Below are 55787 nucleotides of genomic sequence, written 5' to 3' on the forward strand. Positions count from 1 at the left end.
ACCGGCAGGGTGCTGCGGGCCGCCCGGCTGTCGGGGACCACTGGTGGGCTGGGGGCCGCCGAGGTGCGAGGGGATGGAAGGGTACGGGAGCCCGCCCGGATACGGGGGGCCGCCGGGGTACGGAACGGGCCCCGGCTGCGACGCGCCGGCCGGACGCGGGGCCCCGGCCGGGTAAGGGGCAGCCCCGGACGGGGGTCCTGCCGGGGGCCGGGGGCCGAGGGAGTGGGGCGGGGCGGCCGGGGGCTGGACGGGACCGGGCCCCGGCGCGACGGCCGGGAGCGGGGGGCCGCCGGAGTGCGGCGGGGCGGCCGGGGGCTGGACGGGGGCGGAGTGATAGCCGCCCGAGGGCGTCGGAGCGATCGGGGGCTGAGCGGCGCCGGGCCCCGACACGGCGGCCGGGTACTGGGAGCCGCCCGAGTGCGGCGGCTCGACCGGAGGCTGGGCGAGGGCTGAGCGAGGGCTGACCGAAGACGGTGGGGTGGCCGGAGGCTGGGTACCACCGGGGCCCGGCTCGGCGGACATGCGCTGGTCCCCTCCGGCGTGCGTCGGCGCGGCCGGGGGACGGGTGTCGGCGGAAGGCGGTGGGGTGCCCGGGTGCGGGGGGATCGCCGGGGGCCGCGGTGCGGCTCCGGGGGCGTCCCAGGCGGGCGGGGCCTCGTACGGCGGCATGGGCGTGCCGGGGGTTGCGGGGCGCTCGACGGGGGGTGCGGTGGGCGCCACGGGGTGGGTGAGGGGCGCGACGGGGTCCGGCCCGGTGGCCGGGCCCTGGTGGGGCGCGCCCGGCGGGAGCGGGGGCACGGGCGGGTGCCCGGCGGGTGCTCCCGGCGAGCTTTCGCCGGGCGCGCTCTGGGCGCCTCCCGTCACGGGGGCGGGCGGCGGGCCCGATCGCTCGGGCGGTGGCAGCGGACCCCCCACTGCGTGCTGCATCCGGTCCCACTCCGTCTCGTACGCGTGATGTGTCCGGTGCGCCGGAACGTTACCGCCCCCGGTCCCCCACCGGGAGAACGTCCGGAAGCGGTCCGGGGTGCCCCGTCCCGCGGGGCACCCCGGAGCGCTCTCAGCCGGTCAGTTCCTCGGCGAGCGCCCGCAGCGCCAGCCGGTAGGAGCCGATCCCGAACCCGGCGACCGTCCCGGACGCCACGGCCGCGACGACCGAGGTGTGCCGGAACTCCTCCCGGGAGTACGGGTTGGAGATGTGCACCTCGATGAGGGGGGCGGTCCGCTGCGCGGCCGCGTCCCTCATCCCGTACGAGTAGTGCGTGAACGCCCCGGGGTTGATCACCACCGGGATCGAGGCGTCCGCCGCCTCGTGGAGCCAGCGGATCATCTCGCCCTCGTCGTTCGTCTCCCGCACGTCGACGTCGAAGCCGAGCTCCGCGCCGAGCGTCCGGCAGGTCTCCACGAGCCCCCGGTAGGAGGTGGCGCCGTAGATGTCGGGCTCGCGGGAGCCGAGACGCCCCAGGTTGGGGCCGTTGAGCACCAGGACCGGGCGCGGCCCGCTCACGCGGACACCTCGCCGTAGGCCGCGATCAGCACCGCCGGGTCGGGGCCCTCCAGGACGGTGGGCCTGCCGATGCCGTCGAGCACGATGAAGCGCAGCAGGTCGCCCCGGGACTTCTTGTCCACCCGCATGGTCTCGAGGAGCTTGGGCCACTGGTCGCCCCGGTAGGTGAGCGGCAGCCCGACGGACTCCAGGATCGCGCGGTGCCGGTCGGCGGTGGCGTCGTCGAGGCGTCCGGCGAGACGGCCCAGCTCGGCGGCGAAGACCATCCCGACGGAGACGGCGGCGCCGTGCCGCCACTTGTACCGCTCGTTCTTCTCGATGGCGTGGGCGAGGGTGTGGCCGTAGTTGAGGATCTCCCGGCGGCCGGACTCCTTGAGGTCGCCGGAGACGACCTCCGCCTTCACCCGGATCGAGCGGACGAGCAGCTCGGCGGTGTGGGGACCGGCCGGGGTGCGGGCACCCTCCGGGTCGGCCTCGACGAGGTCGAGGATCACCGGGTCGACGATGAAACCGGCCTTGATGATCTCCGCGAGCCCGCTGACGTAGTCGTGCACCGGCAGCGAGTCGAGGGCGGCGAGGTCGCAGAGGACCCCGGCGGGCGGGTGGAAGGCGCCGACGAGGTTCTTGCCCTCGGCGGTGTTGATGCCGGTCTTGCCGCCCACGGCCGCGTCGACCATGGCGAGGACCGTGGTGGGCACGGCGATCCAGCGCACGCCCCGCAGCCAGGTCGCGGCGACGAAACCGGCCAGGTCGGTGGTGGCGCCGCCGCCGACCCCGACGATGACGTCGCTGCGGGTGAAGCCGGTCTGGCCCAGCGCCTTCCAGCAGTAGGCGGCGACCTCGGCGGTCTTCGCCTCCTCGGCGTTCGGCACCTGGATGGCGACCGCCTCGTAGCCCTGCTCGGCCAGGTCGGCGCGGAGCGCCTCGCCGGTGCCCGCGAGCGCCTCCGGGTGGATCACGGCGACCCGCTTGGCCTGGGTGCCGATGAGGGCGGGCAGTTCGCCGAGCAGCTGACGGCCGACGAGCACCTCGTACGGATCGGTGCCCGCGCTGCCCTCGACCTGGATGCGGGTCACTTCCTGCTCCGTCGTCATGCGTCCTTCTTCAGATCCAGTGCCGCGAGGACCGCGTCAGCGACCTCTTCGGGGGTGCGGTCGTCGGTGCTGACGACGACCCGGGCGACTTCGGTGTACAGATGGCGGCGCGCCTCCATCAGCTCGCGCCACTGGCGGCGCGGGTTGACGGCGAGCAGCGGCCGAGCGGTGTTGAGGCCGACCCGCCGGACCGCCTCGTCGACGTCCATCGAGAGGTACGCGACGGGGCGCCCGGCGAGCAGGGCGCGGGTCCCCGCGTCGAGGACCGCGCCGCCGCCGAGGGCGAGGACGCCCTCGTGCCCGGCGACGGCCGCGGCGACCGCGTCCCGCTCCAGGGCGCGGAAGCGCTCCTCGCCGTCCTCGACGAAGATGTCGGAGATCTCTCGTCCCTCGGCGGCGACGATGTCGGCGTCGGTGTCCCGGTAGGGCGCGCCGAGCCGTTCGGCCAGGAGCGCGCCCACCGTGGACTTGCCGGAGCCCATCGGCCCGACGAGGACGACCAGGGGTCCGGCCGTCACCGGATGTGCAGGTTGTCGAGGTACGACCGCACGTTGCGGCGCGTCTCGGGGACGCTGTCGCCGCCGAACTTCTCGACGACGGCGTCCGCGAGGACCAGGGCGACCATGGCCTCGGCGACGATGCCCGCGGCGGGGACCGCGCAGACGTCGGAGCGCTGGTGGTGGGCCTGGGCTACCTCGCCGGTGACGACGTCCACGGTGGCGAGGGCGCGCGGCACGGTCGCGATGGGCTTCATCGCGGCGCGGACGCGGAGCAGTTCGCCGGTGGTCAGGCCGCCCTCGGTGCCGCCGGAGCGGCCGGAGGCGCGCCGGAGGCCGTCCTCGGTGCGGACGATCTCGTCGTGGGCCTGGGAGCCGGGCACGCGGGCCAGCTCGAAGCCGTCGCCGACCTCGACGCCCTTGATGGCCTGGATGCCCATGAGGGCGGCGGCGAGGCGGGCGTCGAGACGCCGGTCCCAGTGGACGTGCGAGCCGAGGCCGACGGGCACGCCGTACGCGAGGACCTCGACGACGCCGCCGAGGGTGTCGCCGTCCTTGTGGGCCTGGTCGATCTCGGCGACCATCTCCTTCGACGCGTCGGCGTCGAGGCAGCGGACCGGGTCGGCGTCGAGCTTCTCGACGTCGGCGGGGGTCGGGTAGACGCCGTACGGCGCCTTGGCGGCGGCCAGTTCGACGACGTGGGAGACGATCTCGATGCCCGCGGCCTCCTTGAGGAAGGACCGGGCGACGGCCCCGAGGGCGACCCGGGCGGCGGTCTCGCGGGCGCTGGCGCGCTCCAGGATCGGCCGGGCCTCGTCGAAGCCGTACTTCTGCATACCCGCGAGGTCGGCGTGGCCGGGGCGGGGGCGGGTCAGGGGGGCGTTGCGGCCCGTCTCCTTGAGCTCCGCGGGGTCGACCGGGTCGGCCGACATGACCTTCTCCCACTTGGGCCACTCGGTGTTGCCGATCATGACGGCGATCGGGGAACCGAGGGAGAGGCCGTGGCGGACGCCGCCGAGGAAGGTGATCTCGTCCTGCTCGAACTTCATCCGGGCACCGCGCCCGTAACCGAGGCGTCGCCGCGCCAGGTGGTCCGCCACCAGTTCGGTGGTGACCGGGACACCGGCGGGAAGGCCCTCGAGTGTCGCGACCAGCGCGGGTCCGTGAGATTCCCCGGCGGTCAGCCAACGCAACCTGCTCAACGATGCTCCTCATGCTCGCGACGGGGTGCTGAGACGGCGCGACCGGGTGCGTGGCCCTGGCCCGCCGCCCCCGATCCTCCCATGTCCTGAGGGTGAAACGGTCATCCGGTCCACTTGTCGGACTTCGCCCCTTCTCCACCGCCGGGCCGGAAAGGCCGGGGGTCACACAAAGGGGGCGGAACCGGCAGGAACCCGGGCGCGAGCGGCCGGGCGACGCCCCCGCCGCAGAAGATCCCGGGCACAGAGAATCCAGGACAGGAGATCCCGGCACAGGAGATCCCGGCACAGGAGATCCCGGCGGGTCCCACCACGGGCGGGACCCGCCGGGCGCGGTCTAGCGGGCCGCCAGGGCCCGTTCGCCCGCGGCGCGCATCGCCGCCAGCGGTGCGCGGGGCACCCCCGTCATCTGTTCCACCTGGAGCACCGCCTGGTGGACGAGGAGGTCGAGGCCCCCGACGACCTTGCCGCCGCGCTCGGACCAGGCCGCCGCGAGGGCGGTCGGCCAGGGGTCGTACAGCACGTCGAAGAGGGTGCCGGGCCGGGCCGGCACGGCCGGAGCGAGAGTGTCGGTGGTTCCGGCCGGGGTGGTCGCGATGACCAGCGGCGCGTCGAACGCCTGCGCCGCGTCGTCCCAGGCGGCGGTCCGCACGTCCACGCCGAGCCGTTCGCCCCAGCCGCGCATCTCCTCGGCGCGCGCCTCGCTGCGCACGTACGCGGTCACCGGTCCCGCGCAGATCCGGGCGAGCGCGGCGAGCGCGGAGGAGGCGGTGGCCCCGGCGCCGAGGACCGCCGCGGCCTCGACCTTCTCGACGCCCCGCTCGCGCAGGGCCGCGATCATGCCGGGGATGTCGGTGTTGTCACCCGTCCTGCGGCCGTCCGCGTGGAGGACGACGGTGTTGACCGCCTCCACGGCGGCGGCCGTGTCGCTGACCTCGTCGAGCAGCGGGATGACGGCCCGCTTGAGCGGCATGGTCAGCGAGAGCCCGGCCCAGCCCGTGCCGAGCGCGGCGACGAAGCCGGGCAGAGCGGCCTCGTCCACCTCGAACCGCTCGTACGACCAGTCGCCGAGGCCCAGTTCCGCGTACGCGGCCCGGTGCAGGACCGGGGAGAGGGAGTGGGCGATGGGGGATCCCAGGACCGCCGCCCGGTGTGCCGCCGCCATCAGTTCTTCCTCGACTCGTTGAACTTCTCGACGAGCTTGTCGTGCTCCGCGAGCGTCTTGGTGAACTCGGAGTTCTTGCCGTCGAGCGAGATGAAGTAGTACCAGCCGTCGTGCGTCGGGTTGAGCACGCCCTCCAGCGCCTCCAGGCCGGGGTTGTCGATCGGGCCGGGGGGCAGGCCCTTGACGTAGTAGGTGTTGTACGGGTGGTTGAGCTTCCGCAGGTCGTTGAGGGAGAGATCCAGCTTGCTCTGGTTCTTCAGATAGTTGTACGTGGAGTCGAACTCCAGGCCGCCGTAGGTCTGCGGGTTGTTCGGCTTGAGGCGGTTGTAGATGACCTCCGCCATCTTCCGGTAGTCCTCGTGCGAGGTGCCCTCGGCCTGGACGAGACTGGCCATGGTGAGCAGCTGCCAGGGCCCGTCGACACCGAGAGGACCCGCCTTGGCCTCCAGGTCGAGCTTGAGGTACTCGGCGTTCGCCCGGTTGACCATCTTGCGGAGCACGTCCTCGGGCTTGTTGCCCTTGGCCACCGGGTAGCTGGCCGGGAAGAGGAAGCCCTCCAGGGGGTCCTTGAGGTTCTTGTGGTTCATCGCCCACTTCGGCAGGCCGAGATCGCCGGCCTTGGCCTTGGCCACTTCCTGGGTGGTGCCCGCATCGAGACCGAGCCTCTTGTCGATCTCGCCGTAGACCCAGATGTTCCGGCGGCCCTCGGGAATGATGAAGTTGGTCTGGCTCGCCGGGTTCAGCATGAGCGCGACCGCCGCCTCCGCCGACATGCCCTTCTTCAGGGTGTAGACGCCGTCCTGGATGGAGAGGCCCTTGGGGTTCTTCGTCTGCGCGGCGACGAAGGCGTCGACGCTCTTGACGACACCCTCCCTCTTGAGGATGTTGCCGATCGCGGAGCCGAGCGCCCCCTTCGGGATCTCGACCTGGACGTCTCCGGTGCCGTTGCCCACGTAGTCGGGCACCGCACCGAACTCGCCCTGCCAGAACTGGTAGCCGAAGTAGGCGACACCACCGGCGCCACCCGCGAGGACGACGGCGACGACCAGACAGGCCATGCCGTTCTTGCCCTTGCGTTTCTTCGTCTTGCTCCGGCGCTCGCGGTCACCGCCGCGGGAGCCCCGGCCGCGCCCGGACTCCTCCTCGCGCTCGTCCTCCGGTGCGTCGTCCCCGCCGGTGAAGAAGGGGTGCTCCTCCTTCTCCTCCCCCGGCTCCGGGCGCTCCTCTTCCTCCGGCGCCCAGTCGATCACCGGCTCCGGCGGGTTCTGTCTGCGGCCGGGCGGCTGGGGGGGCGGATAGGCCTCGGGCGTGCCGTAGAGGTCGGGGTTCTGGCCCCCGTAGGGGTCGGCCGTGGGGGTGCCGTAGGCCATCGCCGCCTGGCCGGTCTCCCAGTTGCCGTCGTACTGCTGTCCGGGGTTCCCGGGCGGGTCGTAACCGCCCGGGAACCCCGTCGCGTACTGCTGCGCCTGCTGCTGCTCGTACGTCTGCTGGTACTGCTGCTGGTCATGGAGCTGCTGCGGCTGCTGATGCTGCGGGACCTGCTGCTGGTACTGCGGATCGGCATAGCCCTGCTGCTGGTACTGCTGGCCATGCTGCTGGTACGGGTCGGCCTCGTAGCCCTGACCGGGGTGACCGCCCTGACCGTACGCGGGGTCGTAGCCGTGACCGGTCTGATCGGCCTGGCCGGTCTGCCCGTACTGGTTCGCCTGCTGCGGGTGCGGGTACTGCTGCTGGCCCTCCCACCCCTGGTCCCCGTAGAGCGGGTCCCCCGGGTGCCACGGTTCGGAGCCCGGGCTCCGGCCATACTCAGTCATCGATCCCCAAACACAGCCGCGAGGCTTCCGGACGATCCGCCTCTACGTAGTGCGGCATCTGTTCGAAAACCGCCGCATCGCGCGGAACGTTACCGTATCGCGATCAGATGACCACTTCGACGCCCTCGCCAGGCGGATTACCTGATACCCGTTCGGACTCAAGAGCGTTCTGAAGGATGATCACGGCGGCGGCCTGGTCGATGACGGACCGTCCCTTCTTCGCCTTCACCCCGGAGGCCCGCAGCCCCTGCGTCGCGGTGACCGTGGTCATCCGCTCGTCGACCAGCCGGACCGGCACCGGGGCGATGCCCTTGGCCATCTCCCCCGCGAAGGCCCGGACCTTGATCGCGGCCGGACCCTCCCGCCCGCTGAGCGAGCGGGGCAGGCCCACGACGACCTCGATCGGCTCGTACTCCGCGACGATCTGGCGGAGCCGCCGGTGGGCGGCCGGGACGTCACGCCCCGGCACGGTCTCCACCGGCGTGGCGAGGACCCCGTCGGGGTCGCACGAGGCGACCCCGATCCGGGCGTCCCCTACGTCCACCGCGATACGGCGGCCGCGACGGATCGTCACGCGGTCTCCCCCACGAGGCGCTCGACGGCGGCGATGGCGTCGCCGACGGCCGACGGGTCCTGGCCTCCGCCCTGGGCGACGTCCGGCTTGCCGCCGCCACCGCCACCGAGGGTCTTGGCGGCGGTGCGCACCAGCTCACCGGCCTTGAGACCGCGCTCGCGGGCGGCCTCGTTGGTGGCGATGACCGTCAGCGGCTTGCCGCCCACCGCGGTGAAGAGGGCGACGACGGCCGGACGGCCGCCGGAGATGCGCTCGCGCACGTCGAGGACCAGCCTGCGCAGGTCGTCGGCGCCGGTGCCGTCCGGGACCTGACCGGTCACGAGGGCCACCCCGCGCACGTCCCGGGCGGAGTCGACCAGACCGGCGGCGGCCTGGAGGACCTTCTCCGCACGGAACTTCTCGATCTCCTTCTCGGCGTCCTTCAGCTTGCCGAGCATCGCGGAGATCTTGTCGGGCAGCTCCTCCGGACGTCCCTTGACCAGCTCCTGGAGCTGGGCGACGACCGTGTGCTCCCGGGCGAGGAAGTTGTACGCGTCGACGCCGACGAGGGCCTCGATGCGGCGCACGCCGGAACCGATGGAGGACTCGCCGAGCAGCTTCACCAGACCCAGCTGGGCGGTGTTGTGCACATGGGTGCCACCGCACAGCTCCTTGGAGAAGTCGCCGATGGTGACGACACGGACCTGCTCGCCGTACTTCTCCCCGAACTCGGCGATGGCGCCCTGGCGCTTGGCCTCGTCGATCGGCATGACCTCGGCGTGGACCTCCAGCTCGCGCGAGAGGACCTCGTTGATCTTCTGCTCGACATCGGTGAGGACGGCGCCGGGGACGGCGTTCGGCGAACCGAAGTCGAAGCGGAAGCGGCCCGGCTGGTTCTCGGAACCGGCCTGGGCGGCCGTCGGGCCGAGGGCGTCGCGCAGCGCCTGGTGGGTGAGGTGGGTGGCCGAGTGGGCGCGGGCGATGGCCCGGCGGCGGCGCACGTCGATGGCGGCGTAGGCGGTGGCACCCACCGTCACCTCGCCGACCTGCACGGAACCCTTGTGCACGGAGACGCCCGGGACCGGCTGCTGGACGTCACGGATCTCGATGACCGCGCCCGAGTGCAGCTTGATGCGGCCCTGGTCGGCGATCTGGCCGCCGCCCTCGGCGTAGAAGGGGGTGCGGTCGAGGACGACCTCGACCTCGTCGCCCTCGGAGGCGGCGGGCGAGGGGACGCCGTTGACGAGGAGACCGACGACCGTGGTCTCGCCCTCGGTGTTGGTGTAGCCGGTGAACTGGGTGGCGCCGCTGGTGTCGGCGATCTCCCGGTAGGAGGTGACGTCGGCGTGGCCGGTCTTCTTGGCCCTGGCGTCGGCCTTGGCCCGGTCCCGCTGCTCCTTCATCAGACGGCGGAAGCCGTCCTCGTCCACGGAGAGGCCCTGCTCGGCGGCCATCTCCAGGGTGAGGTCGATCGGGAAGCCCCAGGTGTCGTGGAGCAGGAACGCCTTGTCGCCGGAGAGGACCGAACCGCCGGTGGCCTTGGTCTCGGTGACGGCGGTGTCGAGGATGTTGGTGCCGCCCTTGAGGGCCTTGAGGAAGGCGACCTCCTCGGCCAGCGCCACGGTCTCGATGCGCTTGCGGTCGGTGATCAGCTCCGGGTACTGCTCGCCCATGGTGTCGATCACGATGTCGACGAGCTCCTGGACGACCGGCCCGGTGGCGCCGAGCAGGCGCATGTTGCGGACGGCACGGCGCATGATGCGGCGCAGCACGTACCCACGGCCCTCGTTGCCCGGGGTGACGCCGTCACCGATGAGCATCACGGAGGTGCGCATGTGGTCGGCGACCACGCGCAGCGAGACGTCGCTGTCGTGGGCCTTGCCGTAGGCGACACCGGTCAGCTCGGTGGCCTTGTCGATGACGACCTGGAGGGTGTCCGTCTCGTACATGTTCTGGACGCCCTGGAGGATCATCGCCAGGCGCTCCAGGCCGAGGCCCGTGTCGATGTTCTTCGAGGGCAGCTCGCCGAGGATCGGGAAGTCGTCCTTGCCGGAGCCCTCGCCGCGCTCGTACTGCATGAAGACCAGGTTCCAGATCTCCACGTACCGCTCGTCGTTGACGGCCGGGCCGCCCTCGACGCCGAACTCGGGGCCGCGGTCGTAGTTGATCTCGGAGCACGGGCCGCAGGGACCGGGGACGCCCATCGACCAGTAGTTGTCCGCCTTGCCGAGGCGCTGGATGCGCTCGGCGGGGACACCGACGACGTCACGCCAGATCTGCTCGGCCTCGTCGTCCTCCTGGTAGACCGTGATCCAGAGCTTCTCCGGCTCCAGCCCGTAGCCGCCGTGCTCCACCGGGGAGGTCAGCAGCTCCCAGGCGAGCTTGATGGCGCCTTCCTTGAAGTAGTCGCCGAAGGAGAAGTTGCCGCACATCTGGAAGAACGTGCCGTGGCGGGTGGTCTTGCCGACCTCTTCGATGTCGGGCGTGCGCACGCACTTCTGCACGCTGGAGGCGCGCGAGAAGGGCGGCTTGACCTCACCCAGGAAGTAGGGCTTGAAGGGCACCATGCCCGCGGGGACGAGCAGCAGAGTCGGGTCGTCCGCGATGAGCGACGCCGAAGGGACGACGGTGTGCCCGCGCTCCTCGAAGAAGCTCAGCCAGCGGCGGCGGATTTCAGCCGACTCCATCAGTGGTCCTCATTCCGGTTGTACGAGATCGTGGGAATTACGTGCGGGGTGGGATGCGCGGTGGGCCCGAGGGCGGTCCTGCGGCGCGGCTCCGGAAGCTCCCGGCCCGGCCCGGCGGGCGCGTCCAGACCGAGTGCCTCCTCCAGCTCCGCCTCCCGCTGGACCATGCCCGCCCTGACGTCGAGGGCGAAGTCCTTGAGACGGTGGCCGGTCTCGACCGCCTTGTTCGCCGCCTGGGCCGCGAGGCTCTCGGGGGTCAGCTGCTTGAGCTTCTGGTTGACCTTGGTGGTGGCCCACACGCCGGCGGCTGCGCCGGCCGTGAACCAGAACGTACGGCGGAACATCGGGTTCAGCCCTTCTGCTTCCGGCGTCGTGAGGACGGCACGGTACGGCCGACGATCACCGTGCGCCGCCCGCGCGGTTCCGGCGCGCCCCCGTCGGCGCCCCGGTCCCGGCCGAGCGCCTTGCGCACGCCGTAGCCGAAGGCGGCGACCTTGACGAGCGGGCCGCCGAAGGTGGAGGCGACGGTGGAGGAGAGCGCGGAGGCGTTGGAGGTGACTTCCTGGACGTCGGTGGCGATGGCGTCGACCCGGTCGAGCTGGGTCTGCGCCGAGCGCACGGTCGCGGAGGCGTCGGCCAGCAGGGGAACGGCCTGCTCGGTCACGTCCGCCACCAGCCTGGTGGTCGCCCTGAGCGTCTGCGCCAGCCTCACCAGCACCACGGCGAGGAAGGAGACCAGGATCGCCCAGAAGACGGCCACCAGAATCCCGGCAACCTCTCCACCGGTCACTCTGCACCGCTCCCTGTTGTCGTCGGCGTTGTCGTCGGCCCTGCGAAAATACGTCCTCCGAGCCTATCGCGCCCCGACTGTCCCGCCGTACCGCATTACCGGGTGCGGGAGGAGGGGCGGCAGAGCCGATTGTACGGAGCGCGCGCGGGTGGGTACGCTCCGTGTCCCATGCGACGGAGCAATCTCCCGGCGGAGCTGAATCGGTTCGTCGGACGGGCCGCCGAGCGGGCCGCGCTGACGGCGCTCCTCGACACGTCCCGGCTGGTCACGGTCGTGGGGGTGGGGGGTGTCGGCAAGACCCGGCTCGCGCTGCGGGTCGCCGCCGAGGTGCAGAAACGCTACGGCAGCGGGGTCCGGCTCGCCGCGCTCGCACCGCTGCGCGACCCCGCTCTCCTCGCGCACGCCCTGGTCGAGGCGCTGGGTCTCACCGACCACACCCCCCGCACCGCCCGCGAGGTGCTCCTCCACCGTCTCGCGGAGGGCGAGACGCTCCTGGTGGTGGACGGCTTCGAGCACCTGGCGGTGCCCTGCGCGGCGCTCCTGCGGGAGCTGCTCGAACACGCCCCCGGGCTCACCGTGCTCGCCGCCGGGCGCCGGGCGCTGCGGGTGCCGGGCGAGGCGGTCCTGCCGCTGGCTCCGCTGGACGCGGCGGACGCGGCGGCGCTGCTCGCCGAGCGGGCGGTGGAGGCGGGGGCCCCGGCGCTGCCGGAGGACGCCCCGGCCGGGGGCGCGGCGGCGGTGGCCGAGCTGTGCCGACGCCTCGACGGCCTCCCGCTGGCCCTGGAGCTGGCGGCGGGACGGCTGCCGTTGCTCTCCGTCGAGCAGGTGCTGCACCGCCTCGACGACCGGTTCCGGCTCCTCTCGGACGGTGTCCCCGGTCCCCTGGCCCGGCACCGGACGCTGCGCACGGCGATCGGCTGGAGCCACGAGCTGTGCACCCCGGAGGAGCGGCTGCTGTGGGCGCGGCTCTCGGTCTTCCCCGGGCCCTTCGACCTGGAGGCGGTGGAGTACGTGTGCGGGGGCCCGGAGCTGGCGCCCGAGCGGGTGCTCGACGTGCTCGGGGGGCTGCTCGCGCAGTCGCTCCTGGTCCGGGAGGACGGTCCCGTGGGCCCGGTGTACCGGATGCTCGACACGGTCGCCGCGTACGGGGCGGAGTGGCTGGCGGCGCTGGGCGACACAGAGCGGATGCGGCGGCGGCACCGGGACTGGTACGTGGGCCTCGCCACCTGGTGCGAACTGGAGTGGTTCAGCCCGCGCCAGCCGGAGGCGGCGGTCCGCGTCGAGACCGCGCTCCCCCATCTGCGGGCGGCGCTGGACCTGTGCCTGGAGCTCCCGGAGGACACGCACCTGGCCCAGCACCTGGCGGGCACCCTCTGGTTCGCGTGGGTGGGCTGCGGGCGTCTGTCGGAGGGGCGGCACTGGCTGGAGCGGGCGCTGGCGCCGGAGTCGGAGCAGGAGGCGGCGCGGCTGAAGGCGCTGTGGGTGCTGGGGTACGTGACGGTGCTCCAGGGCGACCGGGCGGCGGCGGTGGCGGCGCTCCACGAGTGCCGGGAGGGGGCCAGGGCCTCGGGGCACGCGCTCGCGGAGGCGTACGCGACGCACCGGATGGGCTGTCTGGCGCTGCTGACGGACGATCTGCCCCGGGCCGAGGAGCTGATCGGCCGGGCCCTCGACGCCTATCGGGAGCTGGGCGAGCTGAACAGCAATGTGCTCATGGGGCAGGTGGAGCTGGGGATGGCGCGGGCCTTCGGGGGCGATCTGGAGGGGGCGGTCGCGCTCTGCCGCGAGGTGCGGGAGATCTGCCGGGAGAGCGGTGAGCTGTGGACCCGGGCGTACGCGCTCTACGTCCTGGGGTACGCGGCGTGGACGCGGGGCGCGCTGGCGGAGGCGCGGGAGCTGCTCACCGAGTGCGTGCTGATCAACCACACGTTCCGGGACCTGGTGGGTCTCGTCCTCGCGGTGGAGCTGCTGGCGCTGGTGACGGTGAGCGGGGGCGATCCGGTGGAGGCGGCCGTCCTCCAGGGGGCGGCGGCGCCGATGTGGGACGCGGTGGGCGTCCGGTTCTTCGGTTCGGCGGCGTTCGACGGGCCGCGGGCGCTGTGCGAGCGGCGGTCGGCCGAGGCGCTGGGGCCGGTGGCCTTCGAGGCGGCGTGCGATGAGGGCCGGGGGCTCTCGGCGGCGGAGGCGGTGGAACGGGCGCTCGCGGTGGGCCGGGGGCCGGGCGGTGCTCCGGCGGCGGCTCCGCGCCCCTTCCGTACGGCGGGTCCCGGGGCGGCCCCGGGAACGCGGAAGCCCGCCGGCTCCCCCACCTTCAAGGGCGGGGAAGCGGCGGGCTGAACACCGCGGGGGTGGTACGACGCCGTGCTGGGATCAGCGGGCGTAGTACTCGACGACCAGCTGCTCGTCGCAGATGACCGGGATTTCCTTGCGGTTCGGGTCGCGGTCGAGGCGGAAGGCCAGGGCCTTCAGGTTGACCTGCAGGTAGCGCGGGGTCTCACCGTCGGCGGCGAAGCCACCCTCACGGGCGACCTCGAACAGCGGCTTGGTGCGGCTGCGCTCGCGGACCATCACGACGTCGTCGGGACGGACGCGGAAGGACGGCTTGTCGACCTTGCCACCGTTGACCTGGATGTGGCCGTGGACGACCATCTGGCGGGCCTGGTAGATGGTGCGGGCGATGCCCGAACGCAGGACCAGGGCGTCGAGGCGACGCTCGAGCTCGACGACCAGCGCCTCGCCCGTCTTGCCTTCGGCCTTCTTGGCGCGGTCGTAGGCGCGGGCCATCTGGCGCTCGCTGATGTCGTACTGGGCGCGCAGACGCTGCTTCTCGAGCAGACGGACCTTGTAGTCCGAGTTCTGCTTGCGGCCACGGCCGTGCTCGCCCGGCGGGTAGGGGCGGGCCTCGAAGTACTTGACGGCCTTGGGGGTCAGCGCGATGCCGAGGGCACGCGACTTCTTGACCTTGGGACGGGACTGGTTCGGCATGAACCAACCTCTCTCAATGGATACGAAAACGGCTTCACCAGGGTTCAGGGAGGTCGCATCCGCAGCCGGGGAAACCCGCGGGTCCGTACGAGACGGGCCTGCCGGGCAGCCGCCCCCAGGTCTGGGCACATACGTGCAGCACGCGAACGACCCATCGCCGTTCCCGGAGGACCGGGTGGTGATGGGTGGCACGCGACACCTTCGAAGGTGCGCGACGCTCCTGGAAACCCCGCCCGTGGGCCGGGTCTCCTGCTGACTGTCCCGTTCTGGTGGTGCCGACCGGAGCCGGACACGGGACGCAGCGATCCGGACCAGTGTACCGGTTCCGGAAGGCGCCCCTCACCGAGGTCCGGTGACGGGGGCCGCGCGGGTGGGCGGCGCTCCGCCGGTCCGGCCCCCGCCGCCCGTCCCCGTCAGCCGCCCTCGCCCTTCAGCCGCTCCCGTACCCGCTCCACCACGTCCGCGTACCGCGCCTCCGCCCCGTACCGGGTGGGCTCGTAGTACCGCTTGCCGTGGACGGTGTCCGGCGCGTACTGCTGGGCCGCGATGCCGCCCGGCACGTCGTGCGGGTACACGTACCCCTGGGCGTGGCCCAGTTTGGCCGCGCCCTTGTAGTGCCCGTCGCGCAGGTGCGGCGGGACCGAACCCGCCAGGCCGCCCCGCACGTCGGCGAGGGCGGCTCCGATCGCGGTCGTCGCCGCGTTCGACTTCGGGGCCAGGGCCAGGGCGATGGTCGCGTGGCTCAGGGTGAGCGCCGCCTCGGGGAAACCGATCATGGCGACGGCCTGGGCCGCCGCCACGGCGATCGGCAGGGCGCCGGGGTCCGCGAGACCGATGTCCTCGCTCGCGGAGATCATCAGGCGCCGGGCGATGAACCTCGGGTCCTCGCCCGCCTCGATCATCCGCGCCAGGTAGTGCAGGGCCGCGTCCACGTCCGAGCCCCGGATCGACTTGATGAGGGCGCTGGCCACGTCGTAGTGCTGGTCGCCGTCCCGGTCGTACTTCACCGCCGCCCGGTCGACGGTCTCCTCGACCGTCGAGAGGCTGATCTCCGGCTCCCCCTTGGCGAGGGCGGCGCCCGCCGCGGCCTCCAGGGCCGTCAGGGCGCGCCGGGCGTCGCCGCCCGCGACCCGCAGCAGATGGGCCTCGGCGTCCTCCGGGAGCGTCACCGCCCCGCCGAGCCCGCGCTCGTCGGTGAGCGCCCGGGTGAGCAGGGCGCGCAGGTCGTCGTCGGTCAGCGGTTCCAGGGTGAGGAGCAGCGACCGGGAGAGGAGCGGGGAGATCACCGAGAAGTACGGGTTCTCCGTGGTGGCGGCGATGAGCGTCACCCAGCGGTTCTCGACGGCGGGCAGGAGCGAGTCCTGCTGGGCCTTGGAGAAGCGGTGGATCTCGTCCAGGAAGAGGACGGTCTCCTTGCCGTACCCCCCGACCGCGCGGCGGGCCCCGTCGATGACGGCGCGGACCTCCTTGACGCCCGCGGTGATCGCGGACAGTTCCACGAACCGCTTCTCGGTGGCCTTCGACACCACGTACGCCAGGGTGGTCTTGCCGATGCCGGGCGGGCCCCAGAGGATCACGGAGGAGGCTCCCGCGGGGCCTCCGGCGCCGTCCCCGACGAGCCGCCGCAGCGGTGAGCCGGGCCTGAGCAGATGCTGCTGGCCCACCACCTCGTCGAGGGTGCGCGGGCGCATCCGGACGGCCAGCGGGCTGCCGGCGGGGTCCTTCTCCTGGCGTTCTTCCGCAGCTGCGGTAAAGAGGTCGGGCTCCACAGTCATGAAGCCTAGGTCACGGCACTGACAGCCCGGTGGCCGTCAGCTGGTCCAGAAGTCCCACCAGCGGGTCAGGATCAGCATCCCGATGATCCCGATGTGCAGGACGGGCAGGACCCAGGTGAACTCGTCGAAGAAGGTCCGCAGGCCGGCGGGGGCGGGGATCGTGCCCCGTCGCACGTTGTGCGAGGTCACGTACCAGAACATGACGATGGTGGCGACCCAGGCCAGGCAGCACCACAGGCAGAGGGAGTTGATCTCGTACAGCGACTGGTACATCAGCCAGGTGCAGAAGCCGACGCCGAAGAGCGTGCCCGCGTTGAGGCCGAGCCAGTACCAGCGGCGGTAGCGGGCCCCGGCCAGGAGGCCCACCCCGATGGCGACGACCATGGCGTACGTGACGAGGCCGAGCAGGGGGTTGGGGAAGCCGAAGACCGAGGCCTGCTCGCTCTTCATGATGTTGCCGCAGGAGACGATCGGGTTCAGGCTGCAGCCCGGGGTGAAGGAGGGGTCCTCCAGGAGCTTGAACTTGTCGATGGTGATGACCCAGGCGGCGAGCACGCCGGCCGCTCCGGTGATCACGAGGAGCCACGCGAGGGCCTTGCCCGCCCCGATCGTGTCGGCGTCGTTCCGGCCGGACGCGGCCTCGTCCACCGCTGCCTTCGTCATGTCGTCTTGTTCCCTCGGTCGCGGGCCTGCTGGGCAGGGTCATTCTGCCGTACGGGGCCCGGCCCCCACCGTTCGCGGGGGATAAGCGAGGGGGGCGTGAGGGCGAACGGGAGGGGCCGGGCCACGCGTGCGCGTGGCCCGGCCCCTCCTGCCGTTCGTGCCGCGTCAGGCCAGCTGGGCCCGGACCGCGTCGAGGAGGTCCGCCACGGCGACGGCCCGCTGCTCGCCGGACTCCATGTCCTTGAGCTGGACGACGCCCTCGGCGAGGTCGCGCTCACCGGCGACGACGGCGAGGCGGGCGCCCGAGCGGTTGGCGTCCTTCATGGCGCCCTTGAGGCCCTTGCCGCCGAAGGAGAAGTCCGCGGCGACGCCCTCCCGGCGCAGCTCGGTGACCTTGCCGAAGAGGACCCGGCGCGCCTCCTCGCCGATGGCCACGGCGAAGACGCTGGTGGCGGACGGCAGGTCGAGCTCGACGCCTTCGGCCTCCAGGGCGAGGACCGTGCGGTCGACGCCGAGCGCCCAGCCCACGGACGGCAGCGCGGGGCCGCCGATCATCTCGGAGAGGCCGTCGTAGCGTCCGCCGCCGCCGACCGCGGACTGCGAGCCGAGGCCGTCGTGGACGAACTCGAAGGTGGTCCGGGTGTAGTAGTCCAGGCCGCGCACCAGCTTGGGGTCGTCCTCGAAGACCACGCCCGCCGCGGTGATCAGGGCGCGCACCTCCTCGTGGTAGGCGGTGCAGGCCTCGCACAGGTGGTCGCGGAGGAGCGGGGCGTCGGCGAGCTGCTTCCGCACGGCCTCGCGCTTGTCGTCGAGGACGCGCAGCGGGTTGATCTCGGCGCGGCGCAGGGTCTCCTCGTCGAGGTCGAGGCCGCGCAGGAAGCTCTGGAGGATCTCCCGGTAGACGGGGCGGCACTCCTTGTCGCCGAGCGAGTTCAGCAGGATGCGGAAGTCGCGCAGGCCGAGGGAGCGGTAGGCCTCGTCGGCCAGGATGATCAGCTCGGCGTCGAGCGCCGGGTCCTCGGCTCCGATCGCCTCGGCGCCGACCTGGGAGAAGTGGCGGTAGCGGCCCTTCTGCGGGCGCTCGTAGCGGTAGTACGAGCCGGAGTACCAGAGCTTGACGGGCAGGTTGCCCTGCTTGTGGAGGTTGGCCTCCAGGGCGGCGCGGAGCACGGACGCGGTGCCCTCGGGGCGCAGGGCGAGCCGGTCGCCGCCCTTGGTCTCGAAGGCGTACATCTCCTTGCTCACGATGTCCGTGGACTCGCCGACACCGCGGGCGAAGAGGTTCACGTCCTCGAAGCCGGGGGTCTCGACATAGCCGTAGCCGGACCTGCGCAGCGGCGCCGAGATGGCCTCGCGGACCGCGAGGTACGTCGCCGAGTGCGGCGGGATCAGGTCGTAGGTGCCCTTGGGGGCCTTGAAGGTGCTCACGTAGGTCGTCACATTCCTCGTCGGGGAGCCTTCGTACCGCTGCTCCCTTGGCGGCTCGCGGCCACGTCCCGCAGATAGGGGTTGGTGGCGCGCTCCTGGCCGATGGTCGTCTGGGGACCGTGTCCCGACAGCACCACGGTCGAGTCGTCGAGCGGCAGGCACACGCGGGCCAGCGAAGCGAGCATCTCGTCCATGTCACCGCCGGGCAGGTCGGTGCGTCCGACGGAGCCGGCGAACAGCAGGTCCCCGGAGAAGAACACGGAGGGGATCTCCGTGGTCTCCGGCATCCTGAAGGCCACCGACCCCTTGGTATGGCCGGGCGCGTGGGCGACGGAGAACTCCAGACCGGCGAGGTTCAGCGCGGCACCGTCGGTGAGCTCCCGCACGTCGTCGGGCTCTCCCACGGTCAGCTCGCCCATGAGGGGCATCCCGATGGAGCGGCCGAGGGCCTTCTCCGGGTCGCTCATCATGTAGCGGTCGGACGGGTGGATCCACGCGGGGACGTCGTGCGCGCCGCAGACGGGGACGACGGAGGCGACGTGGTCGATGTGTCCGTGGGTGAGGACGACGGCGACGGGCTTGAGGCGATGCTTCTTCAGCGTCTCCTCGACTCCCTGGGCGGCCTGGTGGCCCGGGTCGATGATGACGCACTCCTCGCCCGCGGCGGGGGCGACCAGGTAGCAGTTGGTCCCCCAGGCCCCGGCCGGGAACCCGGCAATCAGCACGTTCGTCCTTAGTTGTCGTCCGGCGGTGGGCTCGGAGATCCCGGAAATCGCGGGATCCAGCAGATCAGAGCCTACCGGCGGTGCCGGTTCCACAGCCAACCCGTATACGGTACGGGCACATCCGGCCAGGACAAGAACAGACGAGCGAGGGAGCGGATCCGGTGGTCACCAGCGATCAGCGGCGGCGGCAGCTTGCCAGGGAGAAGTACGCGCGGCAGCAGCAGCGGCGCGAGGAACACCAGCGCAAGGCGAAGCGCCGCAACGCCGTGATCGCGGCGGCCCTCGCGGTGGTCCTCGCGGCGGGCGGCGCGGTGTACGCGTCCGTGGCGCTGACGGACGACGACAAGAAGGGCTCGGACGCCGGGGCGGCTCCGGAGGGCACGCCCTCGACCCCGGGGCCCTCGGCGAGCGAGCCCGCGGCTCCGGAGCCGGAGATGGCGGTCGACGCCAAGGCCACGTACGCCATGGCGCTCGACACGAACGAGGGTGCCGTCACCTTCACCATGGACGCGGCGAAGACCCCGCGCACGGTGAACTCGTTCAAGTACCTCGCCGACAAGAAGTACTTCGACGGGACCAAGTGCCACCGGCTCACCACGCAGGGCATCTTCGTGCTCCAGTGCGGCGACCCCAAGGGCGACGGCACCGGCGGCCCCGGCTACAACATCCCGGACGAGAACCTGACCGCGCTGGGCAAGGCGGGCGCGGACGGCTCGGTGACCTTCCCCGCCGGTACGGTGGCCATGGCCAACACCGGGCAGCCGGGCACCGGCGGCTCGCAGTTCTTCCTGGTCTACAAGGACACCAAGCTGCCCCCGACGTACACCCCGTTCGGCAAGATCGACGCCGCCGGGCTCAAGGTCGTGCAGAAGGTGGCGGCGGCCGGGGTCGAGGGCGGCGCCGCGGACGGCGCCCCGAAGAAGGCCGTCACCGTCGCGAAGGCGTCCGTGACGAAGAAGTGAGCCGGGGTCCGCACCCGCGCGGGACCGGCGAATCTCGGTCGCGCTGAGTGCGGACAGCCGGGGCGCGGTTCGCCTAGATTGGCGTTGTGCAGCGTTGGGCCGTAGGCCGCGCTGCGGAAGGCGGGCGAGGCCCGCCGGGAAACTGTGGACGATGCCCGGGGGGTACCACCCCACGACGGCATCATGGTGAGGAGGCGCTGTGAGCAGCGACCCGTGGGGCCGCGTCGACGAGACGGGCACCGTGTACGTGCGGACGGCCGAGGGCGAGAAGGTCGTCGGTTCGTGGCAGGCCGGCACCCCTGAGGAGGCTCTGGCCTACTTCGAGCGCAAGTACGAGGGCCTGGTGGTCGAGATCGGCCTCCTCGAGAAGCGGGTGAGGACCACCGACCTCTCGGCGAAGGACGCCACGACGGCGATCGAGCACATCCGGCAGCAGGTCGACGAGCACCACGCCGTCGGTGACCTGGCCGCGCTCGCCACCCGGCTGGACAAGCTCGTCGGGACGGTCGACTCGCGCCGCGAGGAGCGCAAGGTCCAGAAGGCCAAGCAGACCGACGAGGCCCGCATCGCCAAGGAGAAGCTGGTCGTCGAGGCCGAGGAGCTGGCCGAGAGCGAGCAGTGGCGCTCGGCGGGCGAGCGCCTGCGGGCCCTGGTGGACATCTGGAAGGGCCTTCCCCGGCTCGACCGGAAGTCCGACGACGAGCTGTGGCACCGCTTCTCGCACGCCCGCTCGGCGTTCTCGAAGCGGCGCAAGGCCCACTTCGCCGCGCTGGACTCGCAGCGCGAGGACGCCCGCAAGGTCAAGGAGCGTCTGGTCACCGAGGCGGAGTCGCTGTCCCGTTCGACCGACTGGGCCGGCACGGCGGCGCGCTACCGCGACCTGATGACGGACTGGAAGGCGGCGGGCCGGGCGCAGCGCGAGCACGAGGACGATCTGTGGAACCGTTTCCGCGGTGCCCAGGACGTGTTCTTCGCGGCGCGCGGGGAGGTCTTCGCCGAGCGGGACTCGGAGCAGACCGAGAACCTCAAGCTGAAGGAGGACCTCGCCGCCGAGGCCGAGAAGCTGGTGCCGGTGACGGACCTGAAGGCGGCCCGTGCGGCCTTCCGCTCCCTCAACGAGCGCTGGGAGGCCATCGGGCACGTACCGCGGGACGCCCGTCCCAAGGTCGAGGGCCGGATGCACACGGTGGAGCGGGCGATCCAGGAGGCCGAGGAGGGCGAGTGGCGCCGGACGAACCCGGAGGCGCGCGCGCGTGCCGCGGGTCTGACCGGTCAGCTCCAGGACGCGGTGGAGAAGCTGCGCAAGCAGATCGACGCGGCCCGTGCCGCGGGCAACGACGCGAAGGCCGACAAGCTCTCCCGTGAGCTGGAGGGCCGCCAGGCCCTGCTCGACCAGGCGCTGAAGGGCCTGGTGGAGTTCGGCGGCTGAGGCCGGTGACCCCGTACGAGGAAGGCCCCCCGGCGTGCTGCCGGGGGGCCTTCCTCGTGGTGTGCCGTGGGCGGCGGGGCCGCCGGGCGGGTCTTCCGGCGGGTCTGCCGGACCGTGCTCGGCTCGTGGAGCGGCCCGGGGGGGACCGGCTACGGCCTGCGGGCCGAGGTGACGCGGTACACGTCGTAGACGCCCTCGACGCCCCGGACCGCCTTCAGGACGTGCCCCAGGTGCTTCGGGTCGCCCATCTCGAAGGTGAAGCGCGAGGTGGCCACCCGGTCGCGGGAGGTCTGGACGGCCGCCGAGAGGATGTTGACGTGCTGGTCCGAGAGGACCCGGGTGACGTCCGACAGCAGCCGGGACCGGTCCAGCGCCTCGACCTGGATGGCGACCAGGAAGACGGACGACTGGGTGGGGGCCCACTCGACTTCCAGGATGCGCTCGGGCTCCCGTGAGAGCGACTCCACGTTGACGCAGTCGCTGCGGTGCACCGACACGCCGCTGCCCCGGGTGACGAAGCCGATGATCGGGTCGCCGGGCACGGGGGTGCAGCAGCGGGCCAGCTTGACCCAGACGTCCTCGACGCCCTTGACGACGACTCCGGGGTCGGAGTTGGCGCGGCGCTTGGAGCGGCCCCGGACGGGCGGCGCGGTCTCGTCGATGTCCTCGGTGGCGGCCTCCTCGCCGCCGAGGGCCTGGACGAGCTTCTGCACGATGGACTGGGCGGTGACATGGCCCTCGCCGATCGCCGCGTACAGCGAGGAGATGTCGCTGTAGCGCAGCTCGTGCGCGAGGGTGACGAGGGAGTCTCCGGTCAGGATCCGCTGGATCGGCAGGTTCTGCTTGCGCATGGCCCGCGCGATGGCGTCCTTGCCCTGCTCGATGGCCTCGTCGCGGCGCTCCTTGGAGAACCAGCCACGGATCTTGTTGCGGGCGCGCGGGGACTTGACGAAGCCCAGCCAGTCGCGGGACGGACCGGCGCCCGCCGCCTTGGAGGTGAAGACCTCGACCAGGTCGCCGTTGTCGAGGGTGGATTCGAGCGGCACCAGGCGTCCGTTGACCCGCGCCCCTATGGTGCGGTGGCCGACCTCGGTGTGGACCGCGTACGAGAAGTCGACGGGGGTGGCTCCGGCGGGCAGGGCGATGACATCGCCCTTGGGGGTGAAGACGAAGACCTCGTTGCGCGAGAGGTCGAAGCGCAGCGACTCCAGGAACTCGCTGGGGTCCTCGGTCTCCTTCTGCCAGTCGAGGAGCTGGCGGAGCCACGCCATGTCGTTGAGGTGGTCGTCCTTGCCGGTCTTCTTCGGCACGTCGGCGCGGACCTTGGAGGCGCCCGCGACGGCCTCCTGCTTGTACTTCCAGTGCGCGGCGATGCCGTACTCGGCGCGCCGGTGCATGTCGAAGGTGCGGATCTGGAGCTCGACGGGCTTGCCGTTGGGTCCGATGACCGTCGTGTGCAGCGACTGGTACATGTTGAACTTCGGCATCGCGATGTAGTCCTTGAACCGGCCGGGGACCGGGTTCCATCGCGCGTGGACGGTGCCGAGCGCCGCGTAGCAGTCGCGGACGGTGTCCACGAGGACGCGGATGCCGACCAGGTCGTAGATCTCCGCGAAATCACGGCCGCGGACGATCATCTTCTGGTAGACGCTGTAGTAGTGCTTGGGGCGGCCGGTGACGGTGGCCTTGATGCGGGCGGCGCGGAGGTCGGCCTGGACCTCGTCGGTCACTATGGCGAGGTACTCGTCCCGCTTGGGGGCGCGCTCGGCGACGAGCCGGACGATCTCGTCGTACATCTTGGGGTAGAGGATCGCGAAGGCGAGGTCCTCCAGCTCCCACTTGATGGTGTTCATGCCCAGCCGGTGCGCCAGCGGGGCGTAGATCTCCAGGGTCTCGCGGGCCTTCTTCTCCTGCTTCTCCCGCTTGAGGTAGCGCATGGTGCGCATGTTGTGCAGGCGGTCGGCGAGCTTGATGACCAGGACGCGCGGGTCCTTGGCCATGGCGACGACCATCTTGCGGACGGTCTCGGCCTGCGCCGCCTCGCCGAACTTGACCTTGTCGAGCTTGGTGACGCCGTCCACGAGCAGGGCGACCTGGTCGCCGAAGTCGCGGCGGAGGGTGTCGAGGCCGTACTCGGTGTCCTCGACGGTGTCGTGCAGGAGTCCCGCCATCAGGGTCGCCGGGTCCATCCCCAGCTCGGCGAGGATGGTGGTGACGGCGAGCGGATGCGTGATGTACGGGTCGCCGCTCTTGCGCTTCTGGCCCCGGTGCCAGCGCTCGGCGACCTGGTAGGCCCGCTCGACCTGGCGGAGCGTGGCCGTCTCGATCTTCGGGTCGTTGGACCGGACGATCCGGAGCAGCGGTTCGAGGACCGGGTTGTACGGGGAGGAGCGCTGGACGCCCAGCCGGGCGAGGCGGGCGCGGACGCGGTTGGACGAGCCGCCGGAGCGGCCGGGCGCGGCCGGAGCGGGCCGTACGGGCGCGGGCGCCGGGGTCCCGGGGGCCGGTGCGGCAGGCGTGGGCCCGGTCTCCGCCGGCTTGTTCTGGGGCGTGCCCGTCCCCTGCGCTGCCTGGTCGGCCTTCGGGTCGGGCTGCGCGGCGGAGAGTGACTGGGCCTCGTCTGGCAAGAGCGCTCCTCGTGCGGTTCCGGGTCCCCCGGTCAGGCCCGGAGATCCCATGGTATCGAGCCGGGGGGCGCACCGCTCACGCGCCCGGGGCGTGGACGTGCCCGGTCGCGCGGTGCCTCCGCTCCCGGAGTGGCGCGGACCGGCGCACTCCGGAAAACGACGGGGGCGCCCCGGGGATTCCCCGGAGCGCCCCGTACGGGCCTGGGCCCGACGTCAGACGGTGATCAGCGCGGTGAGCGGCGCCCCCTTCAGGGCGGGCTCCAGCCGGGCGCGGCCGGGCAGGAAGCCGAGCTCCATGAGGACCGCGACGCCCGCGACCTCGGCACCGGCGCGCCGGATGAGCTCCAGCGAGGCCTCGGCCGTCCCGCCGGTGGCGAGGACGTCGTCGATGACCATCACGCGGTCGCCCGCGGCCAGGTCCTCGGCGTGCACCTCGATCTCGGCGGTGCCGTACTCCAGCTCGTACGCCTGGCGGAGCGTCGCCCCGGGGAGCTTTCCGGCCTTGCGGACCGGGATGAAGCCCAGGCCCGCGCGGACGGCCACCGGGGCGGCCAGGATGAAGCCGCGCGCCTCCAGACCGACGATCTTCGTCGCGCCGTGCGCGGAGCACAGGGCGGCGAGGGCGTCGGTGAGGGCGGTGAACGCCTCCGGGTCCGCGAGCAGCGGGGTGATGTCCTTGAACAGCACGCCCGGCTTCGGGTAGTCGGGGACGTCACGGATGCGGCTGAGCAGGAGCCCGGTGACGTCCGGGGCCTCGGTGGTCATCCTCGGCGCTCCTGGGCGTGGCCCCGGCGGCCGGACTGCGAGCCGACCACGGCGGCCTCGGACAGCTCGTCGCCGTCGTCGAGGGACTCGCCCTTGGCGGAGGCGGCGGCCCGCTTGGCGAGGACGCGCTTCTTCATCGCCTTGATCGCCGGGTCGCGCTCCTTGAGGTCGGCGACCAGCGGGGTGGCGATGAAGATCGACGAGTACGCACCGGCGGCGAGGCCGACGAACAGCGACAGCGAGATGTCGTTGAGCATACCCGCGCCGAGGACACCGCCACCGATGAAGAGCAGGCCCGCGACCGGCAGCAGCGCGACGACGGTGGTGTTGATCGAACGGACCAGGGTGCCGTTGATCGAGCGGTTGGCCAGCTCGCTGTAGGTGAAGCGGGTCTGCTTGGTGACGTCCTTCGTCGACTCCTTGAGCGAGTCGAAGACGACCACGGTGTCGTACAGCGAATATCCGAGGATCGTCAGCAGACCGATGACCGTACCGACGGTGACCTCGAATCCGACCAGCGAGTAGATGCCGACCGTGATCGTGAGGTCGTGGATCAGGGCGATGAGCGCCGCGACCGCCATTCTCCACTCGAAGGCGATGGCCAGGTAGATCACCACGAGGACCATGAAGACCGCCAGGCCGGTCCAGGCCTTGTTGGCGATCTGCTCGCCCCAGCTGGGACCGACCAGCTCGGCGGCGATCTTGTCCTCGGGGACGGCCAGGTCCTTGGCCAGCTCCGTGCGGACCTGGTCGGACTGCGCGGTGTCGAGGCCGCCGACCTGGATGCGCAGGGAGCCGTTGCCGAGCTGCTGGACGATCGCGTCGTGGCCGGATGCCTCTTCCGCGTACTCCTGGGCCTGGCTGACGCTGACGTTCGACTTCGGGGTGGTGAAGACCGCGCCGCCCTGGAACTCGATGCCCATGTTGACGCCGCGGACGGCCAGGGCCGCGATGGCGGTGATCGTGATCAGGATGGACAGGCCGTACCAGATCTTGCGGTTGCCGATGAAGTCGTAACCGATTTCACCGCGGTGGAGCCGGGCACCGAGATCTCCGAGCTTCGACATCTCACGCCTCCTTCGGGTCGACAGGGCCAGAGGCGGTGGCACGGCGGGTACGGCGCAGCGGCGGCTGGGCGCCCAGGCGCTCCGGGTCGAGGCCGGACCAGGCGTGGCCGTTGCCGAAGAACTTGGTCCGCGCGAGGAGCGTCATGACCGGCTTGGTGAAGAAGAACACGACGACGACGTCGAGCAGGGTGGTCAGGCCGAGCGTGAACGCGAAGCCCTGGACCTTGCCGACGGTCACGACGAAGAGCACGGCCGCGGCCAGGAACGACACGAAGTCGGAGACCAGGATGGTGCGGCGGGCGCGCGGCCAGGCGCGCTCGACGGCCGGGCGGAGCGTACGGCCCTCGCGGAGTTCGTCGCGGATGCGCTCGAAGTACACGATGAACGAGTCCGCGGTGATGCCGATGGCGACGATGGCGCCGCAGACGGCCGGCAGGTTCAGCGCGAAGCCGATGGCCGGGCCGAGCAGGGACATGATCACGTAGGTGAGCAGCGCGGAGACGCCGAGGCTGAGGATGGCGATCAGCGACAGGCCGCGGTAGTAGGCGACCAGGTAGATGATGACGAGACCGAGGCCGATGGCACCGGCGATCAGACCGGCCTCCAGCTGGTCGCCGCCGAGCGCGGCGGTGACGGTGTCGACGCTCTGGGTCTGGAAGGACAGCGGCAGGGCACCGTAGGACAGGATGTTGCCGAGGTCCTGGGCGGACTGCTGGTTGAAGCTGCCGGAGATCTCGGCGCTGGCGCTGAGGGTCTGGCGCACCGACGGGGCCGAGACGACCTCGCCGTCGAGGACGATCGCGAAGCGGTTCTGCGGGTCGGTCTGGGCCGACAGCTTGCTGGTGATCGACTGGAACTTCTTCGAGCCGGAGCCCGTGAAGTCCATGGTGACGATCCACATGCCGCGCTGCTGGTCGAAGACGCCCTTGGCGTCGTCGACGTCGCGGCCCTCGACCTCGGCCGGGCCGAGGATGTACTTCGACCAGGCGCCGGGGCCGTCCTCACCGCAGGCGACGGTGGGCTCGGTGGGCTTGACGCCCTGGCCCACGGTGGTCCGCTGCTTGGGGTCGAGGCAGTTCAGCTGGGTGAACTTCTTCTCGAGCGCCGCGGTGGCCGCGTCGGGCTTCGGGGCCTCCGTGGGGGTGCCCGTGGCCTTCGGCGTCGCGGAGGCGGTGGCCGTGGCGGTGGGGCTCGGGGCCTTGAGGGCCTCGGTGAGCGCACGGCCCTGGGTGGCGCCGGACGTCGGCGTCTTCCCGTCGGCGGTCGCGCCGGAGGCGGTCGGCGTCGGCTTGGCCGAGGGGGAGCCGGTGGAGTCGGCGGTCGGCGCGGGCGCGGGGCCGCCGTTCGTCACCGCGAGAACGGGCCGGAAGTAGAGCTGGGCGGTGGTACCGACCTGCTCGCGGGCCTGCTTCTCGTTCGTCCCGCGAGGGATGTTGACGATGATGTTCTCGCGGCCCTGGGTCTGGACCTCTGCCTCGGAGACACCCAGACCGTTGACACGGCGCTCGATGATGTCGACCGCGGTCTTCATGTTGGTCTCGTTGACCGCCGACTCCTGGCCCGGCTCGGCCTTGGCCTTGAGCGTGATCGACGTACCACCGGCGAGGTCGATGCCCAGGCGCGGGGTGGTGTGCCCCGACCAGAACATTCCGCCGGTGAGCGCGACCATGGCGATCAGGATGAGTGCCAGGGCGCGGCCCGGCCGGCTCTGTCCCCCCGCCGGCCTTCGGCCCTTCTTCGGTGCTGCCACCTGTCGTATCTCCCTGTCCAACCGTCCCGCGCCGGGTGTGCGCGGGACGGCCACGAAGTATGTGTGGGGACCATCCCCCGCAGACGTGGAACCGTTCCGGGGACACCGCGCGCGCCCGGTGGGCGTGCGCGGTGTCCCCGGCCGCGACTACTTCGCGTCGGTCTCGCCGTCGGTCTTGCCGTCCTTCTGCCCCTCGGTCACGGCCTCGGCCGCGTCCGCCTTCTTCGTCAGGTCGGCCTTCGGCGCCGCGTCCTCGGTCTCCGTGGCGTCGGCGGTCTCGGTCAGCGAGGAGGCGTCGTCCGGGACGACCGTGTCGGTGTCCGACGCCTCGTCCTCCTCCTCGTCACCGTGGACGATCCGGTTGTACTCGGAGTCGTCGAGGACCGCGCCGATCGAGTTCTTGGCGTAGACCGCGTGCACGCCGGGGGCGACCTCCAGGAGGACGGTCTCGTCGCCGATCTCCTTGACCGTGGCGTACATCCCCCCGATCGTCCGCACGCCGGTACCGGGCTGCATGTCGTCACGCATCTTCGCCGCCGCCTGCTGCTTCTTCTTGGCGGAGCGGGTCATCAGGAACATGGCCCCGATGAGGACGATGAAGGGGAGGAGGGTCACGATGTTCACGGGACGGGTTTCCTTCGCATGGTCGCGGAGAACCGCGGCCTGATCTTCGGGGGTGGGCGCGCCGACCGGAAAGGGCGGCATCGGCGGAGTCTAGGCGAGTCCGCATCGATGGAACAACGTCCAGCATCGCACCCCGGTTCCTGTACGGGCGAGTGTCCGCACCGTCACGCCCCGAAGAGCCCCGGTTGTCCGCTTCCTGGCACCGCCGGGCCCGCTGCCTGCGGCGGAACGAGCCCGAGGTGGGCCCAGGCCGCCGGAGTGGCGACCCGGCCACGGGGCGTGCGGGCCAGCAGACCCTCCCGTACGAGGAAGGGTTCGGCGACCTCCTCGACGGTCTCGCGCTCCTCCCCCACGGCGACGGCGAGGGTCGAGAGGCCGACGGGGCCGCCGCCGAAGAGCTTGAGCAGGGCCTCCAGGACGGCCCGGTCGAGCCGGTCGAGGCCGCGTGCGTCGACCTCGTAGACGCGCAGGGCGGCCTCGGAGATCTCCCGGGTGATGACGCCGTCCGCCTTGACCTGTGCGTAGTCGCGGACCCGGCGCAGGAGGCGGTTGGCGATGCGGGGGGTGCCCCGGGAGCGGCCGGCGATCTCGGCGGCGCCCGCGGGGTCGATCTCGACGTCGAGGAGGCCCGCGGAGCGGTGGACGACCCGCCGGAGCTCCTGGGGGTCGTAGAACTCCATGTGGCCGGTGAAGCCGAAGCGGTCGCGCAGCGGGGGCGGCAGGAGTCCGGCCCGGGTGGTGGCGCCGACCAGGGTGAACGGCGGCAGTTCCAGCGGGATGGCGGTGGCTCCGGGACCCTTGCCGACGATGACGTCGACCCGGAAGTCCTCCATCGCCATGTAGAGCATCTCCTCGGCGGGCCGGGACATGCGGTGGATCTCGTCGAGGAAGAGGATCTCGCCCTCCTGGAGGGAGGAGAGGATCGCGGCGAGGTCCCCGGCGTGCTGGATGGCGGGGCCGGAGGTGATGCGGATCGGGGCGCCCATCTCGGCGGCGATGATCATAGAGAGGGTGGTCTTGCCGAGGCCGGGGGCGCCGGAGAGCAGGACGTGGTCGGCGGTGGCACCGCGCTGGCGGGCGGCCCTGAGGACCAGGTCGAGCTGCTGGCGGACCTTCTCCTGGCCGACGAACTCGCTGAGGTCCTTGGGGCGCAGGGCCGCCTCGACGGCCTGGTCGTCGCCCTCGGCGGCGGATCCGACGAGCCGCGCCCCGTCCTCGGGGGTCTCGGCGGCGGTGTCGTCGTCCCAGTTCACGGTGGATGCCTTCTCGTTCGTACGGCCCGGTGGGCCGGGGTGGCTCAGCGGGTCCGGTTGAGGGTCTGCAGGGCGGCGCGCAGCAGCTGCGGCACGGGGGCGGTGCCGGTCTCGGCGAGGGCGGCCTCGGCCTGCGGCGTGACGGCGCTCACGGCCTCGTCGGCCTCTCGGCTCGCGTAGCCCAGGCCGATGAGGGCGGCGGAGAGCTGCTCGGTCCAGGGCGCGGGTCCGGTGGCGGCCGCGCGCTGGGCGCCGACCAGGCCGCTGCTGCCGAGGGGGGCGCCGAGCTTGTCCTTCAGTTCGAGGAGGAGTTTCTGGGCGCCCCGCTTGCCGATGCCGGGGACGGCGGTGAGGGTCTTCTCGTCGCCGGTGGAGACGGCGAGGCGCAGGGTGTCGGGGCTGTGCGCTCCGAGCATGGCCTGTGCGAGGCGGGGGCCGACGCCGCTGGCGGTCTGGAGCAGTTCGAAGACCTGCCGCTCGTCGTCGTCGGCGAAGCCGTACAGGGTGAGGGAGTCCTCACGGACGACGAGGGTGGTGGCGAGCCGGGCTTCCTCGCCGATCCGCAGTCGGGCGAGGGTGGCCGGGGTGCACTGCACGGCCATCCCCACACCGCCGACCTGGATCACGGCGGTGGTGTGGGCGAGGGCGGCGACCTGGCCGCTGACGAAGGCGATCATCGGGTTCGGCCTTTCACGGCGGAGGGCTGTGGTGCGGCCGTCTGCTGGAGGCGGCTGCGGGCGACGGCCTGCTGGAGGCGGTTCTGGGCGGGGGCGCGCCAGATGTGGCAGATGGCGAGGGCGAGGGCGTCGGCGGCGTCGGCGGGCTTCGGGGGTGCGGAGAGCCTGAGCAGCCGGGTCACCATGGCTCCGACCTGGTCCTTGTCGGCGCGTCCGCTGCCGGTGACGGCGGCCTTGACCTCGCTGGGGGTGTGCAGGGCGACGGGGATGCCCCGACGCGAGGCGCAGAGCATGGCGACGGCGCTCGCCTGGGCCGTGCCCATCACCGTACGCACGTTGTGCTGGCTGAACACCCGCTCCACGGCGACGAGTTCGGGCGAGAAGCGGTCGAGCCACTCCTCTATGCCACGCTCGACGGCGACGAGCCGGGGGCCGATGTCGTCACCGGCGGGCGTGCGGACCACTCCCACGCCGAGCATGGTCAGGGGGCGTCCGGCGACGCCCTCGACGACGCCGACGCCGCACCGGGTCAGCCCGGGGTCCACCCCGAGGACGCGCACGTCGCCCCCCTTTCTTCGCTCATCTGTTTGTGCAGGCTATCGGCTGCCACCGACAACGCAGCGGGCCGACGGGGGTGTGTCCCCCCGTCGGCCCGCTGCGGAACGGCGTGATCAGACGTCGACCTTGGCCATGACCTCGTCGCTGATGTCGAAGTTGGCGAAGACGTTCTGCACGTCGTCGCTGTCCTCCAGCGCGTCGATCAGCTTGAACATCTTGCGCGCGCCCTCTTCGTCGAGCTCGACCTGCATGGTCGGGACGAAGCTGGACTCGGCCGAGTCGTAGTCGATGCCGGCCTCCTGGAGCGCGGTGCGGACCGCGACCAGGTCGGTGGCCTCGCTGACGACCTCGAAGCTCTCGCCGAGGTCGTTGACCTCCTCGGCACCCGCTTCGAGGACCGCGCCGAGGACGTCGTCCTCGCTCAGTTCGCCCTTGGGGAGCACGACGACGCCCTTGCGGTTGAACAGGTACGAGACGGAGCCCGGGTCGGCCATGGAGCCGCCGTTGCGGGTCATGGCCACGCGCACGTCGGAGGCGGCGCGGTTGCGGTTGTCGGTGAGGCACTCGATGAGCACCGCGACGCCGTTCGGGCCGTAGCCCTCGTACATGATCGTGGCGTAGTCGACGCCACCGGCCTCGAGGCCGCCGCCGCGCTTGACGGCGGAGTCGATGTTCTTGTTGGGGACCGAACTCTTCTTCGCCTTCTGGATGGCGTCGAAGAGCGTCGGGTTGCCCTCGGGGTCGGCACCGCCGGTACGGGCCGCGACCTCGATGTTCTTGATCAGCTTCGCGAAGAGCTTGCCGCGCTTGGCATCGATCACGGCCTTCTTGTGCTTCGTCGTAGCCCATTTAGAGTGGCCGGACATCTGCCTGTCTCCTTCGCGTAACCCATTTCTGAACGAACCCCAGAGATCCTACCGGGACCGGATCACCGTGCCGCGCGCACCATGTCGACGAACAGGGCGTGGATGCGGTGGTCCCCGGTCAGCTCGGGGTGGAACGAGGTGGCGAGCACCCGGCCCTGCCGTACGGCGACGATGTGGCCGCCGTGCTCGGCGAGGACCTCGACGTCGGCGCCGACGGACTCCACCCAGGGGGCCCGGATGAAGACGCCCTCGACGGGGCCCTCGATGCCGGTGACGGTGACGCCCGCCTCGAAGGACTCGTTCTGACGCCCGAAGGCGTTGCGGCGGACGATCATGTCGATGCCGCCGAAGGTCTCCTGGTCCGAGCGGGGGTCGAGGATCTTGTCGGCGAGCATGATGAGTCCGGCGCAGGTGCCGTAGACCGGCAGGCCCGCGGCGATGCGCTCGCGCAGCGGTTCCGTCATGCCGAAGAGCGCGGCCAGCTTGGAGATGGTGGTGGACTCACCACCGGGGATGACGAGGCCGTCGACCTCGGCGAGCTCTTCGGGGCGCCGCACCGGCCTGGCCACGGCGTCCGCCGCTGCCAGGGCGATCAGGTGCTCCCGTACGTCGCCCTGGAGTGCCAGGACCCCGATCACAGGAGTGGTCATCGAGGACTACCAGCCGCGGTTGGCGTAGCGCTCGGACTCGGGCAGGGTGTCGCAGTTGATGCCGACCATGGCCTCGCCCAGGTTGCGGGAGGCGTCCGCGATGATCTTCGGGTCGTCGTAGAAGGTGGTGGCCTTCACGATGGCGGCGGCGCGCTTGGCCGGGTCGCCGGACTTGAAGATGCCGGAGCCGACGAAGACGCCCTCGGCGCCGAGCTGACGCATCAGGGCCGCGTCGGCGGGGGTGGCGACGCCACCGGCGGAGAACAGCACGACCGGCAGCTTGCCGAGCTCGGCGACCTCCTTGACCAGCTCGTACGGGGCGCGCAGCTCCTTGGCGGCGGCGAACAGCTCGTTGTTGTCGTAGCCGCGGAGCCTGGCGATCTCGTTCTTGATCTGGCGCAGGTGACGGACGGCCTCGACGACGTTGCCGGTACCGGCCTCGCCCTTGGAGCGGATCATGGCCGCGCCCTCGGCGATGCGGCGCAGGGCCTCGCCCAGGTTGGTGGCGCCACAGACGAAGGGGGTCGTGAAGGCCCACTTGTCGGAGTGGTTGACCTCGTCGGCCGGGGTGAGGACCTCGGACTCGTCGATGTAGTCGACGCCGAGGGACTGGAGGACCTGGGCCTCGACGAAGTGGCCGATGCGGGACTTGGCCATCACCGGGATGGAGACCGCGGCGATGATCTCCTCGATCATGTTCGGGTCGGACATGCGGGCCACGCCGCCGTCCTTGCGGATGTCCGCGGGGACCCGCTCCAGCGCCATGACGGCCACGGCCCCGGCGTCCTCGGCGATCTTCGCCTGCTCGGCGTTGACCACGTCCATGATCACGCCGCCCTTGAGCTGCTCGGCCATGCCGCGCTTCACTCGGGCGGTGCCGGTCTCGGGAGACTGGGGGGAGGGGGAAGGCGTGGTGGACACGGATACCTCACTCGTGACAACAGGGGTTGACGACTAGGTCGAGGAAACCGTCCGCGAGGGGTCCACTTCAAGGGCCAATGTGGACCCGGTGGATCATTTTCCCAGGCCGGGGACGTCAGGCCGGACGATCAGCAAGGGCGACCGGCGGTTCGTCGTCCATTTCGAAGGCGAGCGGGAAGGACGCGTGTCCGGCGAGCCGGAACCAGCGGACCTTGCGGTGGCGGCGCAGCGCGCGGGCGGCCCGTACGGCGTCGTTGTGGAAGCGGCGGGCCATCGGCACCCGGCGGACGGCCGCCGCCAGCTCTCCCGCGGCCTCCTCGCCGCCCGGGGCCTCCCGCACCAGCTCGACCTGCTCGGGCTCGCCGAACACCACCCGCAGGGCCTGGCTCAGCTCGCTCTCGGCCACCTCCCGCTGCTCCTCCTCGGCCTGCCGGGCGGCGTGCGCCGCCTCGTAGAGCACGATCGAGGCGGCCGGGTCGAGGACGCCGGAGGTGGCGAGCTCCTGGGTGACCGAGGCGCGGCGCAGCAGCTGGGCGTCCAGGGCCGCGCGGGCGGCGTCGATGCGCGTGTGCAGCCGGTCGAGCCGTCCGGCGGTCCAGCTGAGGTAGACGCCGATGAGGATCAGCGCGACGACGGTCCAGATCAGGGTTTGGGTCACGGGCGCACAGGCTACCCGGGCAGGAGCGACGCACCTTCCCAAAGGGCGTGGTCATGGGCGAACAGGACACGGACCGGGCGGTCGGCCGCCAGCTCCGCGAGCCGCCCGAGCCAGGGGCGGTGGGGGGTGCCGAACTCCCCCGCCGTGTCGTACGCCTGTCCCGCGAGGACCGTCAGGCGGTCGCCGTGGTCGAGGACGAGCGACTGGTGTCCCTCGGTGTGCCCGGGTGTCGGCACGATCCGTACCCCGGGCGCGATCTCGTGCTCGCCGTCGATCTCCGTCCACCGGACGCCGGGCAGGAGGGAGGCGAGGGTGTACCCCTCGGTACGGGCGGCGGCGAGTTCGGCGCGCTGGACGAGGGCCGGGGTCCCGGGGAAGCGCTGGTTGCCGCCGATGTGGTCGAAGTGCAGATGGCAGTTGACGAGCAGGGAGACGGCGGAGGGCGGGACGGTCAGCGGGCGGCGGACCGTCCGGTAGTGGGCGTCGGTCTCCGGGCAGCCCCGGCCCATGCCCGTGTCGAAGAGGAGGGTGCCGCCGGAGTGCCGGACGAGATAGCCGAGGGCGGGCTCCACGCGCGCGTGGGGGCCACCCCATTCCTCGGCGGGCCGGGTGAAGCGGCCGAGGTCGAGCCGCTGGACGGAGATCATACGAAGAGCGTGCCCAGGAGCGGGCCGGTCATGACCGGCCCGGCCATGACGGGCCTTCCGCCGGGAGCGGAACGCGCGGGAGCGGGAAGCCGGGGACGGGAAGCCGGGGACGGGAGCCGGGAGCCGGGAAGTGACCATGACGTACGGGTACGGGTACGGGTACGGCCCGAGGTCCGGCCCGCACCCACATCCGCACCCGCACCCGCACCCGCACCCCGCATACAAGCCCGCCTCACAGGCCCGTCCTACAGCCCCAGCCTCGCCCGGAGGCCGCCCGCGCGTTCGTCCGTGTCGACCGCCGCCGCGCCGTCCGTGACCGTCTCGTAGACCGCGAGGATGTCCGCGCCGACCGTGGACCAGTCGAAGCGGCGGACGTGGGCCGAGCCCCGGGCGCTCAGTTCCGCGCGCCGTTCCGCGTCGTCCAGGAGCCGGACCGCCGCCTCCGCGAGCGCGTCCGCGTCCTCGTTGGCGAACAGTTCGCCCGCCGCGCCCTGGTCGAGGACCTGGGCGAAGGCGTCGAGGTCGGAGGCGAGCACCGGGGCGCCCGCCGAGAGCGCCTCGACGAGGATGATGCCGAAGCTCTCCCCGCCCGTGTTGGGCGCCACGTACACGTCCACGCTGCGCAGCAGCCGCGCCTTGTCCTCGTCGCTGACCATGCCGAGGAACTCCACCCGGGAACGCATCTCGCGGGGCAGCGAGGCCACCGCCTCCTCCTCGTCGCCCCGCCCGGCGACGAGGAGCCGCGCACCGGGCCGTTCGGTGAGGATCCGGGGCAGGGCGCGCATGAGGACGGGCAGGCCCTTGCGCGGTTCGTCGATCCGGCCGATGAAGCCGAGGGTCTCGCCCTGCCACTCCTTCTTCGGCTCGGCGCGGGCGAAGAACTCGACGTCGACCCCGTTGGGGATGACGACGGCGTCGCCGCCGAGGTGCTCGACGAGCGTGCGGCGCGCGTACTCGCTCACCGCGATCCGGGCGCTGATCTTCTCCAGTGCGGGCTGGAGGATCGGATAGGCCGCGATCATGGCCCGGGAGCGCGGGTTCGACGTGTGGAAGGTCGCCACGATCGGCCCCCGCGCCGCCCAGCAGGTGAGCAGGCCCAGCGAGGGCGAGGTCGGCTCGTGGATGTGGACCACGTCGAAGGTGCCGTCGTGCAGCCAGCGGCGCACCCGGGCGGCCGAGAGGAAGCCGAAGTTGAGCCGGGCCACGGAGCCGTTGTACGGCACGGGCACGGCGCGGCCCGCCGAGACCACGTACGGCGGCAGCGGCGTCTCCTCGTCGGCGGGCGCGAGGACGGAGACCTGGTGGCCGAGCCGGATCAGGTGCTCGGCGAGGTCGCGGATGTGGAACTGGACGCCGCCGGGCACGTCCCAGGAGTACGGGCAGACGATCCCGATCTTCACGCGCCGCGCTCCCCGTCCCGCCCGGCACCGGCGGCCGGTTCCGGGCGTTCCTCCAGGTCCGAGAGCCACAGTCGCTGCAACATGTGCCAGTCCTCCGGGTGGTCCGCGATGCCCTGGGCGAAGACGTCGGCCAGCGCCTGTGTCATGACGGACGTCTTCTCGGCCCGGGTACCTGACTCGGGGACGTCGACGGGCGGGTGGATACGGCCCCTCAGCATGTCCGGGCCGTCGTACCAGAGGGTCACGGGGAGCAGCAGCGCACCGGTCTGCTGGGCGAGGATCGCGGGTCCGGCGGGCATCCGCGCGGTGTCGCCGAAGAAGCTGACCTCGGTGCCGGAGGCGGACAGGTCGCGGTCGGCGACCAGGCAGACCAGACCGCCCGCCCGCAGCCGCCGGGCCAGCGTGCCGAAGGCGGAGCCCCCGGTGTGCGGGAGGACCTCCATGCCGAGGGACTCGCGGTAGGCGACGAAGCGGTCGTAGAGGCTCTCCGGCTTGAGCCGCTCGGCGACCGTGGTGAACGGCACGCCGAGGGAGCGGGTCACCCACACCCCGGCGAGGTCCCAGTTGGCCAGGTGGGGCAGGGCGAGGACGACACCGCGCCCGGCGGCGAGTCCCTCCCGCAGGTGGTGGCTGTCCTGGATGTCGGCGTCGCGCCCGACGCGTTCCTTGCTCCAGGTCGGCAGCCGGAAGGATTCCATCCAGTACCGCATGTACGAGCGCATACCCGCCTTGGACAGCTCGGCGAGTTGTTCGGGCGAGGCGTCGGGCACCACGCGCGCGAGGTTGGCCTCCAGGCGCAGCACGCTCTTGCCGCGCCGCTTCCAGGTGAGGTCCGCGATCCGGCGGCCGAGTCCCACGGCCACCGGCTCGGGCAGTTTCTTGACGACGGCCCAGCCCGCGCCGTACAGGCCGTCGCTGAGCCGGTCCTTCAGAGTGCTCATGTGGTCGCCCCGCCTCCCTGGGCCGTGGCGGCGTCCGCCTCGGCCGATTCCCTGCGGACGGTCACGACCCGCTGCCCCAGGGTCACGGCGCTGCCGACGGCGACGATCCACAGGGCGATCGGGAGGAGGACCTCGACGCCGGGCACCCCGAACGCGTGGAGACCCGCCAGACCGGCGGCGACCAGGGAGATCACCAGCCGCTCGGCGCGCTCGATCAGGCCGTTGACGGCGACGGGCAGGCCAATCGATTCGCCTCGGGCCTTGGTGTACGAGACGACCTGTCCGCTCGCCAGGCAGAAGATCGCCACGGCGCACAGCATGTTGTCGTCGCCCTTGCCCGCGTACCAGAGGGCGAAGCCGCCGAAGATGGCGCCGTCGGCGACCCGGTCGAGCGTGGAGTCGAGGAAGGCCCCCCAGCGGCTGGAGATGCCGGCCTGTCGGGCCATGTTGCCGTCGACGAGGTCGGAGAAGACGAAGAGGGTGATGACGATGGTTCCCCAGAAGAATTCCCCGCGGGGGAAGAAGACCAGCGCGCCGGCCATCACCCCCGCGGTGCCGATGAGCGTGACCGCGTCGGGGCTGACGCCCCGGCGGAGCAGAAACGCGGCGAACGGTGTGAGGACACGCGTGAAAAATGCACGCGCGTACTTGTTCAGCATGGCCTTCCCGAGGTTCGGTGGGCCGCGCGGCCCCTATGACCACCGGCTCACCCATCGTAGCCACGCGCGCCCCGGCTCACCGGAGGGCACCCGCCCGGCCGCGTCGGCGTCCCCCTGAGGGCCCTGCGGCGTACGACGGACGGGGACGGCCTTACGACGGGCGGACGCGCCCGTACGGGGGTGGAGAAGGGCGTACGGGCCCAGGCCGCGCGACGGTCTCCCCCGGATCCCGTCGGTCGGCGTCCGGGCTCCGAGGGACGGCGAGGCGCACGCGGTGGACCGCTCGTACCGGACCATCCGGCCGCTCCGGAGACGTCGTGAGATGCGATCCGTGCGTCGGGAGGGCTGGGGGACGGGCCAGGCACCACAGGCCGGGGGCGGAATCGAGGGAGGGCCGGGCGGCGCGCGCCGGAGAGACGGGCTCCGAAGGCCGCGCGCCGGGGCCGGCCACCGGCCCGGCAAGGTGCGGAAGAATCCGCCCGGTTGACGATCCGGAAGAAAGGAACGGCCGTCCGCCGCAGGTCGCGGGCTCCTCATTCGGCCGCGCCGTCCACAGGCGGTGACGCGCGTGACACTCCCCGGTTACGCTGTGGTGCCCAGCTCAGAAGGTGTGCGGGGCGCGGCAGTTGGGAACAGCCCGCACAAGGTACTCGCGCGCGATGGGGGCGGCAGTGGCGATGGACGGTTTCGGACCCGGGGCTCAGGTCCCGCTCACCGGATCGGGCGGGGGCACGGGCGCGACGAACGCGCTGGCCTCCGCCGCGTACCGGGACAGCCCGCTCAAGACGATCCAGGACGCCGACAACGACCTCTACAAGACCACGGTCAAGACCGGGAAGTGGGAGAAGCTCTTCGGTCCCGACCTCGGCGAGGCGTTCTCCCGCGCGGTCCAGACGCGGATGCTCGGCGGTGGCAGGGGCGCCCTGATCCAGTCGTTCGGCGTCGACCCGCAGCCGGTCGTGCAGCACTGTCTGGCCGCCACCCACCTGCGCAGGCAGCGGGACGTCCGGCTGACCCTGATCACCTTCGTCTGCGGTGTGCTCTTCCTGCCCGGTCTGCTGCTCTGGCTCGGTGTCATCCAGCTGCGCCGGGTGGCCGCCGGGTCCGCGAAGAAGCGCACCAGCACCATCGGCACCGTACTCCTGTGGGCGGCGGGGCTGCTGGCCGTGCTGGTCCTGCTGAAGCTGCCCTTCGACGGCGTGCTGCCGAACTACCTGCGGGCCATGATCGTGGCCCCGGTGCTCGGGTGGTTCCTCGCCCGCCGGGTCTGCGAGAAGGCCGCGGTCGACCTGCGCACGCGCTGGAGCGCCCTGCTCGGCGGCGGTGGCATGGGCCCCCAGATCCCCAAGTCCGTGCCCACGGACCCGGGTGAGAAGTCGGCCGAGGAGCTCCGGCTGAACCTGGAGAAGCTCTCCGCGGAACAGCAGTCCAACATCGCCTTCTACGCGGGTTCCAAGGGAATCCTCGGGCTCGGCACCCGCTGGGGCAGCTGGACCCTGGCGGAGGAGCTCGTCCCGCAGGCCGGCCGGGAGATCCACGCCTTCCGCGCCTGGGACGTGGTGCGCAAGATCCACGACCAGTTGGCGCTGCTCGAGCGGGGCGCCATGAAGACCGGCTTCCCGAAGCCCACGGTCAAGCACTGGATCGTCTCCGCCGTCGGGGAGGGCGCCGATTCCGTCAGCCGCCCCGAGAGCGACAACATCGTGCACTTCCAGGTGAAGCCGCACGAGATACAGCGCATCTGCAACGACCAGCAGTTCGGCGCGGGCAACCGGCACTACCTCGGTGTGCAGTTCACCCTCTGGGACGGGAACCTCGTCCTGACGATGATGGTCACCGTGACCTCGCTCCACCAGACGCTCAGGATCGAGGTCACCGGCCACGCGCTCGGCCCGGTGCACGGCCTGTTCAGCGGGAAGCCCGCGGCGAAGACCAAGGAGGTCTCCAAGGCCGTCCGCTTCTGGGAGACGCGTACGGTCCAGCAGCCGCTGCTCGGCACCGACGACATCGTCCGCCTCGCGGTGCGCGCCCCGCTGACCTGGTATCCGCCGATCCTGGAGTTCCTGGGCGGGAAGATGGTGCTGCCCGAGCCGTTCGGGCTGCGGCACGTCTGGGCGGGCCCGCTGTGGAAGAACCGCTTCATGGCCGACGACGCCATCCGCATGGCGACACCGGTGCTGCGCGCGGTCCACTCCGCGACGCTGAAGATGCTCGACGAGCACGGTGTGGACACGGACCGCTTCACCAGCCGTTCGCTGGCCCTCAGCGGCGGCATCCAGGAGCCGGGCCCGAAGAAGGCCGACGTCTACGACGCCTGACACGACCGTACGGCGAGGGGCCCCGGGCTCCTCGCCGTACGCGTGCCGTGAAGGGCTCAGACGGTGGCGGGCCAGGCGTCGGCCAGCATCTTCCGGGTGTCGGCGAGAAGTTGCGGCAGCACCTTGGTGTGCCCGACGACCGGCATGAAGTTGGTGTCCCCGCCCCAGCGCGGCACCAGGTGCTGGTGCAGATGGGCGGCGATCCCGGCGCCCGCGACGGCCCCCTGGTTCATGCCGATGTTGAAGCCGTGCGCCCCGGACGCCGCCCGCAGCGCGACCATCGCGCGCTTGGTGAAGTCGGCCAGCTCGCCGGTCTCCGCCACGTCCAGGTCCGTGTAGTCGGCGACGTGCCGGTAGGGGACGACCATCAGGTGCCCGCCGTTGTACGGGTAGAGGTTGAGGACCGCGTACACGCTCCGGCCGCGCGCGATCACCAGCCCGTCCTCGTCGGACTTCGCCGGGATCGAACAGAACGGGCAGCCGTCCTGGGCGCCCGGTCCGGTGGGCTTGTTCTCGCCCTGGATGTACGCCATCCGGTGAGGCGTCCACAGGCGCTGGAACGCGTCCGGCGTCCCCACTCCGATCTGCTGCTCCGGCTCAGTCGTCATGCCGTGCAGCATATTGCGTCGCCCGTTCGGAACGTGTCGCCGGGGCGGAAGATCCGTGCAGCGTCCATGCTGATCCGATGAGCGAAAGGCCGCCGAAACCGCCCCGCCAGGAGCGCTGGGACCGCCGCATGGAGACCCCGCTCGCCGTGGCGTCCCTGGTCTATCTCGCGGGGTACGCGGTCCGGATCCTCGCCCGCCACCAGCTCCCGCAGGGCTGGCTCGACCTCTGCCTCGCCCTCACCCTCGCCTCCTGGGCGCTGTTCGGCGTGGACTACGCGGTACGGCTCCGGCTCAGCGGTCTCGGCCCGTTCCGCTTCGTCCGCGCCCATCTCCTGGACACGGTGGTGCTGATCCTGCCGCTGCTGCGGCCGGTGCGCACGGTGAGCGCCTACGACCGGATCCAGCGCCGCCGCGAGAAGCCCCGGCTCGGCCTCTACGCGCGCGTGATGGTGTACGCCGGTCTCTCCACGACCCTGCTCGGCTTCGCCGGGGCGCTCACCGTCTACCACTACGAGGTGGACGCGCCGGGCGCCTCGATCCGTACCTTCGGGGACGCGGTGTGGTGGACCTGCGCCACGCTCGCGACCGTGGGATACGGGGACGCGGTGCCGGTGACCCCGGCGGGCAGGGTGACGGCGGTCGGCGTGATGGCCTGCGGTCTGGCGCTGCTGGGCGCGGTGACGGGTTCCTTCTCCTCGTGGCTGATCCAGGCGTTCACCCGGGAGGACGAGAAGAGGCCCCCGGGGAGTCCCCCGGGGGCCTGATCCGTCACACGACCGCTCGGGTCACGCCAGGACCCGTCGCACGGGTGTCCGGGTCACACCTGGACGCGGCGCTCCACCACGTCGAGGAGCTTGGCGATGGCCTCGTCGCGCGCGATGCCGTTCTCCTGCGAGCCGTCGCGGTACCGGAAGGAGACGGTACCGGCGGCCATGTCGTCGTCACCGACGATGATCATGAACGGGACCTTCTGCTTCTGGTGGGTGCGGATCTTCTTCTGCATCCGGTCCGAGGACGCGTCCACGTCCACCCGCAGGCCCTTCTTCCGCGCCTCGACGGCGAAGTCCTGGAGGTAGTCGACGTGGGTGTCGCCGATCGGGATGCCGACCGCCTGCACGGGGGCCAGCCACGGCGGCATGGCGCCCGCGTAGTGCTCCAGGAGCACCGCGAAGAACCGCTCGATGGAACCGAACAGAGCACGGTGGATCATGACCGGGCGCTGCTTGGTGCCGTCCGGCGAGGTGTACTCCAGGTCGAAGCGCTCCGGCAGGTTGAAGTCCAGCTGCACGGTCGACATCTGCCAGGTGCGGCCGATGGCGTCCCGCGCCTGCACGGAGATCTTCGGGCCGTAGAACGCGGCGCCGCCCGGGTCGGGGGTCAGCGGCAGGCCCTGCTTCTCGGCCACCTGCTGGAGGACGGCGGTGGCCTCCTCCCACGCCTCGTCGGAGCCGACGAACTTCTCCGGGTCCTTGGTCGACAGCTCCAGGTAGAAGTCGGTCAGACCGTAGTCGCGGAGCAGGTTCAGGACGAAGGTGAGGGTCCTGTCCAGCTCCTCCGCCATCTGCTCGCGGGTGCAGTAGATGTGCGCGTCGTCCTGGGTGAAGCCGCGGGCGCGGGTCAGACCGTGCACGACACCGGACTTCTCGTACCGGTACACGGTGCCGAACTCGAACAGCCGCAGCGGCAGCTCGCGGTACGAGCGGCCGCGCGCGTCGAAGATCAGGTTGTGCATCGGGCAGTTCATGGGCTTGAGGTAGTAGTCCACGCCCTCGTCGAGCTGCATGGGGGGGTACATGCCCTCGGCGTACCAGTCCAGGTGGCCCGACTTCTCGAACAGCTTGCCCTTGGTGGCGTGCGGCGTGTAGACGAACTCGTAGCCCTCCTCCTCGTGCCGCCTGCGCGAGTAGTCCTCCATGACCCGGCGGATGATGCCGCCCTTGGGGTGGAAGACCGCGAGCCCGGAGCCGATCTCGTCCGGGACGGAGAACAGGTCCAGCTCGTTGCCGAGCTTGCGGTGGTCGCGCTTCTCGGCCTCGACGAGGAATTCGAGGTGCGCCTTCAGCTCGTCCTTCGACGGCCAGGCGGTGCCGTAGATGCGCTGGAGCATCGGGTTCTTCTCGCTGCCGCGCCAGTAGGCGGCGGCGTTCCGCATCAGCTTGAACGCCGGGATGTTCCGGGTGGTGGGCAGGTGCGGCCCCCGGCACAGGTCCTTCCAGCACAGCTCGCCGGTCTTGGCGTCCAGGTTGTCGTAGATGGTCAGCTCGCCGCCGCCCACCTCGACGTTCGCACCGTCGTCGGTCGACGCGGCTCCCTTGATGCCGATGAGCTCCAGCTTGTACGGCTCGTCCGCCAGCTCCGTGCGGGCGTCCTCGTCGGACACCACGCGGCGGGCGAAGCGCTGGCCGCGCTTCTGGATCTCCTGCATCTTCTTCTCGATGACCTTGAGGTCCTCGGGGGTGAAGGGCTTCTCGACGTCGAAGTCGTAGTAGAAGCCGTCCCTGACCGGCGGGCCGATGCCCAGCTTGGCCTCGGGGAAGAGCTCCTGCACGGCCTGGGCCATGACGTGGGCGGTCGAGTGGCGCAGGATGTCGAGACCGTCCGGGGAGGAGATCTCGACGCCCTCGACGGCGTCGCCGTCGGCGAGCTCGTACGAAAGGTCCTTCAGCTCGCCGCCGACACGGGCGGCGACGACGGTGCGGTCGTCGGCGAACAGGGCGCCGGCGGTGGTGCCCGCGCTCACCGTCCTCTCCTCCTGATCCGAGGCGGACTGGACGGTCACACGGACTTCAGACACGGGTACTCCATACCTAGGGGCGCAGGCAGACACGATGTGCCGGCACCGACGATGCGCGACAGAGACGAGGTGCCGCGCACGGCCGATCCTACCGACGGGTCCCCCCTCCCCGCGAAAGGGTTACGCGGACGGTGCCGGGGCCCGTTCTCCCGGCGCTCCCCCGGCGCACGCACCGGACGTGCGGGAACACGGGCCCGGAGCCCCGGCCCTCCCCCGCCCGGCCCGTGGGCTCAGGGGAGGTCCTCGTCCGGGCCGCAGGCCTCCTCGAAGAAGTCGAGGTTCTCCTGGAGCGACTTCATCAGCCGGTCCCGTTCCGTCTCGTCGACCTGGACGGGCACGACCCCGGACGCGTCGGTGAGACGGCGGAAGCCGCCCCTGCTCTCCAGCCGCCCGGCGACCCGGATCGGGAGCCCGAGCAGATGGGCGTGGCCGGCCGTCCGGTAGCCCTCCTCGTCGAGGGCGACGCGGACGTGCGGGACCTCCGCCCCGCCGAGCACCCGGAGGCGTACGGTGCCCTCGCCGCGCGGCCCGGACCGGCGCAGCCGTACGACGGCGCCGGTGAGCCGGACCGGGACGGAGGGCTCGTCCGTGAGGTAGCGGGCGCTCGCCTCGCGCAGCGCGGGCAGGTCCCCGGGCGAGAACTCGACCGGTTCGGGCCGGGCCGCGCAGCCCTCCGGCGTCCCGGCCGACGGCGCCCAGGCCAGCGCGACGAGGGCGCCCTCGGTGCCCCGGACGAGGGCGACGAGGGCCTCGGTGAGCTCCCTGCTGACGCCCGCGCCGACGGCGGCGTCGAAGGCCTCCATGCCGCCGGTGGCGCGCTGGTAGTCGGTGGCCTCGCGGGCCGCGTGGAGCGCGTGGTGGAGCCGTACGGCTATCGCACGGCCGGGGTCCACCGGCAGGTAGGCGGTGAGGCCGCGCCCGCCGGGGGCGGCGCCCACGACGACCGTCTCCAGGGACGCGTGGGCGGGGCGCCGGTGCCGTGCCCCGTGGTAGCCCGCCCGGCCGCGGACGGCGAGGGCCCCGGCCAGGAGGAGCTGGCGGGCGGCCGACCTGAGCTGTTCCTGCACGGTCCAGGGGACGGTACCGGAGGGGCCCGGGGGCACGTCCCGCCACCAGCGGATCTCGTCGCTGGGCACGGCGAGGCCGGTGAGGACCTCGCGGGCGGAGGGCTCGGCGCTGCGGGCGAGGGCGGTGAGTGCCTCGCCGAGCAGATCGTCGCAGTCCGGGAAGGCGCGGTTCTCCGGCACCAGGAGGCTGGTGCCGGGGCCGTCGCCGGGTGGGGTCCAGCGGCCGTAACGGCCGGGCGCCCCGCCGCGCCGCCGCCAGCCGTGGCGGGCGAGGAGGGCGCCGAGGACTCGGGGGTCGACCCGGTCGGGGTCGGGGGCGCCCTGGACGTCGGCCCAGGGTCCGGCGGGCGCGGCGGGGACCCCGGTCCAGGGGCCGGGCGGGTCGCCGGGTGCCGGATGGGGCCGGTGGGACGGGGGTACGGGCACGGGGCCGCGCCCGTACCCGTACCCGTCGTTCCCCGGTCCTGGTTCGTCGGTCGGCCGGTGCATCAAGGTCTCCCTCCCCCGCCGATCCGGGTCATGATCTCGCAGAGCGCCCGGTCGTCGAAGATCCGTGCCGTGGGGACGCGGACGGTGGTCCGGCGCCGTCCCGTGACCGGGTGTCCGGCCAGGTTGGTCCAGTAGCAGCAGTGGCGCAGGCCGAGCCGGTCGTGGCTCGCGCTGAGCCATTCCTCGGGGGCTCTGGGGACGAGCATCACGACCAGGATCTTGTGCACCGCCACCGGGGTTCTGGCGAGTTTCACCAGGTGGTCGTTGTCGAGGGTGAACGAGAACGCCCCGGGGGCGGTCCCGGGGGTGCGCGGGGGCAGCTGGTAGGTGCACTTGAGCTGCACCTTGATGGTCACTTCGTCGTCGACGGTGTGGCCGGGAGCGCTGTGGCTCACGTGCCAGTCGATGCCGTTGTCCGGAAAGGGCTGGGAGAGCGAGCAGCCGGCCGCGGCGGCGACGGCGTGCAGGTATCCCACCTGGAGGGTCTCCATGCAGGCTGTGGTGGCGAGTGAGCCGCGCGTCGGAGCGGGCCGCTGGGACGGCAGCCCTCCCGGCTCGGGCTGGGCGAGCGCCATGTCGTTTTCCTTCCCCGTCCCTTCTGTTGTGACCGGTCCGCGTACGGCGCAAACGGTCCGGGTATCACCGTTCCGGGGCAGAGGGTTGGCCATCTGCCGCACATGTGCAGGGAGTTCGGGGATGACGATGCAGTGGTACGAGGGGCCCCTGGCCGCTTTCGACACGGAGACCACGGGGATCGACGTCGAGGGCGACCGGATCGTGTCGGCCGCCCTGGTCGTGCAGGACGCGACGGGGACACGGCCGAGGGTGACGCGCTGGCTGGTCAATCCGGGCATACCGGTGCCCGAGGGGGCCACGGCCGTGCACGGCCTGACGGACGATCACCTCCAGCGGAACGGGCGGTGGCCCGCCCCGGTGATGGAGGAGCTGGCGCGGGCGCTGACCGAGCAGTCGGTGGCGGGGCGGCCGGTGGTGGTGATGAACGCGCCCTTCGACCTGACGATCCTCGACCGGGAGCTGCGCAGGCACCGGGCGTCCACGCTCGGCACCTATCTGGCGGGGAGGCCGCTGTGCGTGCTGGACCCCCGGGTCCTGGACAAGCACCTGGACCGCTACCGCAAGGGCCGCAGGACGCTGACGGACCTGTGCGCGCACTACGAGGTGGAGTTGACGGGGGCGCACGACGCGGCGGCGGACGCCACGGCGGCGCTGGACGTCGTACGGGCGGTGGCGCGGCGCTTCTCGTCGCGTCTGGAGCGGCTGACCCCGGCCGAGCTGCACACCCTCCAGACGGTGTGGCACGCGGCGCAGGCGCGGGGGCTCCAGGCCTGGTTCACCCGTCAGGGGACGCCGGAGACGGTGGACCCCGCGTGGCCGCTGCGGCCGGAACTGGACACGGCCGCCTGACACATGACAGAGGCCGGTCCGTCTTTCGACGGACCGGCCTCTCCCGGTGGGCGATACTGGGATCGAACCAGTGACCCCTTCGGTGTGAACGAAGTGCTCTCCCGCTGAGCTAATCGCCCGGGAACGGGTTGAACCATACAGGGCTCCGCTCCCGGCTTTCAAATTCAGCCCGATGACAGCCGGGCGGTGAGCCCCTTGCGTCCGCGGCGCATCATCCAGGCGTGGTTGGCGCGGAAGAGGGGCCGCCCGGGGACGGCGAGGGCCCTCAGGAGCGGGGTGCGGACCTCGGCCTCCTGCTCGTAGAGGGCGCGGGTGCCGGTCCCGTCCGGGGTGAGGGTCCAGCGGGCCCAGCCCTCCAGGTCGCCGTGGAGGGCGACCTCCAGGACCCGGGGCTCGCGGCGCAGGGCCCGGACGGTGACGAAGAGGTCGTACGGGAGCAGGGAGCGGAAGCGGGCGGCGCCGGTGGTGTCGTCGACGGGGACGACCTCGCGGACCTGCGGCCACCAGTCGGGGTACTCCTCGGCGCGTTCGAGGACGGCCCGGACGGCGTCGGGCGGGGCGGCAAGCCGCCAGACGCTGCGGAAGCGATACCGGTACCGGTCCATGCCTCCAGTGTGGACGTACTCAGTCGGCGGGGACCGGAAGATGAGTACCGGAACGCATCCCGGCCCGGTGTGGCGGGAGCCACACTCCGGCCATGAACACTTCACTGCCGCCCGCCGACGAGCTGGTGCTCGTCGACCGCGAGCTGGCCCGTCTCGACGCGCGCCGGTCCACGCTGCTGGCCCGCCGCGCCTGGCTCCTCCAGGCCCTCCGCACTCCGGTCGCGGTGGTGGCTGCGGCCGGGGCGCGCGCACCGGTCGCGGACTCGACGCCGCGCGGCGCGCAGAACGTGCTGCTGACGCTCGGCGGGACGCTCCTGACCATCGCCGCGGTCGCCTTCACCCTGGTGAGCTGGGGCTCGATGGGGATCGGCGGCCGGGCCGCGGTCCTGTCCGTGGTGACCTCGGCGGCGCTGGTGGCGCCGGTGGCGCTGCTGCGCCGGGGCCTGGTCTCGACGGCCGAGTCCGTGGCGGCGCTGGGCCTGGCCCTGACGGTGCTCGACGCGTACGCGCTGCACCGGGTGGCGCTGACGGACACGGACGGCCTCGGTTACGCGGCGGTGGCCTCGGCCGTCCTGGCGGGCGCGTGGGCCGCGTACGGTACGGGGCTCTCCCGGCTGCGGACACCGCTCCCTGCGGCCGTGGTCGCCGGGCAGCTGCCGCTGCTCCTGGGGGTCCTCGCGGCGGGCGGCGGGCCGACGGCCTTCGCGTGGGCGGCGCTGGTCACGGCCGCGGCGGACGGCGCGGTGGTCCTGTGGGCCCGCCCGGTGGCGGCGCGGATCACGGCCTCGGCCGGTGCGGCGATGCTGGGCGGCTGGGCGCTCCTGGCGGGCGGCGGGCTGTCGCTGACCGCGCCGTGGAGCGGCGCGGCGCTGCTCCTGACGGGTGCGGCGGCGGTGCTGTACGCGGCCTGCCGGAGACCGGCGTTCGCGGTGGCGGGGGCGGTCGTCGCCGGTCTGGCGGCGGTGACGGCCTCCGGTGGTCTGCTGCGTGCCGCGCTCGCCCCGGACTGGGCGGTGCCGGGGTACGTGCTGTGCGGGCTGCTCCTGGCGTCGGTGTGGCGGGCGGGTGCCGTCGGCGTCCGGCTGCCGGACGAGGTGCGCGCGGGTCTGGCGGTCGCGGGGGCCGCCGTGGCGGCGCTGGGGCTCGTCTGGGCGCTGCCGCCGGTCGTGGCGGGCGCGCTGGGGCCGCTGGTCCGGCGGACGCCCGTCTGGTCGGGCGAGCACGCGGGGCCGGTCCTCCCGTCGTACCCGGCGACGGCCGCCCTGGTCCTGGCGGTGGCCGCTCTGGTCCTGGTGGCGGTCCCCCGGCTCTGGGCCCGCTGCGGCGCGCTCGTCCTCGCCTGGGCGCTCCTCACCGCGCTGCCCGTCGTGCTGGAACCGCCGTACGCGGTGACGCTCGCCCTTCAGCTCCTGACCACGGCGGCGGCCCTGGCCTGCGCCGTCCGGCCGGGTCCCCTGGCACGCGGCCTCGGCCGCCCCGGCGCGCGGACATCGCGGGCGACCCCCGGGGAGGCGACCCCCGGCTCCCCGGCGGCGGCGAACGCGGCCGACGCCGTGGACCCCCGTACGGCTTCCGGCTTCCTGGCGACGGCTGCGACGGCGACGGCGACGGCGACGGCGACGGCGACGGGAGACGCTGCCGGGCGACCGGACGACGCCACCACGCGGAAGGAGCCCACGGGCCCCACCAGTCCCACCGCAGCGTCCTCGCGGCCCCGGACGCCCGTCGCCGCGCCGGAGCCCGGCGTGGTCCTCGGGTGGGCCGCGTACGCCGTCGGCCTGGTGTCCGCGATGGGTGCGCTGGCGTTCGCACTGGACGTCCGGGGTGCCACGTTCACCGTGCTCGGCCTGGTGTTCGCGCTGCTCGTGGGGGTGGCCGTGTTCGCGGGGGACGTTCGGGGGACCGTCTCGGCCTGCGGCGCGGTGGCGGTGGCGACCGGGTTCGTCTGCGCGGTGGCGGCTGCCGCCGGGTTCGCCCCGCACTGGACGGCGCTCGCCCTGCTGCCGGTCCCGGCGGCGACGGCGCTCGTCGGGGCCAAGGACCGCCGGGTGGCACTGCCGGTCGAGATCACCGGTGGCACGGTGGGACTCGCGGCCCTCGGGCTCGCCGCGCCCCGGCCCGCGTTCCTCGCGGCGGCGCTGGCCCTCGGCGGGCTGATCGCGGCGGCGACGGCGCTGCGCCCCGAGCGGCGGCGCTTCGCCTCGTGGACGGCCGCGGCGCTGTTCCTCGCGGCCGCCTGGGTCCGGCTCGCGGTGTGGGGGGTGACGGCCCCGGAGGCGTACACGCTGCCGGTGACCGTTCCCGCGCTGGTCGTCGGCCTCCTGCGGCGGCGGCGCGACCCGGCGGCCTCGTCCTGGACGGCGTACGGCCCCGGTCTCGCGGCGACGCTGCTGCCGGGACTGGCCGCGGCCTGGTCGGACCCGGGCTGGCCGCGCCCGCTGCTCCTGGGGCTCGCGGCCCTGGCGGTGACCCTGCTCGGGGCGCGGTTCCGGCTCCAGGCGCTGCTGGTGCTCGGTGGTGCGGTGCTCGCCCTCGACGGGCTGCACGAGCTGGCGCCGTACGTGGTGCGGACGGTGGGCGCGCTGCCGCGCTGGCTGCCGCCCGCGCTGGCCGGGCTGCTGCTGCTGGCGGTGGGCGCCACCTACGAGCAGCGGCTGCGGGACGCGCGGAGGCTGCGGGACCGGGTGACGCGGATGCGGTGAGCGGGGGAACGCCGAAGGCCCGGAGACGGTGTTCCGTCTCCGGGCCTTCGGTCCGGGTGGGCGATACTGGGATCGAACCAGTGACCCCTTCGGTGTGAACGAAGTGCTCTCCCGCTGAGCTAATCGCCCCGGCGCACCGCAAACATTACCGCATGTCAGCGGTGCTTCCGTACCGCTCCGAGGTCACTCGGCGATCTTCCACGGCATGACGATGCCGAACTTCCAGAGGTAGACGCCGAGCAGGACGCCGATGATCACCAGGCCGACGCTGGTCAGGATGATGTTCCTGCGCCGGACCTTGGGGTCGAGAGCGCGCTGTGCCGCCTCGGTCACCTTGCGCTTGGTCCAGCGGAGCACGAGCTGTGCCCAGACGAACTCGGTCGCCCAGATCGCCATGCCGGCGAAGATGACCAGCCAGCCCGGCCCCGGCAGCACCAGCATGAGCACTCCGGCGCCGACCACGGCGAGCCCCACGATGAAGACGCCGACCTGCCAGCTCAGGTGCAGGCCCCGCCGGGACTTGATGAACTTCGGTGCGCGGGATCCCAGTTCGGCTTCCTGGCCGTCTGCGGACTCCCCGGTGCGCTCGTCACTCTCCGCATTCATGACCCCAACTTACCGGACGGCGGCCCCTCGCCGGAATGGCGGTATTACCCCAGGTCACACGCTTCCGTACGAGCGACCCGAACAACCACAAAACCGACAGAGGGGTTTACAACGACCCCAGAGGTGGCATGTCGATTTCGCCGACGTGCGAATCCCCGAGCGCACACTGAGCGAAAGGCCCTGGCGCTTATGAACACCACGGTCAGCTGCGAGCTGCACCTGCGCCTCGTTGTGTCGAGCGAGTCCTCACTGCCTGTACCCGCGGGCCTGCGGTATGACACGGCCGATCCGTATGCCGTGCACGCCACCTTCCACACCGGAGCCGAGGAGACGGTCGAGTGGGTCTTCGCCCGCGACCTTCTCGCCGAGGGGCTGCACCGGCCCACCGGCACGGGCGACGTCCGAGTCTGGCCCTCCCGTAGTCACGGGCAGGGAGTCGTCTGCATCGCACTGAGTTCTCCCGAGGGAGAAGCCCTGCTCGAGGCCCCGGCGAGGGCCCTGGAGTCGTTCCTGAAGCGGACCGACGCCGCCGTGCCACCGGGCACCGAGCACCGGCACTTCGATCTCGATACGGAGCTCTCCCACATCCTGGCCGACAGCTGAGCCAGGCCGGGAGCCGCGCGGCGCCGTCCGAACTCGGGGCGACGGCACCGCGCGGGCAGTAACCCAGGCACGACACCGGCGCTCACCACCGCGCAGCCGGCGCGGTGGAGGGCGCCGTTGGCCGTTTCCCGGTCACGCTAAAGTCAGCGCCATTCCGCGGGCGCCCGCCCGTGGCCGGCCAGGGAGCGAAACGTGCTGATCCCCCACGACACCCGGATCGCCCTCGACACCGTTGTCGATCTGATGAACACCGCGTCCCAGGGCGACCGCGCCGACGAGCTCGCGGACCTGCCGGGGCTGTACGCCTTCCTGAGCGCCCACAAGGTCAGCGACGTGGGACGGCTCGGACCCGCCGATCTGGAGGCCGTGCGCCAGGTGCGCGGGAAGTTCGCGGCGGTCTTCTCCGCGCCCGAGGCCCGGATCGCGGCTCCGCTGATCAACCAGCTGGTGGCGGGCGCGGGCACCACCCCGCAGCTCACGGACCACGACGGCTACGACTGGCACGTGCACTACTTCGCGCCGGGCGCCTCGGTGGCGGACCACCTCGCGGCGGACTGCGGGATGGCCCTCGCGTTCATCGTCGTGGCGGGCGAGCAGGAGCGGCTGCGGCGCTGTGAGGCGCCGGACTGCGGCCGGGCCTTCGTCGACCTCTCCCGCAACCGCTCCCGCCGCTACTGCGACAGCCGCACCTGCGGCAACCGGCTGCACGTGGCCGCCTACCGCGCACGCCGCAAGGAAGCGGCGGGCTGACCTCCGCCGCGCACCGCCTCAGCGTGCGCCACCTCGCCACAGGGCGCACGGCGGGAACCGCTCCCGCGCCACGGGCCGCGCGAGCGGCACGGACCACGGTGAAGCGCACGGACCACGCGCCGGGCCCGGTCACGGCACGACAGGGCCCGGTCGCGGCACGGAGCGGGCCGGTCACAGCACGAAGAGGTCGTGCACGGAGGCCACGAGCAGCAGACATCCGATCACCCCGAGAAAGATCATGAGGGGTGGTTGGGAGAGCGCGAACAGGCAGCCGCGCGGCTCTTCGTCGGGGGCATCGGTGGCGGCGGGGGCGGTCTCCCGCGAGGTATCCAGCATCTCCGGGGATGATCGCGCACGCCAGGGGCGGGAAATCCAGGAAAACGCCCCATCGCGGGGGCTGTTCACTCCTTCCCGTGGATCACGGATCCAGGACGGACACCGGAACCGCCAGAAGTGATCAGATTCCGTGCTTCTTCAGAATCGCCTCGATGTCGCTGAAATCCTCTCCGGTGCTCTGGCCCGCCGGAGGCTTGGCCGCCACGGCACGCGAGGGCGTCGACGCGCCGGGGGCCACGGCTCTCGTCCCGCTCCCGTCGGCGCTCCCCTTGCGGACGGCCCTGCGGCGCTCGACGGCCCGGGTGGACAGGAACAGCAGCCACGCGGCGCCGAGCACGCCGAAGCCCGCCCAGGCGACCGGGCTGAACGCCGTGTCCGCGATCCACTGGACCGCGCCCGTCATCACGAGGCCGAGCGGCACCAGGGCATAGGCCGCGATCCGGGCGGCGGACAGGAAACGCTTCCGGTACGCCGAGATCGCGGCGATACCCAGGCCCGCCGCGGCCGCCGCGGAGCAGATGGTCTCGGCGATCATGCGGTCCTCCAGGTCAGGGGTTATTGCGTCCCTTCCATCGTGCACCGCCGGGACCCTCCGGGGCCATGGTCCGCGCCCGGTCTCAGGGAGATCTCCGGGTCCTCCCCTCCGGATCTCCTCCCCAGGTCCCGGTGAGGGAGACTGCTCCCATGAGTGACATCACCACCGCATCCGCCTCCCCCGTCGTCCTGGAGGCGTGGTTCGACCTCCAGTGCCCCGACTGCTTCCAGGCCCTCGACGACGTCCGCGCGCTCCGCGAGAAGTACGGCGACCGGCTCGACGTACAGCTGCGGCACTTCCCGCTCGCGAAGCACAAGCACGCGTACGCCGCCGCGCAGGCCGCGGAGGAGGCCGTGGCGCAGGGCGAGGGCTGGCCGTACGTGGCGGCGCTGCTCGCCAGGACCGAGGACCTCGCCGACCGGGGCGAGCCGGTGCTCCTGGAGATCGCCGGGGAACTGGGCCTGGACGCCGAGGAGTTCGACACCGCCCTGATCGACGGACGGCACCTCCTGACCGTCGACGCCGACGAGGCCGAGGGCAAGGCGATCAAGGTCACCGGCACCCCGACGTACATCATCGGCGGCGAGCGTCTGGACGGCGGCCAGAGCCAGGACGGTCTGCGGGAGCGCGTCGAGGAGATCGCCGACCGTCTCCTGAACGGCTGACACCCCGCCGGACGACGGTCCCGGCCGGGCCGCGCGCGTGGCGGCGGCCTGGCGGGCCCGGGACGGCGGCCCCCGGCGGACGGCCCCGCACCCGGCCGCCCCGGCACGACGGCCCCGCACCCGGCCGCCCGAGGCCCGCCGACGCCCCTCCTCTACCGCCCTACCGCAGTTCCTTGGCACTGTTGACGTAGGTCACACGGAAGCCCAGCGACTCGTAGAGCCGGATCGCCGGGGTGTTGCCCGCGAAGACGTGCAGTCCGAGCCGGGTCTCCCCGGCCTCCCGCGCGACCCGCTCGGCCAGCAGCATCAGCGCCCGGCCGTAGCCCAGGCCCCGGTGCTCCGCGCCGACCTCGATGTCGTACACGAAGGCCGCCCAGTGCCCCGGCTCCAGTTCGATCCGGCCGGTCCACAGGAATCCGGCGGACCGTCCGTCCCGGACGACCACGTGGATCGCGACGCCCGGTGTGGCCAGGCCCTCGGGAAGGTACTTGCGGTGGCTGGCCTCCGCCTTGGCGCGGGCCTGCTCCTCGGGGACGCCCCGGTCGATCCAGCTCCGCGCGAAGCCCTCCTTGGCCCGCGCCTCCCAGACCTCGTACTCCTCACCGGTCATCGGCCGCACCTCGACGCCCTCCGGCAGGGCGGGCGGCTCCTCGGGCAGTTCCTTGACCATGTTCCGGCTGCGCTCGGTGTAGCCGAGCGAGCCGGCCGTCCGCAGCGCGGCCACGGCGTCGGCGGGCACCGATATCTGCACCTCCACGCAGCCCCAGCCGCGCAGCACCTCCTCGGAGGCCAGCGCGGCGACGGCGCCCCGGCCGCGCCCCCGGTCCGCCTCGTCGATCCCGAGGCGTTCGATCAGACCCGAGGCGGCGCCGAAGCCGGGGTCGGTGGAAAGGTGGACGGAGCCGACGCGGCGACTGTTCACACATACGTCGTAGGTGCGGGAACGGCCGCCGTCGGGCCTCTGCTGAAGCGGCTCGGCCGGCCGCAGGGTGGTGGTCATCAGAGACGTTCTACCCATCCCGGGGCCGTCCGTCATCAGGTTTTACCCGAGGCGCGGGTCCCGGTCCCGGGCCGCGTGCTCGTCGAAGACCCGCATGGCCTTGGCGGTGACGGGGCCGGGCGCCGGGGACAGCTCGCGCCCGTCGATCCGGTGGACCGCCTGGACGTCACGGAGGGTCGAGGTCAGGAAGACCTCCTCGGCGCTCTCCAGGACGTCCAGCGGCAGATCGGTCTCCACGGCGCCCGTCCACTCGACGGCGAGGGCGCGGGTGATGCCCGGCAGGCAGCCGGAGGCGACCGGCGGGGTGAGGATCCGCCCGTCGACCACGACGAAGACGTTGGAGCCGGTGCCCTCGCAGAGCTGTCCGACCGTGTTGGCGAAGAGCGCCTCGGACGCGCCCCGTTCCTTCGCCCTCGCCAGGGCGACCACGTTCTCGGCGTACGAGGTGGTCTTGAGGCCGGTGAGGGCGCCGCGCTCGTTGCGCGTCCAGGGGACGGTGATCACGGCGGTGGAGTCGGGGCGGCGGCCGGTCTCCCCGAGGGCGACGACCAGACCGGGACCCGCGTCGCCACGCTCCGAGCCGAGCGGGGAGAGACCGCCGGTGTACGTGATGCGCAGCCTGCCGAGCGGCATCGGGTTGGCCTCAAGGACGGCGGCGCAGGCCCGGCGGACCTCGTCGAGGTCCGGGTCGGGCAGTCCCAGGCCGCGCGCGGAGCGGGTGAGCCGCTCCAGGTGAAGAGTGAGAGCAAACGTTTCTCCTCGCTCGGCCCTGACCGTCTCGAAGATGCCGTCGCCGACGGTCAGCCCGTGGTCCAGCACCGAGACCCGGGCGGCCTCCTCGTCGTACAGTCCGCCGTTGACCCAGAGTTTCATCGAGAAATGGCCTTTCCGCTCGCCCCAGGGGCGCCCGACTCGTGGACGCCCGACGCTATCGCGACCAGCCGGGCCGCCTTGAGCTCGGTCTCCTCCCACTCGCGCTCGGGGTCCGAGCCCCAGGTGATCCCGGCGCCGGTCCCGAAGCGCAGCACGCCCTCCGGGCGGTCGATCCAGAAGGTCCGTATGCCGACGGCCAGCTCACCGGTGCCCGCGTCGGCGTCCACCCAGCCGATCCCCCCGCAGTAGGGCCCGCGCGGCGCGGTCTCCAGGGCTTCGATGATCCGCAGCGCGCTCGACTTGGGCGCGCCGGTGACGGAGCCGGGCGGAAAGGTCGCGGTGAGCAGGTCCGGCCAGCCCGCGCCCTCGCGCAGCGTGCCGGTGACCGTGGAGACGAGGTGGACCAGACCCGGGTGCTCCTCGACGGCGCAGAGTTCGGGGACGGCGACGGAGCCGGTCTCGCTGACGCGCCCCAGGTCGTTGCGGACCAGGTCGACGATCATCACGTTCTCCGCGTGGTCCTTGGGGAGGAGGTCGTCGGCGGTCCTGCCGGTCCCCTTGATGGGCCCGGAGGAGAGGAGCGCCCCCTCCCTGCGCAGATAGAGCTCGGGGGAGGCGGTGGCGATCTCCACGCCGTGGGCGGGCAGCCGGATCGTTCCCGCGTACGGGGCGGGGTTGCCGCGCGCGAGGAGCGAGGTCAGGGCGTCGACGTCGGCGGAGTCGGGGTGCGGCAGCGGCGCGGTCAGCACCCGGCAGAGGTTCGCCTGGTAGACCTCGCCGCGCGCGATGAGCTCGCGCACGCGCCGGACGCCCGCGATGTACGCGGCGCGGTCGAGCGAGGACGTCCAGTCACCGGCGGCGGGCCCGCGCCAGGCGCCCTGGGCGGGCGGCGGGACGGGGTCGGGCCGCACGTCTCCGAAGCGGGCGCAGGTCAGGCGCCCTTCGAAGTCCGCGCAGACGGCCCAGAAGCCGACGGAGTCCAGGGCCTCGGGGTCGTGGGTGACGTCCCGGAGATCGGTCGCGACGAGGCCGCCGAAGCGGGCCAGAGGGGCAAGGTCGTACACGTGTCGAGTCTAGG

53 protein-coding genes and 2 tRNA genes (1 of these 55 cut by a window edge) are annotated in these 55787 nt (G+C 72.4%); 10 read left to right on the forward strand and 45 right to left on the reverse strand.

The features are described from left to right. The 11 genes from ACIO92_RS22760 to ACIO92_RS22810 form a co-directional block, all read right to left on the reverse strand. Nucleotides 1–75 carry the start of an AAA family ATPase gene (locus ACIO92_RS22760; protein WP_402282505.1) on the reverse strand. The gene continues 750 nt to the left of window position 1, outside the view, so 75 of the gene's 825 nt are visible here — the first part of the coding sequence; its start codon is at nucleotides 73–75; its stop codon lies beyond the left edge, outside the window. A 982-nt stretch (nucleotides 76–1057) separates the two neighbouring features. Continuing rightward, a complete protein-coding gene (gene aroQ, locus ACIO92_RS22765) occupies nucleotides 1058–1504 on the reverse strand; it encodes a type II 3-dehydroquinate dehydratase (RefSeq protein WP_366442487.1) in 447 nt (148 codons plus the stop codon). Next, nucleotides 1501–2598: a 3-dehydroquinate synthase gene (aroB, locus tag ACIO92_RS22770; RefSeq protein WP_366442486.1), complete on the reverse strand. Its 1098-nt coding sequence runs from the start codon at nucleotides 2596–2598 to the stop codon at nucleotides 1501–1503. Before aroB ends, aroQ begins: the two co-directional genes overlap by 4 nt. After that, nucleotides 2595–3116 (reverse strand): shikimate kinase, encoded by a 522-nt coding sequence (locus ACIO92_RS22775; RefSeq protein WP_402282388.1) that lies wholly within the window; start codon nucleotides 3114–3116, stop codon nucleotides 2595–2597. Before ACIO92_RS22775 ends, aroB begins: the two co-directional genes overlap by 4 nt. Then, nucleotides 3113–4297, reverse strand: a complete 1185-nt coding sequence (gene aroC / locus ACIO92_RS22780) for a chorismate synthase (RefSeq protein WP_366442484.1) — start codon at nucleotides 4295–4297, stop codon at nucleotides 3113–3115. The genes ACIO92_RS22775 and aroC overlap by 4 nt, the downstream gene beginning before the upstream one ends. A 334-nt stretch (nucleotides 4298–4631) precedes the next feature. Then, nucleotides 4632–5459 (reverse strand): shikimate dehydrogenase, encoded by an 828-nt coding sequence (locus tag ACIO92_RS22785; RefSeq protein ID WP_366442483.1) that lies wholly within the window; start codon nucleotides 5457–5459, stop codon nucleotides 4632–4634. Further along, complete coding sequence (mltG, locus tag ACIO92_RS22790) at nucleotides 5459–7273, reverse strand: endolytic transglycosylase MltG (RefSeq protein WP_402059962.1); 1815 nt, start codon at nucleotides 7271–7273, stop codon at nucleotides 5459–5461. Before mltG ends, ACIO92_RS22785 begins: the two co-directional genes overlap by 1 nt. A gap of 103 nt (nucleotides 7274–7376) precedes the next feature. Further along, a complete protein-coding gene (gene ruvX, locus ACIO92_RS22795; RefSeq protein ID WP_366442481.1) occupies nucleotides 7377–7847 on the reverse strand; it encodes a Holliday junction resolvase RuvX in 471 nt (156 codons plus the stop codon). Next, a complete protein-coding gene (gene alaS, locus ACIO92_RS22800; RefSeq protein WP_366442480.1) occupies nucleotides 7844–10513 on the reverse strand; it encodes an alanine--tRNA ligase in 2670 nt (889 codons plus the stop codon). The genes ruvX and alaS overlap by 4 nt, the downstream gene beginning before the upstream one ends. Further along, on the reverse strand, nucleotides 10513–10857 hold the full coding sequence (locus tag ACIO92_RS22805) for a DUF6167 family protein (protein ID WP_366442479.1): 345 nt from the start codon (nucleotides 10855–10857) through the stop codon (nucleotides 10513–10515). The genes alaS and ACIO92_RS22805 overlap by 1 nt, the downstream gene beginning before the upstream one ends. A gap of 5 nt (nucleotides 10858–10862) precedes the next feature. Then, the gene (locus ACIO92_RS22810; RefSeq protein WP_366442478.1) at nucleotides 10863–11303 is read right to left on the reverse strand and encodes a DUF948 domain-containing protein; all 441 of its coding nucleotides are present in this window, start codon (nucleotides 11301–11303) and stop codon (nucleotides 10863–10865) included. A gap of 168 nt (nucleotides 11304–11471) precedes the next feature. Between ACIO92_RS22810 and ACIO92_RS22815 the strand changes: the two genes are divergently transcribed. Further along, nucleotides 11472–13640 (forward strand): ATP-binding protein, encoded by a 2169-nt coding sequence (locus tag ACIO92_RS22815; protein WP_402282392.1) that lies wholly within the window; start codon nucleotides 11472–11474, stop codon nucleotides 13638–13640. 33 nt (nucleotides 13641–13673) lie between these two features. Here ACIO92_RS22815 and rpsD read toward each other — a convergent pair whose 3' ends face one another. The 5 genes from rpsD to ACIO92_RS22840 form a co-directional block, all read right to left on the reverse strand. Next, a complete protein-coding gene (rpsD, locus tag ACIO92_RS22820; protein ID WP_024758279.1) occupies nucleotides 13674–14288 on the reverse strand; it encodes a 30S ribosomal protein S4 in 615 nt (204 codons plus the stop codon). A 413-nt stretch (nucleotides 14289–14701) separates the two neighbouring features. After that, nucleotides 14702–16057: a replication-associated recombination protein A gene (locus ACIO92_RS22825; RefSeq protein WP_401237874.1), complete on the reverse strand. Its 1356-nt coding sequence runs from the start codon at nucleotides 16055–16057 to the stop codon at nucleotides 14702–14704. Nucleotides 16058–16099: 42 nt separating this feature from the next. Next, nucleotides 16100–16726: a vitamin K epoxide reductase family protein gene (locus ACIO92_RS22830; protein ID WP_366442476.1), complete on the reverse strand. Its 627-nt coding sequence runs from the start codon at nucleotides 16724–16726 to the stop codon at nucleotides 16100–16102. Nucleotides 16727–16891: 165 nt separating this feature from the next. Continuing rightward, the gene (hisS, locus tag ACIO92_RS22835) at nucleotides 16892–18154 is read right to left on the reverse strand and encodes a histidine--tRNA ligase (RefSeq protein ID WP_366442475.1); all 1263 of its coding nucleotides are present in this window, start codon (nucleotides 18152–18154) and stop codon (nucleotides 16892–16894) included. Nucleotides 18155–18162: 8 nt separating this feature from the next. Further along, nucleotides 18163–18879 (reverse strand): MBL fold metallo-hydrolase, encoded by a 717-nt coding sequence (locus ACIO92_RS22840; protein ID WP_366442474.1) that lies wholly within the window; start codon nucleotides 18877–18879, stop codon nucleotides 18163–18165. A 161-nt stretch (nucleotides 18880–19040) separates the two neighbouring features. On the opposite strand from ACIO92_RS22840, the gene ACIO92_RS22845 reads away from it, so the two are divergent. Continuing rightward, nucleotides 19041–19841 carry a peptidylprolyl isomerase gene (locus ACIO92_RS22845; RefSeq protein ID WP_366442473.1) on the forward strand — a complete coding sequence of 267 codons (801 nt, stop codon included), beginning with the start codon at nucleotides 19041–19043 and terminating at the stop codon, nucleotides 19839–19841. Nucleotides 19842–20040: 199 nt separating this feature from the next. Continuing rightward, nucleotides 20041–21270: a DUF349 domain-containing protein gene (locus ACIO92_RS22850; RefSeq protein WP_366442472.1), complete on the forward strand. Its 1230-nt coding sequence runs from the start codon at nucleotides 20041–20043 to the stop codon at nucleotides 21268–21270. Nucleotides 21271–21419: 149 nt separating this feature from the next. On the opposite strand, the gene ACIO92_RS22855 is transcribed toward ACIO92_RS22850, so the two are convergent. The 16 genes from ACIO92_RS22855 to pgsA form a co-directional block, all read right to left on the reverse strand. Beyond that, nucleotides 21420–23897 (reverse strand): bifunctional (p)ppGpp synthetase/guanosine-3',5'-bis(diphosphate) 3'-pyrophosphohydrolase, encoded by a 2478-nt coding sequence (locus tag ACIO92_RS22855; RefSeq protein WP_366442471.1) that lies wholly within the window; start codon nucleotides 23895–23897, stop codon nucleotides 21420–21422. 213 nt (nucleotides 23898–24110) lie between these two features. After that, nucleotides 24111–24662, reverse strand: a complete 552-nt coding sequence (locus ACIO92_RS22860; RefSeq protein ID WP_402282395.1) for an adenine phosphoribosyltransferase — start codon at nucleotides 24660–24662, stop codon at nucleotides 24111–24113. Further along, nucleotides 24659–25729 (reverse strand): protein translocase subunit SecF, encoded by a 1071-nt coding sequence (gene secF, locus ACIO92_RS22865; protein WP_366442469.1) that lies wholly within the window; start codon nucleotides 25727–25729, stop codon nucleotides 24659–24661. The genes ACIO92_RS22860 and secF overlap by 4 nt, the downstream gene beginning before the upstream one ends. 1 nt (nucleotide 25730) lies before the next feature. Next, complete coding sequence (gene secD, locus ACIO92_RS22870; RefSeq protein WP_366442468.1) at nucleotides 25731–27479, reverse strand: protein translocase subunit SecD; 1749 nt, start codon at nucleotides 27477–27479, stop codon at nucleotides 25731–25733. Nucleotides 27480–27626: 147 nt separating this feature from the next. Next, entirely contained in the window at nucleotides 27627–28103 is a 477-nt protein-coding gene (gene yajC, locus ACIO92_RS22875) for a preprotein translocase subunit YajC (protein ID WP_366442467.1), read from the reverse strand. A 164-nt stretch (nucleotides 28104–28267) separates the two neighbouring features. Then, nucleotides 28268–29356, reverse strand: coding sequence for a Holliday junction branch migration DNA helicase RuvB (ruvB, locus tag ACIO92_RS22880; RefSeq protein WP_402059976.1), 1089 nt, complete (start codon nucleotides 29354–29356; stop codon nucleotides 28268–28270). Nucleotides 29357–29400: 44 nt separating this feature from the next. Next, nucleotides 29401–30033 (reverse strand): Holliday junction branch migration protein RuvA, encoded by a 633-nt coding sequence (ruvA, locus tag ACIO92_RS22885; RefSeq protein WP_366442465.1) that lies wholly within the window; start codon nucleotides 30031–30033, stop codon nucleotides 29401–29403. Continuing rightward, nucleotides 30030–30593 carry a crossover junction endodeoxyribonuclease RuvC gene (gene ruvC / locus ACIO92_RS22890; protein ID WP_366442464.1) on the reverse strand — a complete coding sequence of 188 codons (564 nt, stop codon included), beginning with the start codon at nucleotides 30591–30593 and terminating at the stop codon, nucleotides 30030–30032. Before ruvC ends, ruvA begins: the two co-directional genes overlap by 4 nt. A gap of 111 nt (nucleotides 30594–30704) precedes the next feature. After that, entirely contained in the window at nucleotides 30705–31457 is a 753-nt protein-coding gene (locus tag ACIO92_RS22895; RefSeq protein ID WP_402282399.1) for a YebC/PmpR family DNA-binding transcriptional regulator, read from the reverse strand. Nucleotides 31458–31519: 62 nt separating this feature from the next. Next, nucleotides 31520–32107, reverse strand: a complete 588-nt coding sequence (gene pdxT, locus ACIO92_RS22900) for a pyridoxal 5'-phosphate synthase glutaminase subunit PdxT (protein WP_366442462.1) — start codon at nucleotides 32105–32107, stop codon at nucleotides 31520–31522. Between the two features lie 6 nt (nucleotides 32108–32113). Then, on the reverse strand, nucleotides 32114–33028 hold the full coding sequence (gene pdxS / locus ACIO92_RS22905) for a pyridoxal 5'-phosphate synthase lyase subunit PdxS (RefSeq protein WP_351787489.1): 915 nt from the start codon (nucleotides 33026–33028) through the stop codon (nucleotides 32114–32116). A gap of 115 nt (nucleotides 33029–33143) precedes the next feature. After that, nucleotides 33144–33686 (reverse strand): hypothetical protein, encoded by a 543-nt coding sequence (locus ACIO92_RS22910; RefSeq protein WP_351787486.1) that lies wholly within the window; start codon nucleotides 33684–33686, stop codon nucleotides 33144–33146. Nucleotides 33687–33697: 11 nt separating this feature from the next. Beyond that, complete coding sequence (locus tag ACIO92_RS22915; RefSeq protein ID WP_402282401.1) at nucleotides 33698–34333, reverse strand: MBL fold metallo-hydrolase; 636 nt, start codon at nucleotides 34331–34333, stop codon at nucleotides 33698–33700. 245 nt (nucleotides 34334–34578) lie between these two features. Continuing rightward, nucleotides 34579–35733, reverse strand: a complete 1155-nt coding sequence (locus tag ACIO92_RS22920; RefSeq protein WP_366442460.1) for a glycosyltransferase family 4 protein — start codon at nucleotides 35731–35733, stop codon at nucleotides 34579–34581. After that, the gene (locus ACIO92_RS22925; RefSeq protein ID WP_366442459.1) at nucleotides 35730–36674 is read right to left on the reverse strand and encodes a phosphatidylinositol mannoside acyltransferase; all 945 of its coding nucleotides are present in this window, start codon (nucleotides 36672–36674) and stop codon (nucleotides 35730–35732) included. The genes ACIO92_RS22920 and ACIO92_RS22925 overlap by 4 nt, the downstream gene beginning before the upstream one ends. After that, the gene (gene pgsA / locus ACIO92_RS22930) at nucleotides 36671–37333 is read right to left on the reverse strand and encodes a phosphatidylinositol phosphate synthase (protein WP_366442458.1); all 663 of its coding nucleotides are present in this window, start codon (nucleotides 37331–37333) and stop codon (nucleotides 36671–36673) included. The genes ACIO92_RS22925 and pgsA overlap by 4 nt, the downstream gene beginning before the upstream one ends. Before the next feature lie 659 nt (nucleotides 37334–37992). On the opposite strand from pgsA, the gene ACIO92_RS22935 reads away from it, so the two are divergent. Further along, on the forward strand, nucleotides 37993–39651 hold the full coding sequence (locus tag ACIO92_RS22935) for a hypothetical protein (protein WP_366442457.1): 1659 nt from the start codon (nucleotides 37993–37995) through the stop codon (nucleotides 39649–39651). A gap of 56 nt (nucleotides 39652–39707) precedes the next feature. Here ACIO92_RS22935 and ACIO92_RS22940 read toward each other — a convergent pair whose 3' ends face one another. Continuing rightward, nucleotides 39708–40271 (reverse strand): HIT domain-containing protein, encoded by a 564-nt coding sequence (locus ACIO92_RS22940; protein ID WP_366442456.1) that lies wholly within the window; start codon nucleotides 40269–40271, stop codon nucleotides 39708–39710. 65 nt (nucleotides 40272–40336) lie between these two features. On the opposite strand from ACIO92_RS22940, the gene ACIO92_RS22945 reads away from it, so the two are divergent. Beyond that, complete coding sequence (locus tag ACIO92_RS22945; protein ID WP_366442455.1) at nucleotides 40337–41023, forward strand: potassium channel family protein; 687 nt, start codon at nucleotides 40337–40339, stop codon at nucleotides 41021–41023. A gap of 53 nt (nucleotides 41024–41076) precedes the next feature. Here the strand turns inward: ACIO92_RS22945 and thrS are convergent, their stop codons facing one another. From thrS to ACIO92_RS22960, 3 genes are all read right to left on the reverse strand, one after another. Next, on the reverse strand, nucleotides 41077–43053 hold the full coding sequence (thrS, locus tag ACIO92_RS22950) for a threonine--tRNA ligase (protein WP_402282405.1): 1977 nt from the start codon (nucleotides 43051–43053) through the stop codon (nucleotides 41077–41079). A gap of 230 nt (nucleotides 43054–43283) precedes the next feature. Next, nucleotides 43284–44609, reverse strand: coding sequence for a hypothetical protein (locus ACIO92_RS22955; protein ID WP_366442453.1), 1326 nt, complete (start codon nucleotides 44607–44609; stop codon nucleotides 43284–43286). After that, nucleotides 44609–45184, reverse strand: coding sequence for a DUF4365 domain-containing protein (locus tag ACIO92_RS22960; protein ID WP_366442452.1), 576 nt, complete (start codon nucleotides 45182–45184; stop codon nucleotides 44609–44611). Before ACIO92_RS22960 ends, ACIO92_RS22955 begins: the two co-directional genes overlap by 1 nt. Nucleotides 45185–45305: 121 nt before the next feature. Between ACIO92_RS22960 and ACIO92_RS22965 the strand changes: the two genes are divergently transcribed. Then, on the forward strand, nucleotides 45306–46034 hold the full coding sequence (locus ACIO92_RS22965; RefSeq protein ID WP_366442451.1) for a 3'-5' exonuclease: 729 nt from the start codon (nucleotides 45306–45308) through the stop codon (nucleotides 46032–46034). A 47-nt stretch (nucleotides 46035–46081) separates the two neighbouring features. Here the strand turns inward: ACIO92_RS22965 and ACIO92_RS22970 are convergent. Beyond that, nucleotides 46082–46153: transfer RNA gene (locus tag ACIO92_RS22970), tRNA-Val, on the reverse strand. A gap of 45 nt (nucleotides 46154–46198) precedes the next feature. After that, nucleotides 46199–46639: an SRPBCC family protein gene (locus ACIO92_RS22975; protein ID WP_366442450.1), complete on the reverse strand. Its 441-nt coding sequence runs from the start codon at nucleotides 46637–46639 to the stop codon at nucleotides 46199–46201. Nucleotides 46640–46731: 92 nt separating this feature from the next. Here ACIO92_RS22975 and ACIO92_RS22980 point away from each other — a divergent pair, with 92 nt between their 5' ends. Beyond that, on the forward strand, nucleotides 46732–49341 hold the full coding sequence (locus ACIO92_RS22980; RefSeq protein WP_402282408.1) for an SCO7613 C-terminal domain-containing membrane protein: 2610 nt from the start codon (nucleotides 46732–46734) through the stop codon (nucleotides 49339–49341). 57 nt (nucleotides 49342–49398) lie between these two features. On the opposite strand, the gene ACIO92_RS22985 is transcribed toward ACIO92_RS22980, so the two are convergent. Further along, nucleotides 49399–49470: transfer RNA gene (locus tag ACIO92_RS22985), tRNA-Val, on the reverse strand. Nucleotides 49471–49524: 54 nt separating this feature from the next. Further along, nucleotides 49525–49947, reverse strand: a complete 423-nt coding sequence (locus ACIO92_RS22990) for a TIGR02611 family protein (RefSeq protein WP_366442448.1) — start codon at nucleotides 49945–49947, stop codon at nucleotides 49525–49527. 189 nt (nucleotides 49948–50136) lie between these two features. Here ACIO92_RS22990 and ACIO92_RS22995 point away from each other — a divergent pair, with 189 nt between their 5' ends. Next, the gene (locus tag ACIO92_RS22995) at nucleotides 50137–50550 is read left to right on the forward strand and encodes an SsgA family sporulation/cell division regulator (protein WP_015032345.1); all 414 of its coding nucleotides are present in this window, start codon (nucleotides 50137–50139) and stop codon (nucleotides 50548–50550) included. Between the two features lie 192 nt (nucleotides 50551–50742). After that, a complete protein-coding gene (locus ACIO92_RS23000) occupies nucleotides 50743–51300 on the forward strand; it encodes a CGNR zinc finger domain-containing protein (protein WP_366442447.1) in 558 nt (185 codons plus the stop codon). A gap of 171 nt (nucleotides 51301–51471) precedes the next feature. Here ACIO92_RS23000 and ACIO92_RS23005 read toward each other — a convergent pair whose 3' ends face one another. Beyond that, a complete protein-coding gene (locus ACIO92_RS23005; protein ID WP_366442446.1) occupies nucleotides 51472–51636 on the reverse strand; it encodes a hypothetical protein in 165 nt (54 codons plus the stop codon). Between the two features lie 121 nt (nucleotides 51637–51757). Continuing rightward, the gene (locus tag ACIO92_RS23010; protein ID WP_366442445.1) at nucleotides 51758–52171 is read right to left on the reverse strand and encodes a hypothetical protein; all 414 of its coding nucleotides are present in this window, start codon (nucleotides 52169–52171) and stop codon (nucleotides 51758–51760) included. Between the two features lie 149 nt (nucleotides 52172–52320). Between ACIO92_RS23010 and ACIO92_RS23015 the strand changes: the two genes are divergently transcribed. Continuing rightward, entirely contained in the window at nucleotides 52321–52836 is a 516-nt protein-coding gene (locus ACIO92_RS23015; protein ID WP_366442444.1) for a DsbA family protein, read from the forward strand. 160 nt (nucleotides 52837–52996) lie between these two features. On the opposite strand, the gene ACIO92_RS23020 is transcribed toward ACIO92_RS23015, so the two are convergent. Genes ACIO92_RS23020 through ACIO92_RS23030 form a run of 3 tightly spaced genes read right to left on the reverse strand, consistent with a single transcriptional unit; the run spans nucleotide 52997 to nucleotide 55773 of the window. Then, nucleotides 52997–53836, reverse strand: a complete 840-nt coding sequence (locus ACIO92_RS23020; RefSeq protein ID WP_366442443.1) for a GNAT family N-acetyltransferase — start codon at nucleotides 53834–53836, stop codon at nucleotides 52997–52999. A 42-nt stretch (nucleotides 53837–53878) separates the two neighbouring features. After that, entirely contained in the window at nucleotides 53879–54709 is an 831-nt protein-coding gene (locus ACIO92_RS23025; protein WP_366442442.1) for an aminodeoxychorismate lyase, read from the reverse strand. Further along, entirely contained in the window at nucleotides 54706–55773 is a 1068-nt protein-coding gene (locus ACIO92_RS23030; protein WP_366442441.1) for a chorismate-binding protein, read from the reverse strand. The genes ACIO92_RS23025 and ACIO92_RS23030 overlap by 4 nt, the downstream gene beginning before the upstream one ends. Nucleotides 55774–55787: the final 14 nt, after the last annotated feature.

The sequence above is a fragment of the Streptomyces sp. NPDC087215 genome, from assembly GCF_044744885.1.
Classification (GTDB): domain Bacteria; phylum Actinomycetota; class Actinomycetes; order Streptomycetales; family Streptomycetaceae; genus Streptomyces.

Coding starts and splice junctions, on each gene's coding strand:
- aroB (WP_366442486.1), bottom strand. CDS start 2,598: ATGACGACGGAGCAGGAAGTGACCCGCATCCAGGTCGAGGGCAGCGCG.
- ACIO92_RS22785 (WP_366442483.1), bottom strand. CDS start 5,459: ATGGCGGCGGCACACCGGGCGGCGGTCCTGGGATCCCCCATCGCCCAC.
- mltG (WP_402059962.1), bottom strand. CDS start 7,273: ATGACTGAGTATGGCCGGAGCCCGGGCTCCGAACCGTGGCACCCGGGG.
- alaS (WP_366442480.1), bottom strand. CDS start 10,513: ATGGAGTCGGCTGAAATCCGCCGCCGCTGGCTGAGCTTCTTCGAGGAG.
- ACIO92_RS22805 (WP_366442479.1), bottom strand. CDS start 10,857: ATGTTCCGCCGTACGTTCTGGTTCACGGCCGGCGCAGCCGCCGGCGTG.
- ACIO92_RS22815 (WP_402282392.1), top strand. CDS start 11,472: ATGCGACGGAGCAATCTCCCGGCGGAGCTGAATCGGTTCGTCGGACGG.
- rpsD (WP_024758279.1), bottom strand. CDS start 14,288: ATGCCGAACCAGTCCCGTCCCAAGGTCAAGAAGTCGCGTGCCCTCGGC.
- ACIO92_RS22830 (WP_366442476.1), bottom strand. CDS start 16,726: ATGACGAAGGCAGCGGTGGACGAGGCCGCGTCCGGCCGGAACGACGCC.
- ACIO92_RS22860 (WP_402282395.1), bottom strand. CDS start 24,662: ATGACCACCGAGGCCCCGGACGTCACCGGGCTCCTGCTCAGCCGCATC.
- secF (WP_366442469.1), bottom strand. CDS start 25,729: ATGTCGAAGCTCGGAGATCTCGGTGCCCGGCTCCACCGCGGTGAAATC.
- ruvA (WP_366442465.1), bottom strand. CDS start 30,033: ATGATCGCCTTCGTCAGCGGCCAGGTCGCCGCCCTCGCCCACACCACC.
- ACIO92_RS22895 (WP_402282399.1), bottom strand. CDS start 31,457: ATGTCCGGCCACTCTAAATGGGCTACGACGAAGCACAAGAAGGCCGTG.
- pdxT (WP_366442462.1), bottom strand. CDS start 32,107: ATGACCACTCCTGTGATCGGGGTCCTGGCACTCCAGGGCGACGTACGG.
- ACIO92_RS22915 (WP_402282401.1), bottom strand. CDS start 34,333: ATGATCTCCGTCCAGCGGCTCGACCTCGGCCGCTTCACCCGGCCCGCC.
- ACIO92_RS22925 (WP_366442459.1), bottom strand. CDS start 36,674: ATGAGCACTCTGAAGGACCGGCTCAGCGACGGCCTGTACGGCGCGGGC.
- pgsA (WP_366442458.1), bottom strand. CDS start 37,333: ATGCTGAACAAGTACGCGCGTGCATTTTTCACGCGTGTCCTCACACCG.
- ACIO92_RS22935 (WP_366442457.1), top strand. CDS start 37,993: ATGGGGGCGGCAGTGGCGATGGACGGTTTCGGACCCGGGGCTCAGGTC.
- ACIO92_RS22940 (WP_366442456.1), bottom strand. CDS start 40,271: ATGCTGCACGGCATGACGACTGAGCCGGAGCAGCAGATCGGAGTGGGG.
- ACIO92_RS22945 (WP_366442455.1), top strand. CDS start 40,337: ATGAGCGAAAGGCCGCCGAAACCGCCCCGCCAGGAGCGCTGGGACCGC.
- ACIO92_RS22955 (WP_366442453.1), bottom strand. CDS start 44,609: ATGCACCGGCCGACCGACGAACCAGGACCGGGGAACGACGGGTACGGG.
- ACIO92_RS22960 (WP_366442452.1), bottom strand. CDS start 45,184: ATGGCGCTCGCCCAGCCCGAGCCGGGAGGGCTGCCGTCCCAGCGGCCC.
- ACIO92_RS22965 (WP_366442451.1), top strand. CDS start 45,306: ATGACGATGCAGTGGTACGAGGGGCCCCTGGCCGCTTTCGACACGGAG.
- ACIO92_RS22975 (WP_366442450.1), bottom strand. CDS start 46,639: ATGGACCGGTACCGGTATCGCTTCCGCAGCGTCTGGCGGCTTGCCGCC.
- ACIO92_RS22980 (WP_402282408.1), top strand. CDS start 46,732: ATGAACACTTCACTGCCGCCCGCCGACGAGCTGGTGCTCGTCGACCGC.
- ACIO92_RS22990 (WP_366442448.1), bottom strand. CDS start 49,947: ATGAATGCGGAGAGTGACGAGCGCACCGGGGAGTCCGCAGACGGCCAG.
- ACIO92_RS22995 (WP_015032345.1), top strand. CDS start 50,137: ATGAACACCACGGTCAGCTGCGAGCTGCACCTGCGCCTCGTTGTGTCG.
- ACIO92_RS23005 (WP_366442446.1), bottom strand. CDS start 51,636: ATGCTGGATACCTCGCGGGAGACCGCCCCCGCCGCCACCGATGCCCCC.
- ACIO92_RS23010 (WP_366442445.1), bottom strand. CDS start 52,171: ATGATCGCCGAGACCATCTGCTCCGCGGCGGCCGCGGCGGGCCTGGGT.
- ACIO92_RS23015 (WP_366442444.1), top strand. CDS start 52,321: ATGAGTGACATCACCACCGCATCCGCCTCCCCCGTCGTCCTGGAGGCG.
- ACIO92_RS23020 (WP_366442443.1), bottom strand. CDS start 53,836: ATGACCACCACCCTGCGGCCGGCCGAGCCGCTTCAGCAGAGGCCCGAC.
- ACIO92_RS23025 (WP_366442442.1), bottom strand. CDS start 54,709: ATGAAACTCTGGGTCAACGGCGGACTGTACGACGAGGAGGCCGCCCGG.